Raw genomic sequence first — 56581 nt, forward strand, 5'->3', positions numbered from 1 at the left:
GTCGTCGACCGTCGCGTCCACGGAGGTGTCGTTGAGCAGTTCGGCGGCGTCGGCGTCGAGGAAGATCCGGGCACCCTGGTTGTCCACCACCTGGTCGCCCTGGATCGGCTGCTCGACCAGCTCGATGGAGAGCGAACCGGCGTCGGTGTCGGCGGCGATGCGCAGCCCGCCGGCCTCGGCGACGTCCTGCTGGTTGGCCAGGTCGCGGATCACCAGGATGGCGTTTTCGGTCATGGTCAGCATGGCGGAACTCCTCGTGGGCTGGTTCGGGAATCGCGGGCGGTCGACGCGGCCCGTGCGGCCGGTCGGGCCCGGGGAAGGCGAATCAGGCTTCGCCGTGCAAACCAGGGCAGGTCGAACGGCCCCTCACGGCCTACGGTGCCCCCTGCCCGGGCATCCGTCAAATAGAGCCGGGTCAGTCGACACCGAACCGGTGATGCCGCTCCGCCGAATGTTTTTCCCGCCGTATTAGGGGTAACGGAACCGATTCGACCCCCGTTCGGCAATAACTTTCGGACGAAAGTCTTCTCTGGAAGAAAGCTCCATGGCAGCATCGGCACATGCATCGTCGTCTCTTCCCCCGGGCGCTCGCGGTGCTGGCGCTGGTCGCCACCGCGGCCACCGCCGGCGCGCCCACCGCCACGGCCGAAGCGCCCACCCCGGCGCAGACCCGGCTGCACGCGACCATCGACGCGATCCTCGCCGACTCCCGGCTGGCCGGGGCGCAGGCGGGCGTGGTCGTCGTCGACACCACCACCGGGCAGACCCTCTACGACCGCAACGGGGAACGGCGGCTCGTCCCCGCCTCGAACACGAAACTGCTCACCTCGACGGCGGCCATGGAACTGCTCGGCCCGGGGCACCGGTTCACCACCGACGTGTCCGGCGACGGCGTACGGCGTGCCGGGGTGCTCTCCGGCAACCTCTACCTGCGCGGCGGGGGCGACCCCACCATGCTGGCCGAGGACTACGACCGGCTGGCCGCCGAGGTGGCCGCCGCGGGCGTACGGGTGGTGACCGGCAACCTGGTCGCCGACGACACCCGCTACGACCGGACCCGGCTCGGACCGGACTGGACCTGGGACGACGAGTCCTACTACTACGCGGCGCAGGTCTCCGCGCTGACCGTCGCGCCGAACACCGACTACGACGCCGGCACGGTGATCGTGCACGCCGCGCCGGCCGGACAGGCCGGCACGCGGCCGAAAATCACCATGACGCCGGCCAATGGCTGGCTGCGGATCGACAACCGGGCCGAGACGGTCGCCACGGGCGAGACGACGATCTCCTTCGAGCGCGAGCACGGCGGCAACACCATCGTGGTCACCGGCCAGATCGCGGTCGGCCAGGCCGAGGAGAGCGACTGGATGACGGTCTGGGAGCCGACCGGGTACGCGGCCGACATCTTCCGGTCCGCGCTGCAGCGGCACGGGGTGCGGGTCCTCGGCCGGACCGTGCTCGGCCAGGCCACCCCGGACAACGCCGAGCCGGTCGCCCGGCACGACTCGATGCCGCTGGCCGACCTCATGGTGCCGTTCCTCAAGCTCTCCAACAACGGCCACGCCGAGGTGCTCACGAAGGAACTGGGCCGGGTGCTCTCCGGCTCCGGCACCTGGGGCGCCGGACTGACCGCGATCAGCGAGTACGTCGGCGACTCCGGAATGGACACCGGAACGCTGCGCCAGCGCGACGGCTCCGGGCTGTCCCGGCGCAACATGATCCCGCCCGCCCAGTTCGCCGCGCTGCTCTCGGCGGTCCGCGCCGAGCCCTGGTTCGACACCTGGTACGCCGCCCTGCCGGTGGCCGGCAACCCGGAGCGGTTCGTCGGCGGCACGCTGCGCAGCCGGATGCGCGGCACCGCCGCGGCCGACAACGTGCACGCCAAGACCGGCAGCCTGACCGGCGCGTCCAGCCTCTCCGGCTACGCCACCGACGCCGACGGGCACGTGCTGGCCTTCTCGATCGTGCTCAACAACTACCTGACCTCGTCGGTCAAGGGGCTGGAGGACCAGATCGCGATCGCGCTGGCCTCGTACACCGAGAAGGGGGCGACCACGGCCCGGCTGGCGGTGCCGACGGCGCCGGAGTCGCCGCGGGTGCCCGAGGGCGTGGAGTGTTCCTGGGTGAAGCCGATCGTCTGCTGAGCCGCGGCCGCCCCGGGCCGGCCGCTCAGGCGCCGGGCCGGGGCGGGCGCGGCTCGGCGGCGGGGTCGCCGCGCTCGATCAGCGCGTCGATCTCGGCCGGCGGCAGGCCGCGCAGCGTGAGCACGCGCCGTCCCCACCGGTGCAGCCGGCACGGGTGGGGGCTGGCGTCGTTGCGGCAGATCGTCCCGCCCGACCAGCGCCGTGGCGCGTGCACCACCACCGCCCGCACCGCGAACTGGGCGTCCTCTCCGGTCACGTACGGCGGCAGCGGGATCTCCCGCAGCACGTCGCCGTCGGACGGCGGAACGGAACGGACGACGCGGGCCCTGCTGCTCATCGGTCGAGCCTCCACAGCGGATGGTCGGACGGGGACATCGGAAACCTACGGCGTCCCGCGCCGGCTGCGACGGACAAACTGTCCCCGTGAGTGATTGGCGGTCAGCGCAGCGCGACCGCCTGGAGGCTGACGTTGCCGCAGTCCCCCAGGGACTCCTCCACCGTCCAGGACATCAGCAGCTTCGCGCCGGGCGCGGCGCGGAACCGGATGGTGAAATCGGCGGTCCGCGCGGTGTGCGGGTCCTCCAGACGCAGCATGCTGGCCGGCCCGCCACCGGAGATCCGCAGGTCGAGGCGGCCGCGGGCCATCCACACCCCGGCGTAGAGGTGCACGGTGCGCAACTGCCCGTCGGCGGCCACCGCCAGGGTGAACCCGCTGCCGCGGTCGCAGGTGTACACGCCGGACATGGTGCCGTCGGCCGAGGCGACCGGCGCGCCGTCGTGCCAGGCGTACGCCTCCGGGTTGTTGTTGTAGCTCTGCCGCTCGCCCCGGCCGCCCTCGTCGCGGATGTCGCCGGAGCCGTGCCGCTTGCGCACCGGCGTCCGGGCGCCGAGCAGCCCCCACTGGACCCAGTCGACCGGCCCCGCCGCGCTGAGGTCGACCCGCGCCGGCACCTCGGCCTGGCTCACGGTCAACGTCGGCGGCACCGCGGGCGTGGTCGGCGACGGGCTGGGCGAGGGTGGGCGCTGGCGGGGGCGCAGCCCCGGCGTGACGGCCCCGGCCTGCGCGCCGCCGGGGGGCGGCAGCACGGGGCGGCCGCTCGGCGGGGCGGGCAGCACGGCGCCCTCCTCACGGGGCGCGTCGTGGTGCTCGCTGCCGAGATAGGCCACCAGCGCGGTCAGGCAGGCGAACGCCGCCAGCGCCTCCAGCAGCCAGCGCCGCCGTTGCCGGGCCCGCGCCAGCCGGCGGAGCGCCGACCGCGTCGGCCCGTGCGGGTACGACGTCCGGTCGCCGACCCGACCGTGGTCCTGCTGCCCCACCGAACCTCCGCTCACCGCCGCGCTCCGGCCGCCGGTTCACGTTTCCATCATGGGCGGCGATGCGCCATATGTCGGCGGGGGGCAGTTTCCACTTTGTTACCAATCGGTAGCAACGGCGGTTCGACGCACCCTGTCCATCCTCCACACACGACGGTCAGCGGCGCTCGCGCCGCCGCAGGCCGCGGTCGGGGTGCCAGCTCTCGATCACCAGGTGGTCCGGCGGGTCGCCCACCCGGGTCAGCACCACCTCGGTCAGCTCGACGCGGAACCGGTGCGAGCCGTCCTCGCCCGCCGGCTCCTCGTGCGCCCGGCCGGCGATCTTCGCGTCACCGCCCCAGGAGGCCGGGTCGTCCTCCGGGGTGTCCTCCGTCGGGCAGTGCAGCGCCACCCGCGGGTCGCGGCGCAGGTCGAGCGCCTTCAGCGCGCCCGCCATGCTGCCCAGCCGAAGCTGCCCGTCGTCGGCGAAGTCGAACTCCGTGCCGCTGATCCGGGGCGAGCCGTCCCGCCGCAGGGTTGCCATCGTGCCGTGCTTACGGACGGCGAAGCGGGCGCGCACCCGCGCCGCGAAGTCGGGTTCGGACGCCACCAGGTCGGACCACCAGGTCATGCGGGCCAGCCTGGCAGGGAAACCTGACAGCCCGCGGCGCCTTTCCGCGCGGGTCAGCGGATCTCGAAGCCCAGCGCCTGCGCCAGCACCACGGCCTGCTCGGCGTCGACGACCGCGCCGGCCCGCTCCACCGCCGTGGGGTCGAGCGCGGTCAGGTCACTGCCGCGCAGGTCGGCCCGGATCAGCTTGGCGGCGTGCAGCTGGGCGCCGGAGAGGTCCACGCCGGAGAGCACCGCGCCGGTCAGGTCGGCGCCGGTCAGGTCGACCTCGCGCATGCGCACGTCGGTGATCCGCACCCCGCGCAGGTCGGCGCCGGGCAGGGCGACGAAGGACCAGTCGCCGCCGTCGACCCGCAGCGGGCGCAGGTCGCACTGCTCGAAGGTGCTGCCGACCAGCTTGCAGCCGGTGAACTCGGCCTCGAAGAGGTTGCACCGCTTGAAGGTGCAGCGGTGGAACGCGGAGTCGGTGTGCCGGGAGGCGTTGAGGGCCACGTTGCCGAAGACGCACTCGGTGAAGGTGGCGCCCTGGCTGACCGCCTCGGTGAGGTCGACGTGGAAGAACTCACACCGGACGAAGTGCCGGTCGACCAGTTCCTCGGCGTACCAGTCCTGGTGGCGGTAGGTGACGTCCTCGACGGTCTCCGGCATGGGGCCGAGAGTAGTGTGCCCGGCCGACACTTCCCGCCCGGCGTACCGGCCGGTAGGTTCGGCGTCGTGAGCGTCGCAGTGAGCACCGACCCGGACCGCATCGGCTTCGACCCCGCCCGGCTGGCGCGGATCGACGAGCACTTCGGCAGGTACGTCGACGACGGCCGGCTCGCCGGCTGGCAGATCGTCGTCACCCGCCGGGGCGAGGTGGCCCACTCCTCCACGTACGGGCTGCGGGACCGGGAGGCCGGCGCGCCGGTCGAGCCGGACACCCTCTGGCGCATCTACTCGATGACCAAGCCGATCACCTCGGTCGCCGCCATGATGCTCTGGGAGGAGGGCCGGCTCGAGCTGAACGACCCGGTCAGCCGCTGGCTGCCGGAGTTCGCCGACGTCCGGGTCTACGACCGGGGCTCGGTGCTCAAGCCGTACACGGTGCCGGCGGTCGAGCCCGTCCGGGTGTGGCACCTGCTCACCCACACGGCCGGCCTGACGTACGGCTTCGCCCAGGTCAGCGTGGTCGACGGCCTCTACCGGGCGGCGGGCTTCGACCTGGGCGTGCCGGCCGGCGCGGACCTGGCCGAGGCAACCCGCGGGATGGCCCGACTGCCGCTGCTCTTCCAGCCCGGCACGAGCTGGAACTACGGCGTCTCCACCGACGTGCTGGGCCGGCTGGTCGAGGTGGTCTCCGGGCAGTCGCTGGACACGTTCTTCGCCGAGCGGATCTTCCGGCCGCTGGGCATGACCGACACCCGCTGGTGGGTCGACGAGCCGGACGCCAAGCGCCTCGCCGCGCTCTACACCCCCCACCCGGCCACCGGCCAGGCGGTCCGCGCCGACGCGATCGGGCGCTACGCGCTCAGCGCGCCGGACTGCCTCTCCGGCGGCGGCGGACTGGTCTCCACGGCCGCTGACTACCACCGGTTCACCCAGTTCCTGCTGCGCGGCGGCGAGCTGGACGGCGTCCGCCTGCTCGGCCCCCGCACGGTGCGCTTCATGACCCGCAACCACCTGCCCGGCAACCGGGACCTGGCCTCGTTCTCCCCGGAGGGCTTCGCCGAGACGATCCTCGACGGGGTCGGCTTCGGGCTGGGCTTCGCCGTGGTGCTCGACCCGGTGCCGTCCCGGGTGCCGAGCAGCGTGGGCGAGTACTACTGGGGCGGCCTGGCCAGCACGGCCTTCTGGGTGGACCCGGTGGAGGAGGTCACCGCACTGCTCTTCACCCAGCTCATGCCGTCGAGCACCTACCCGCTCCGCCCGCAGCTGCGCCAGCTGGTCTACTCGGCTCTGATCGACTGAGGCCCGGGTCGGTTCGTCGGAACGGCACCGGTCGGGGCAGCCGGCTCCCTAGCCTGGGGAGCATGAGCGACATCGTCGTGTTCGGCGCCGGCGGCACCGCGGGCTCACGGATCGCCGCCGAGGCGGCCGAGCGGGGGCACCGGGTCACCGCGGCGGTGCGCCGCCCGGAGGCGACCAGCTACCTGCCGCCCGGGGTCCGCACGGTGACCGGTGACGCGACCTCGCGCCGGAGCGTCCGTGAGCTGGCCGGGGACGCCGACGTGTTCGTGGTGGCCATCGGCGGCGGCGAACGCGAGCTGTGGCGCGACGCCGCGCGGACGCTGGTCGACACCCTGCGCGAGCTGCCCGCCCCGCCCCGGGTGATCCACGTGGGCGGCGGGGCGACGTTGCTGACCCCGAAGGGCACCCGCTACCTGGACGAGCCGGACTTCCCCGAGGAGTACCGGGACTCGGCCGAGGGCCAGGCCGACGCCCTGGAGTTCTACCGCTCCTCGGCCGACGGGGTGACCTGGACCTACGTCTCGCCGCCACCGCTGGAGTTCCACCCGGGCGAGCGGACCGGCCACTACCGCACCGGCACCGACCACCCGGTCACCGACGCGCAGGGCCGCTCGGTGCTCACCTACGAGGACCTGGCGGTGGCGATCGTCGACGAGATCGAGAACCCGCGGTTCGCCAACGCCCGCTTCACCGCGGCGTACTGAGGTCAGTCGGCCAGCCGGGCGGGGAAGCCGCCGGTGGCGATCGGTCCCCAGCTGTCGATGGTCACGCGGATCAGCGACTTGCCCTGCTTGACCATGGCGGCGCGGTACTCGTCCCAGTCGGGATGCTCGCCGGAGATGCTGCGGAAGTACTCGACCAGTGGTTCGAGCGCCTCGGGCAGGTCGAGCACCTCGGCGGTGCCGTCGACCTGCACCCACGGCCCGTTCCAGTCGTCGGAGAGCACGCACGCGGAGACCCGGGGGTCGCGGCGGATGTTGGTGACCTTGGCCCGCTCCGGGTACGTGGAGATGACCAGGCGACCCTCGGCGTCGACGCCGCAGGAGACCGGGGACGACTGCGGCCGGCCGTCGGCGCGGGTGGTCATGAGCACCACCCGGTGCCGGGGACGGAGGAACTCAATGAGGGCGTCCCGGTCGACGCGGGTGTTGCTCGCGATGCTGCGTGCCATGTCTCGGTTCTACCAGGCGGGCCGGGTTGGCCTCAGCGGGGACGGCCGGCGACCCGGCGCGGGGACGCCTGCTCCGGCACGCGCGGCCGCGCGCTGGGCCGCCAGGCGCGGCCGTTGGCGTAGATCACCCGGAAGCCGAGGTAGGAGGCGAGCGGCGCCCAGTGCGCCGAGCCCATCCGCAGCTCGGCGGCGTTGTGCCGCTGCCCGTTGGCCAGCACGTCGAGCAGCACGGTCTCGAAGGCGGCCGACTCGACCCAGTCCACCTCGCGGGTGAAGCCGCAGACCAGCGCGGCCCCGGTGACGTCGAGGAAGTCGCGCAGCACCGCGTCGGAGGCGCGCAGCACGGAGCAGCTGCCGAAGTAGAGGCGGCGGCCCTCGCAGCGGCCGGCCATCCGCTCGGCGACGTCGGCCAGCTCGACGGAGTCCCAGTCGGTGAGGCAGAGCCGGCTCGGCTCGCCGTGCATGGCGAAGAAGCCGACCCGGTAGTCGGCGTACTGCTTGAGCAGCCAGCGGTCGAGGAAGTAGAAGAGCTCGTCGCGGGTGGCGGCGTCCTTGTGGATGAAACGGATCCGGCCCAGCCGTTCGAGCAGTTCGAGGGTGGGCAGCACGGAGCCGCGCTCGTTGAGGTCCCGGTGCCACTGCCCCTCGACGCAGAAGACGCCACCACGCGCCAACGCCCACACTCCCCCGCCCGCGAAGGTCGCCCCGGAGGCCACGCCCGGCCTCGGGGGCAGACGTTACCGGGCCGGGGTGACAGGACGACATCACCCTCGGTGTGGCGGGTTGCCGGATTCCGTCACGGTCGTGCGGTTCGGCCGTCGCCGGCTTCGTCCAGGCAGGAATGGGCGTTTCGCAATTCACCGCAATTCACAGGCAATACCAGCAAGGACCTAACGCGAGAGCAATTCCGGTTATTCGCCACGAATCGCCAGGCCGGCTGTCACGGTGGAAGGGACGGGACGTCCCGGTCGATGTCCCGTTTCCACCCCACAACGCTCTCCACTGGGAGGAACTCTGTGCGCGTCAACACGCTCAAGCGGGCGGCCGTCGCGTTCGCGCTGGCCCTGCCCGGGGCCGCCATCGCCACGGTCGTCGCCGCGCCACCGGCTCATGCTGACAGCTGCTACACCTGGACCCGGAACCTCTACCAGGGGCGCTCCGGCGAGGACGTGCGGCAACTCCAGATCCGCGTGGCCGGCTGGGCCGCTTACCGGGACATCGTCCGGGTCGACGGGATCTACGGCCCCGAGACAGCGGCCGCGGTGCGCCGCTTCCAGTCCGCGTACGGGCTGCAGGCCGACGGCGTCGCCGGCCCACAGACCTTCGCCAAGATCTACGATCTCCAGGACGGCGACTGCACGCCGAAGCACTTCAGCTACACCGAACTCGACAACGGCTGCGGCAAGGGCGGGTGGAGCGGGGGCCCGCTCTCGCCGACCGCGACCCGGGAGAACGCGCTGCGCACCATGTGGAAGCTGGAGGCGCTGCGGCGCAGCCTCGGCGACAAGCCGCTCTACGTCAACAGCGCCTTCCGCAGCATCGCCTGCAACCAGCAGGTCGGCGGCGCCTCGGACAGCCAGCACCTCTACGGCACCGCGGCCGACGTGATCTCCCGCAGCCGGTCGCTGTGCCAGGTGGCCAAGTCGGCCCGCAACCACGGCTTCAGCGGCCTCTTCGGCCCCGGATACCCGGGCCACGACGACCACGTCCACGTGGACTCGCGCCGGGAGAACAACCAGGACCGGTCGTCGAACACCACCACCTGGTCCGCCCCGGACTGCGGGGTGAGCTGACCCGACGTCGACGGCGGCCCGGCGCGGGGGTGGGGGCTCCCCGCGACCGGGCCGCCGTCCCGTGCCCCGGGCCGAGTTGGGCGACCATTCCGGCTCGGCGTGTCTGCGCCACGCCGCGACCCGGAACGGTCGCTAGCTCGCCCGGGGCCAGCGCGGCCGGGTGGCGGGGGGCGCCACCGGCCGACCGGTACCGCCGGGCCGGAGAGCGGGCCGCACCGGAGGTGCGGCGACCCGGCCGGCCGGGCCGCGCGGGGACTGGCCGGGGGCGGGCCGTCCGGCCGAAGGCCCGGACAGCACGAACGGGAAGGGCACGTGCACGAAGGGGTTCCCGTGGCGTACCAGGGCGTCGATCTGGCGCTCGTTGAGGCCGTGGGCCTCCAGCACCCGCCGCCCCCACCGGTGCAGCCGGCAGGGGTACGCGGCACCGTCGTTGCGGCACTTCGGTCCGGCGGGCCACTCCTCGGCGGCGTGCACCACCACCGCCCGGACCGCGAGCCGGACATCCTCGGGGGTCAGCGATGCCGGCACCGGCACCTCGCCCAGGATCTGATCGATGGGATCCGTCGACTGCTCACCAACTCGCACGGCAGGCCTCCCGCAGTTCGGCAGCGGTGCGGCGGACCGGCCGCACCACATCCTCGACCACTGGTACGGCCCCGCGCCGGCAGCAGTTCAATCCCCTTGGCGGAGGCGCTGGCGCAGGCGGCTGGTCCCCGGTCCGCCGGACCGGGACGGCGTGCGGCGGTAGCGTCGGCGGTGGGACCGCCGAGCCGGGGAGGGTGCGATGACCGAGCGGCAGCCGTACCGCGTGGTGGCCCGCCACCCGGGGTTCGAGCTGCGCCGCTACCCGGCCCACCTGGTCGCCGAGGTGCGCGTCGAAGGGTCGTTCGAGTCGGCCGGCAACGCGGCGTTCCGGCCGCTGGCCCGGTACCTCTCCGGCGCGAACCGGTCCCGGCGGGCGGTACCGGTGGTCACGGCGGTGGCACCGGGGTCCGCCGGCGCGGAGCGGATCGCCATGACGGCGCCCGTCCTCCAGGAGGAGGGCGACCGGCCGGGAAGCTGGCTGGTGCGGTTCGTGATGCCGGCCGGCTTCACCCCGGCCACGCTGCCCGAGCCGACGGACCCGCTGGTCCGCACCCGGGAGGTCCCCGCGCAGCTCGCCGCGGCGATGCGGTTCTCCGGGCGGTGGACCGCGCGGGCGTTCGAGCGGCGGGCCAAGGCCCTCGGCCGCGCGGTCACCGCTACCGGCCTGCGCCCGACCGGCGCCGTCCGGTACGCGCGCTTCGACCCGCCGTGGAAGCCCTGGTTCCTGCGCCGTAACGAGGTCGTGCTCCCGGTCGCCGAATAGTCGGCGGCCGGCGCGGCCGCCGGGTCACCTCTGGACTCGGTGGCCCCGCCCGCCTGATGGGAGACCGCCTTGCGTCGCTGGCCCGCTGCCCTGGCCCTGGTGCTGCTGCTCGCCGGTTGCGGCGGCGGCACCGAGACCACCGCGTTGCCGACCTGGGCAACCCCCTCACCCACCGCGCCGGCCCCGCTGACAGTGCAGGAGGCGAAGGGCCGCTACCTGGCCATCGTGGCGCCGTACAACACGGCGCTGACGAAGCTGGAGGAGGCGCTGAAGGCGGGCCGCCCGTGGCGGACGGTGCGGGGCCTGGCTGGGAAGGTCGCCAGCACCAACGCCGCCCACGCCGAGCAGCTCCGCGCCACCGCCTGGCCGGCCGTGGCGCAGGCCCCGGTCGCCGCGCTGCTCAAGGAGAACGACGTGGCGCTGCGGCACTGGCGGCTCGCGGCCGAGGCCGGCAGTGCCGCGGCGCTGATGCGCGAGATCCGGGCCGCCGCCGCGCACGACGGCGGCACGCAGGCCGACAAGGTACGCACCAGCCTCGGCCTGCCGCTCTACCGGGACTCCTGACCTCGGTCCCGCTCGAAGGCCGGGCCCCGGGCGGCGTCGGGCCCGCACCGAGGTGCGGCGCGGGCCCGACGGGGTGGAAGCGCTACTTCTTGTTGCCCGTGTTGCTCACCCGGAAGGTGTAGTCCGCGTCCAGGTAGGTGAGGTCACCGGTCGGCAGGTTGGAGATCAGGACGGCGAAGTCGTCCTGGTTGCCGTTGGCGCACTTCGTCCGCAGGCCACTGGCGGTGAACTGGTCGCCCGTGTACCGGTAGACCCAGTTGCCGGCGCCGTCGGTGGTCTCCCCCGCCGAGGTGACGCCCGGCGTGAGGTCGCAGTGGCTGACGATCTGCACCGTCCAGTTGTTGTCCTGCACGCCGGTGGTGGTCACCCAGTTGCCGGCGGCCGAGGTCAGGGTCGCGGCGGCGCCGTTGACCCGGACGTCGTCGACGAACCAGCCGGTGTCCAGATACGCGGCGTCGGTCGAGTACCGGAACCGCACATCCGTGGCGCCGGCCGGCAGGTCGGCGGTGAGGTGCACGTAGACCGGGTCGTCGACGAAGTACTCGCCGCCGGAGGTGCCGGTGATCCCGTTGCCCTCCTCGTTGTTGCCGTGCGGGTCGTCGTCGGTGGTGACGACCTGCCCGGCGTCGTTGCGCACCGGCACCGTCACCCAGTTGCCGCCGACGAGCGCCTCGACGAAGCCGTAGTCCCAGCCCTCCTCGATGAAGTACCAGCTCCAGAAGTCCAGCGAGGTGACCGCGCCTGACGTGGTGACGTCGAGGATGTTGTCGTCCTGGCTCTCGTACCCGGCGTACCAGTGGGTGGTGCCGGTGTGCGGCGCGATCACCGTCTCGTCGTCGCCGTCGAACGCCAGCGACACCGTCGGGCCGGGGTTGCGGAACCGCTCGACCGACATGCCGAACGGCACGGCGGTCGTGTCGGGGCGGTTCTTCAGCCGCGCCCACTTGGCCTCCGGCGTGGCGCCCTTGTAGCTGCCCCGACCCGCCCAGATGACGTCGTCGGCGATGTCGATGGTCCACGAGGTGTCGGCGGGGTCGCCGAAGTTGAACGCCTTGATGTCGTAGATCGGCGAGTCCTCGTCGTCCAGGTAGACGGCCACCGACCAGTCGCGGAACAGGTCGGCCGCGCTGCGCAGGTTCGCGCCGGTCGCCGCGTTGAAGTCGTCGATGGCGTTCTGCACGCCGGTCATGCCGTCGGCCTGCTCCTCGAAGATCATCTTGATGAGCAGGTCACCGGCCCTGCCGTCGTACTGCTTGTCCGGCGTGTAGGTGCCGTCGCCGTTGCCGCCCGCCTGCTCCCAGAGGTACTGGAAGTAGGTGAACGCGGCGCCGTAGTTGGCGAGGGTGCCACCCCACCGGGTCAGCGAGGTCTCCTCGTAGAGGACCTGGTGGTTGCTCAGGTGCGAGCCGCCGGCGTCGAGGCCGTTGAGGAAGATGGCGAAGTCGGCCAGGCCCTCGTCGACCCAGGACAGTTCACCCGGGTCGCTGTAGTTGTGGAGCAGGTGCTCCAGCTCGTGCGCGACGGTGCCCTCGTACAGCTCCGGACGGTCGTTGGCCGGGTTGGCGTCGCGCCACGGCGAGTCGTTCGGGCCGACCCGGTTGGCCCAGTCCAGGGCGTCGACCACGATGACGTTCATGCCGTTGGAGTCGATGAAGTCCGGCGCGAAGTAGCCGGCCGTGTACGAGCCAACGGCGCAGTCGTAGTAGGCGTCGTCCTGGATGTTGTAAATGATCATGACGAGCGAGTCGCTGGCCGGCTCGGCCGGGTCGGCCGCGTCCATCGGGCCGAAGTGCTCCTCGTCCACGGCGACAATCTGGTCGGCGAGCTTGTCGCCGACGTAGTTGATCTCCGCCTGGGTGAGGGTGAACTGCGCGGCCGTCGCGGTGGCGCAGGGGACGAACTCGTCATCCGGGTTGTGGTCGAACTGCGGGTCGACGCTGGCCACGCCGACCGGCGCGGTGCCGTCGAGCGGGGTGCCCTTGGGGACGTAGATGTAGACCGGGGTGCCGTCCGGTGTGGTGTTGGCGTAGACCCGGGTGAAGTCCTGGTTGTAGGTGCCGCCCGCCGCGCTGTCGTTGATCGGCAACGTGATGGTCGGCTCGCCGGGAAGGTTCTCGTGGTCGTTCGCCTCGGCCGGGGCCGAGACCGTGAAGGCGAGCGCCGTCACGCCCGCCACCGCGGCCGCGATCCGGCTCGGTCGTCTCATTCGCACGCGGATGCCTCCTGCCGTGAGGCGGTGATCAGCTCCGGCCACCGCCGTCGGTTGAGCAGTTGCCCCGTCGCCGCCGCGCGAGGCAGCAGCTGACAAGGGGAATGTTGTCTCCAGGCAACCACTTGCGACGGTGTCACGGGAGAGAGCATCAGGTCACAAATATGTCACGAACGCGAGTCACCTGTTCGCGGGCGGACGACCGGCGCAGGCGGTTCTAGGCTGGGGCCACGTGACCCCCCAAGGCGAGGAGGCCCGATGAACCGCTACGCCGCCCTGCTGCGGGGCGTCAACGTCGGCACCACCCGCCTCGCCATGGCCGACCTGCGCCGCCTCGTCACCGACCTCGGACACTCCGACGTCAAGACCTACCTGCAGAGCGGCAACGTGGTCTTCAGCAGCCCGCCGACGAAGGACGACATCCTGGCCGAGGGCATCGCGCGCAAGCTCGCCGACGAGTTGGGCCTGCGCGTGCCGGTGCTGGTGCGCAGCGGCGACGAGCTGGCCTCGGTGGTGGCGGCCAGCCCGTACGCCGGGAAGCAGGACGACCCGACCCGGGTGCTGGTGGCCTTCCTCTCGGCCGCGCCCAGCAAGGCCAAGGTCAAGGACCTGGCCGCGCCGGCCGGGGAGCACCTGGAGTTCGCGGTCGACGGCCGCGAGATCCACCTGCACTTCCCCGACGGCGGATACGGGCGGACCAAGTTCACCAACGCTCACCTGGAGAAGAAGCTGGGCGTCGTGGCGACCACCCGGAACTGGAAGTCGGTGCTGGCGCTGCGCGACCTGACCGCCGGCTGAGCGGCCGGGCAGGCCCCCTCCGGCATGCTGCGCAGATCACCCCGGCCAGGGCCGTGACGAGCCGGACCGAGCGGGTAGAGAAGCCTGGTGGCAGGCCCGGCGCCGCGCGTGGAAGCGTTCCCGGGCACCCCGGACGATCGGAGATGAGGCTTCCATGGCCCCGAACAGCGTTCCCGACATCCCGCTCAACGACGGCAACACCATCCCGCAGCTCGGCTTCGGGGTCTTCCAGATCGACCCGAAGGACACCGCGCAGGCCGTCGGCACGGCGCTGGAGGTCGGCTACCGGCACATCGACACCGCCGAGATGTACGGCAACGAGGCCGAGGTCGGGCAGGCCGTCCGCACCTCCGGGCTGGACCGGAGCGAGGTCTTCGTCACCAGCAAGCTGAACAACGGCTTCCACCGCCCGGACGACGCCCGCAAGGCGTTCGAGTCCAGCCTCCAGGCGCTGAAGTTCGACTACCTCGACCTGTTCCTGATCCACTGGCCGCTGCCGACCCTTTACGACGGCGACTTCGTCTCGACCTGGAAGGTGCTGGAGGAGTTCCAGCGCGACGGCCGCGCCCGGTCGATCGGCGTCTCCAACTTCCAGGTGCCCCACCTGGAGCGGCTGGCCGCCGAGGCGACGGTCGTGCCGGCGGTGAACCAGATCGAGGTGCACCCGTACTTCCGCAACGAGGAGGTGCGCGCCTACGGGAAGGCGCACAACATCCTCACCGAGGCGTGGTCCCCGATCGCCCAGGGCAAGGTGCTCGACGACCCGACCATCGTCGACATCGCCGAGGAGGTCGGCCGGACGCCGGCGCAGGTGGTGCTGCGCTGGCACGTGCAGCGCGGCGACATCGTCTTCCCGAAGTCGACCACCCCGAGCCGGATCGAGGAGAACTTCCGGATCTTCGACTTCGAGCTGGACGACGCGTCAATGGATCGGATCAACGGCCTCGACAAGGGCGAGGCCGGCCGGCAGGGGCCGAACCCGGACACCTTCGACTACGTGCCCCGATGAGGCGCCACCGCGATCGGGGCCCGGCCGCCGGGCCCCGATCGCGGGTTCAGGAGTCGACCCGCTCGGCGACCCGGCGGAACGCGGCCTGGGTCGGCGAGCCCGGCGCGGGGACGTAGACGATGAGCCGCTGGTCGGTCTCCGGCACGTGCAGCACCCGGCACTCGAACTCCAGCGGACCCAGCTCCGGGTGGGCCACCCGCTTGACCGTCGGGCGCCGCTCCCCCACCTCGTGCTCCGCCCAGAGCGCGGCGAACCGCGGTGAGAGCCCGAGCAGCTCGGTGACCAGCGCGGCCAGCGCCGGATCGGCCGGATAGCGGCCGTACGCGGCCCGCAGGTCCGCCACGGTGGTCCGCGCGAAGCGCAGCACTTCCGGGTCGGCCCAGTGCGACTCGGGCACCGTCGCGCCGAACATCCAGCGGACCATGCTCCGCTCGCCGGCCGGCACCGCCGACAGGTCGCCGACGAACCAGGCGGCCAGCCGGTTCCAGGCCAGAATCTCGTACGCGGCGTCGACCAGGTAGGCGGGCGTCTCCGACATCGCGTCGAGCAGGTGCCGCATGCCCGGCGACACCTCCCGGCCGGGCCCGGTCGCGTCCGGCGGGGCCTCCCCGGCGACCCGGAACAGGTAGGCCCGCTCGTCCCGGGTGAGCAGCAGCGCCCGGGCCAGCGCGGCGAGCACCTGCCGGGACGGGTGCGGGCCGCGCCCCTGCTCCAGCCGGATGTAGTAGTCGATGGACATGCCGGCGAGCTGGGCGACCTCCTGGCGGCGCAGGCCCGGCGTGCGGCGGCGTACCCCCTCGGGGAGGCCGACCTCGGCGGGGCGCAACCGGGCGCGGCGGGTGCGCAGGAAGTTCGCCAGTTCGTCGCGGCGCAGGGTGCTCACGGCCCCAAGCCTGCCGCATCGCCGGCCGCCGGAGGTGGTACCGCCGGTACCAGCCTCGGCGGACCTCTCCCGCCGGCCCGCGACCGGCGGCAGCCTCGAAGAATGACGACGACGATCGCCCTGATCACCGGGGCCAACAAGGGAATCGGCCTGGCCACCGCCTGGCAGCTCGGCGCGCGCGGGATGACCGTGCTGGTCGGGGCGCGCGACGCCGCGCGCGGCCGGGAGGCGGCGGACAAGCTGCGCGCCGAGGGGGTGGACGCCCGCTTCGTGCCGCTGGAGGTCACCGACGCGGCGTCGGTCGCCGCCGCGGCTGAGCTGGTCGAGCGGGAGTACGGCCACCTGGACGTGCTGGTCAACAACGCGGGCATCGTCCGGGCCGACGGTGCCGGGCTGCCCAGCCAGACCACCCTGGACACGCTGCGCGAGGTGTACGAGACCAACGTGTTCGGCGTGGTCGCGGTGACCAACGCGCTGCTGCCGCTGCTGCGCCGGGCGCCGGCCGCCCGGATCGTGAACGTCTCCAGCGAGGTCGGCTCGATCGCCGTGATGACCGACCCGCAGGGCGCCCTGTTCGCGCTGACCTCGATCCCCTACCCGTCCTCGAAGACGGCGCTGAACATGATCACCGCGATGTACGCCAAGGAGCTGCGGGACACTCCCATCAAGGTGAACGCGGCCAACCCCGGCTACTGCGCCACCGACCTCAACCACCACAGCGGGTTCCGTACCCCGGAGGAGGGCGCGGAGGTGAGCGTGCACCTGGCGACCCTGCCGGCGGACGCGCCGAGCGGCCTGCTCTGGGGCTACCAGATGGACGCCGGCGGCGGGTACGGCGTGCTCCCCTGGTGAGCGGTTGACTTCGAGCGCACTCGAAGGTGGAGGGTTGGTGGCACCGTTCTGACGGGGAGGAATCCATGCGATACCGCATCATCGGCACCGACCCGGCCACCCGCCGCGAGGTCAGCGTGCTCAGCCTCGGCGCGATGCTCTTCGGCACCGCCACCGACGAGGCCACCTCGTACGCCATCCTCGACCGGTACGTCGAGGCCGGCGGCACCTTCATCGACACCTCGGACAACTACGCGTTCTGGCACAACGGGGGCCAGGGCGGGGAGAGCGAGGAGCTGCTGGGCCGCTGGCGGCGCAGCCGCGGCGTCGGCGGCGAGGTGGTCATCGCCACGAAGCTCGGCGCCCGTCCCCTCGCCCCGGGCACCAGCTACCTGGACAACGCCGAGGGCCTGTCCGCGAAGGTGATCCGCGAGTCGGCCGAGCGCAGCCGGGAACGGCTCGGCGTGGACCGGCTCGACCTGCTCTACGCGCACATCGAGGACCACACCGTGCCGCTGGAGGAGACGGTCCAGGGCTTCGCGGAACTCGTCGCCGAGGGCACGGTCGGCCTGCTGGGCGCCAGCAACCACCGCGCCTGGCGGGTCGAGCGGGCCCGGGCGCTCGCCGCCGCGGCCGGCCTGCCCGGGTACGAGGTGCTGCAGTACCACCGCAGCTACCTGGCCCGGCGACCGGACGTGCCGAGCGAGCTGGACCCGGACGGCGACGTCGGCTGGGTCGGCCCCGACCTGGCCAGCTACCTGCGGGCCGAGCCGCGGCTCACGCTGGTGGCGTACTCGCCGCTGCTCAAGGGCGCCTATGCGAAGCCGGAACGCCTCGGCGAGGAGTACGCCCTGCCGAGCACCCCGGCCCGGCTGGCGGCGCTGCGCGCGGTGGCCGACGAGACCGGGGCGACGGTCAACCAGGTGGTGCTCGCCTGGCTGCTGGGCGGCGACGTGCCGGCGATCCCGCTGGTCGGCTTCTCCTCGGTGGCGCAGCTGGAGGAGAGCCTCGCGGCGGTCGACCTGGAGCTGACCGCGGAGCAGCGGGCCCGGCTCGACACGGCCCGCTGACCCCGGCCCTGGTCGGGCGTGCCCCGCACGCCCGACCAGGCGTTCGCGTGCTCAGCCCGCTGGGAACGGGCGCAGCCCGATGTCGACTGTCACCGTGCCGCTGGACGGGACGCTGACCCGCTTCGCGGCGGCCGCGTCGGCGACGCCGTCGTACCAGCCGGCGTAGTCGGCGAACCCGCCCCACTGCCAGCCGACGGTGATCGTCTGCCGGCCGAGCACCCGCGCCTCGTACCGACCGTCGTAGTCCCACGCCGACCCGACCACCTCACCGGTGGCGGCGTTGTGGAACGTCAACGTGGCGCTGACCGGGCGTCCCGCCGGGTTGGTCAGCCCGCCGGTCACCAGGGTGCCGCGCTTCAGCGCCGGGCTGTAGGTGGTGCTGCCGCCGGCCCGGACGGTGACCGGCTTCGCCTGGCCCCGGACCGGCACCCCGCCCGACCACTGAAGGGCGTGGTCGGACGTGGTGAACAGCAGGGGCCAGCGGTAGGGGCCGAGCCAGTCGATCCGGTAGGTGCCCTGACCGTCCAGGTAGGTGCCCCAGCTGAGGTAGGACAGGCCGGAGGAGTGGGCGAGGGAGACCTCACCCGAGGTCACCGGCGCGCCGGTGGCGGCGCTGGTCACGGTGCCGGTGATGGTTCCGGCCCGGTCGAGGCGGACCGGCGGGACCGTGACGGTCCGGCCGGCCGCGAGGGTGACGGCGCGGGCCTTCGCCGGGTCGCCGGTGCCGCCGCTGGCCCCGACCCACTGCGCGCCGTACGGCGAGCCGCCCGTCGGACGGACGAACAGGTTCCAGGATCCGGCCTCGACGTTGTCGAGCCGGAGGCGTCCCGTCGCGTCGGAGCAGGCGAGCGGGCCGACGCTGGGCAGTTCTCCGGTGCCGGCGGGCGCGACCGTTGCGCACGCTCCCGCGACCGGCGCGCCGGTGGCGGCGTCGACGACCGTCGTCTCGACGTGGGCGGCGGGCGTCAGGTCGACCACCGCGGTGGCGGTGTCGCCCTCGACCACGGTCACCTCGGCGTCGGTGGCCAGGTGGTTGCCGTCCTCGCTGTAGACCCGGATCGTCTGCGGGCCGGGCACGAGCCGGGGAATGGTCAGCTCGGTGTCGTCGCAGTTGCCGCCGCGGCCGTCGGCGTACGCGCAGACCCGGGTGATCGGCGCGCCCGTGATCGCGTCCCGCGCCCGCACGGTGAGCGGGCTCGGCGGGAGCAGCCGCTCGGCGACGTCCGTCGTGCCCCCCGCGGTCACGCGGAACGCCTCGGCCTGGGCGTAACCGGTCGTCCCGGGCACCCACTGGCGGAGCCCGTCGTCCGGCAGGTCGGGGTCGTAGTACGCCGGAGTGATCCTGATCTTGTAGTCGTTGACCGGCACCTCCACGCTGAGCTGCCCGGACTCGTCGAGTTGCAGGTATTCGGAGTGGCTGTCGTCGGTGGCGACCAGGTCGACGGCGCCGCGGGCGGCTGCCCCGTCGGGCTGGGTCACGGTGAGCCGGAGCAGGCCGACATCCTGCTCCTGCGTGGCGGAGGCGGCGGTGGCCGGTAAGACGGCGGTCAGAACCGCGGCGGTGAACATGGCGAGACTTCGGCGTGCGACGGACACAGGGATCCCCTCTCCGGTGCGCGCACGGGGACCCGCGTGGCAACCGACGAGACACGCCCCCGTGCGTCATGTGCCGCCGGCAGCGTAGGGCGACCGGCCGGTCGCGCACTGTCCGAGACCCGGCACCCGGCGGCGGTGCCGCACCCCCCGCGCGAAGAGGCATATCGGTCGTGCCCGCTTCATCCCTTCCCCGTCAGCTCGATGCGCCAGTCGTTGGAGCGCATGAGGTGCCCCGGCGGGTATTCGAACTCCGTCTCGCCGAGCAGCGTGAACCCCGCCTTGCGGCACACCGCGTTCGACGCCGGATGGTCCACCGACGGGTAGGCGTGCGCGAAGCGCCGGTCGCCGTGCGCCGCGGCCTCCGCGATGAGCGCCCGCACCGCCGCGCTCGCCAGCCCCCGCCCCTGGTACGCCGGCAGCAGCGCCCAGCCCATCTCGTAGACCGGCTCGCCGCGCCACTCCCGCGCCCAGTAGCCGACGCTGCCGACCTTCGTCCCGTCGGCCAGCCCGACGGTGAACATGTGCCCGCTGCGCGGGCCGGGGCCGCGCAGGTAGCGCTCGTGCCGGGCGAGCACCTGCTCGTCGGTCTCCGGGCCGCCCGTGTGCGCCCGCACCTCCGGCGCGTTGAGCTGCCGCAGCAGCGCCAGGTCGTCGGCGCTCCACCGCGCGAGGCGTACCTCCGTCATGCCGTTCCCCTTCCGATCCGGCGCCGATTGAAGCAGCCACCCCCGACACGCGCCGCCGCCAGATCCGATCTGGCGGGCTGTCGGCCGGCGTCTGGCGCCTGTGGGTCGAGACCCGACACCAGCGGGGAGGGGAGCATGGCGCCGTTGCGACTCGCCGTGATCATCGGCAGCACCCGGGAGGGGCGGATCGGCGACCGGATCGGTCGCTGGTTCGTCGCGCAGGCACGCCGGCGCGAGGGCGTGGACGTGACCGTGCTCGACCTGGCCGGCTACGACTTCCCGACCAGCCTGCCGGCCGAGCCCACGGAGGCGATGCGGTCGTTCGCCGAGGAGGTGAACCGCGCGGAGGCGTTCGTGGTGGTCACCCCCGAGTACAACCACAGCTTCCCGGCCTCGTTGAAACAGGCGATCGACTACGCCTACGACGAGTGGCAGGCCAAGCCGGTCGGCTTCGTCTCGTACGGCTGCCGGTCGGTCGGCCTGCACGCGGTCGACCAGCTGCGGACCGTGTTCACCGCCCTGCACGCGACGACCGTGCGGGACACAGTCGGCGTCGACCTGCTCGACGGCGAGCCGACGGGGCGCGCCGAGGAGCAGCTCCGGCAGGACGTCCGGGTGCTCCTCGACGAGCTCTGCTGGTGGGGCCTGGCGCTGCGCGAGGGCCGCGCGGCGCGCCCGTACGTCTCCTGAGCTACACCGACGAAGAGAGGTAGTGATCATGAGTAACCGGAACACCGGCCCGGCCGTCGAGGCCGACGGGCTGGTCCGGTCGTTCGGCTCGACCCGCGCGCTCGACGGCCTGGACCTCCAGGTCCCCGCCGGCACCGTCTACGGGCTGCTCGGGCCGAACGGCGCCGGCAAGACCACCGCGGTACGGGTGCTGGCCACGCTGCTGCGCCCGGACGGCGGGCGGGCCCGCGTGTTCGGCCACGACGTGGTCGCCGAGGCGGACGCGGTCCGCGCCCGGGTCAGCCTGACCGGCCAGTACGCCTCGCTCGACGAGGACCTCACCGGGCCGGAGAACCTGGTGCTGCTGGGCCGGCTGCTCGGGCTGGGCCGGCCGGCGGCCCGGCAACGGGCCGAGAGCCTGCTCGCCGCGTTCGGGCTGACCGAGGCGGCCGGGCGGCAGGTGAAGAAGTACTCGGGTGGGATGCGGCGGCGGATCGACATCGCCGCCAGCATCCTCAACACCCCGGACCTGCTCTTCCTGGACGAGCCGACGACCGGGCTGGACCCGCGCAGCCGCAACCAGGTCTGGGAGATCATCCGTGCCGTGGTCGCGCACGGCACCACGGTGCTGCTGACCACCCAGTACCTGGACGAGGCCGACCAGCTCGCCGGCCGCATCGCGGTGGTCGACCACGGTCGGGTGATCGCGGAGGGCACCCCGGGCGAGCTGAAGTCGTCGGTCGGCTCCGGCACCGTCCACGTGCGACTACGCGACGCCGGGCAGCGACCCCGGGCCGAGCAGCTGCTGCGGGTGACGCTGGGCGTGCCCGTGCAGTTGGCGGCGGACCCGGTCGTGCTCACCGCGCGGGTCGGCGAGGACGGCACCGACCTGGAGGCCGGCGAGCAGGCCGCGCGCGCCCTCGGCGAGCTGGCCCGGGCCGGCATCGTGGTGGACGACTTCTCCCTCGGCCAGCCGAGCCTGGACGAGGTCTTCCTGGCCCTGACCGACCACCCCGCCGTGACCGACGAGCGGGACGACGAACTGGAGGCGGCCCGATGAGCGACACCGCGACCACGACCGGGCGGCCGCCGTCCGTCTACGTGCCGTCCGCCGAGGCGCTGGCGACGGTCCTCGCCCCCGGCGAGCGGCCGCCGAGGCCGGGCGCGCTGTCCGCGTCGCTGACCTTCGGCTGGCGGGCCATGCTGAAGATCAAGCACGTGCCGGAGCAGCTCTTCGACGTGACCGCGTTCCCGATCATCATGGTGCTGATGTTCACCTACCTGTTCGGCGGCGCGCTCGCCGACAGCCCGCGGGACTACCTGCAGTTCTTCCTGCCCGGCATCATGGTGACCAGCGTCGTGATGATCACCATGTACACCGGCGTCGGCCTGAACAACGACATCGAGAAGGGCGTCTTCGACCGGATCCGCACCCTGCCGGTCTGGCGGCCCGCCGCGCTGGTCGGCATGATCTTCGGCGACGTGCTGCGCTACGTGCTCGCCGCGCTGGTCATCCTCGGCGTGGGCCTGGCGCTCGGGTTCCGGCCCGGCGGCGGGCCGCTCGGCGTGCTCGCCGGCATCGGCCTGCTGGTGGTCTTCTCGTTCGCCTTCTCCTGGGTGTGGACGTTCTTCGGCCTGGTGCTGCGCAGCGAGAAGTCGGTGATGGGGGTCAGCATGATGGTGCTGTTCCCGCTGACCTTCCTGAGCAACGTCTTCGTCGACCCGGCCACCATGCCGGGCTGGCTCCAGGCGTTCGTCAAGGCCAACCCGGTCACCCACCTGGTCGCGTCCGTACGCGCCGCGATGGCCGGGTCCACGGACGCCACGAACACCCTGTGGCTGCTGCTGTGGAGCGCCGGGTTCGTGGTCGTCTTCGGCACGCTGACCATGTACCGCTACAACCGCCGCTGATCTCGGGTTGGGGGCGCCGTCGCCCGGCGCCCTCGACCCGGGCGGTGTCGTCACCCACCGCCTCCAAGCTGGACGGTGCACGGCGTCCCCGGCGTGGGCGGCGTCAGAGGCGCCAGGGCACCGGCTCGGTCGGCAGGTAGCGGCAGGTGCCCCCGGTGGTGACGGATTCGCGCAGGTGCGCGCCGAGCACCGGGTGGCGCTCGTCGATCCGCCGCAGGGTGTCCCGGATCCGGGCGGTCACCGCCTTGCGGGCCCGCTCCGCCTGGTCGCCGAGGCGGCGGCTGCGCCCGGCCAGCCCGGCGGCGGCACGCAACTGGTCGAGCAGCGCGGCACGCTCGGCGTCGAGGGCGGCCAGCCTCGCCGCGTCATCGCGTACGGCGGCCCGGTCGATCTCGTCGTCGAGCCGCCGCAGGTGCTGCCGGTAACGGGCCTTCGCCTCGTCGTCGAGCACCGGATCGCCGCCGAGCCGGCGGGCGGCGACGAGTTCCGGGCCGGCGGCCGGGTCGAGCAGCTCGACCGCGGGAACGTCGACGCCGGGCCGGCCCAGCAGCAGCCGCAGGTCGTGCAGGCCCTTGGCGTCGGGCAGGTGCACCACCGTGCCGCCGTAGGCGAGCCGCCACACGGCCCCGTCCCGCCGGAACTCCGGCGCGACGACCAGCTCCGCCTCGGCGGCCCGGTGACTGCTCACGATGCCGGAACCGGCCGAGCCGTCGGCCGGGTGACCCGCTCCGGCTGGTGCCGGCACCGCAACGGCGAGGCCCGCATCCTGTCGTCGTGCCACGGGCTCGGGTATGACGGGAGCCGGGTCGTCGAGTTCGCCCAGCCGGTGCAGGACCTGGGTCATGCCGAGCGCCCGCGCCTCGGCCGCCGTGTCGGCGCGCAGCCGGGCCGCCGTGGCGGCGTCGCCGGGCCGCCCCCGCGCGGTCAGGGCGGCCACCAGCCCGGCCCGGCTGAGCAGCGACCAGGGTCGGGCGCCCATCCGGTCGGCGGCGTCGCGGGCCGCCGTGTAGCCCGCGACCGCGTCGTCCCAGCGCCCCTCGGCGGCGTCGACGGCGGCAAGCCAGAGGTCGACCGGGCCGCTGATGTCGCAGCCGAAGAGGGCGGCCAACCACCGGCCCCGGTGCGGCTCCAGCGCCGCCCGCGCCTCGGCGCAGCGCCGCGGGTCGCCGCTCGCCGCCGCCGCCTGCGCCCGCAGCCGCACCCACAAGGGCGACACGGGCCGCGGGTACGTGGTGCCGGCCGCCTCGATCCCGGCGGCGAGCCGCAGCACGGTTTCCGTGTCGCCGCGCTCGGCGGCCGTGATGGCCCGGAGCAGCTCCAGTTGCGGGTGGCCGGCCGCCTCCGGCCCGTCGAGCAGGGCCTCGGCCCCGGCGAGGCGGCCCCGGAGCAGCAGCAGGCACCAGCGCAGGTGCTGACCCATGAAGGCGTGGTCGGAGTGCTCCCACTCGCCGTACCCGTCCATCTCGGCGAAGTGCGTGTCGGCGGCGGCGAAGTCGCCGCGGAAGCCGGCGATGATGCCGCTGTCGATGGCCGCCCCCATCCGGTGGCGGGCGACGTCCGCCTGCCGGCAGCCGGTGACGAAGGCGGTGAGCTCGTCGTGGTAGCGCGGGTCGCCCAGTTCCAGCAGCGCGACCCAGCGCAGCGAGGTCGCCCACAGCTCGGTCTCGCGGTCCCCGGTCCGGCGGGCCACCTCGCGGATCTCGGCGGTGACCACGGCCCGGTCCTCGGCGGTGCCGAGCCCCCAAGTGGTGTCGTGCCGGGCCCACAGGCTGAAGGTGAGCGCCTCGTCGTCGCGGCCGTGCCGGGCCAGCGTCTCGGTGGCGGTGATCAGGTCGGTGACCAGGGCCCTCGTCCCCCGGCCCGGCTCGGGCTCCCCGATCAACCGCCGGTACGCCTCGCCGACCAGCGCGTCGGCGCCGACACGGCCACGGGCGGCCGCCTCCTGCCGGTGGGCGGTGAGCGCGACGCGGGCCAGCAGCGCCGGCTCGTCGAGCGGGCGGGCCAGCGCCGCGGCGTCGACGAGCAGCCGCTCGGCCTCCTCCTGGCCGCCCACGTGCGTGAGCAGTTGGGCCAACTCCAGCAGCACCTTGACCCGGCGGTCCGGCTCGTCCGCGACCTCCAGCGCGCGGCGGAAGTGCTGCGTCGACTCCTCCACGGCCAGCCGGCCGCTGGCGTCGCGGGCGGCGGCGACCAGCAGGTCGACGGCGCGCGCCGGGTCGAGGTCGGCGCCGGCGAGCCACGCGTGGCGGGCCAGGTCGGCCGGGATGAGCCGCTCGGCGAGCGCCGCCGAACGGTCGACGGCGCGGACCACGGCGGCGTGCCGGGCACGCCGCTCGGCGTCGGCCAACCCGTCGTAGAGGGTCTCCCGGACCAGGTCGTGGGCGAAGGCGAACCGGCCGTCGCCCCGGGGCAGCACGAGCCGGGCGGTGGCCGCGCGGTCGAGCAGCCGGTCCACCTGCGCGGCCGGCCCGGGCAGGCAGGCCGCGAGGACCTGGCGGTGGAAGTCGCGGCCCAGCACGGCGGCCACGGTGAGCGCCTCGACCACCGGGGCGGGCAACTGGTCGAGCCGGCGGCGCACCGCCTCCCGTACGCCGGGTGCGATGGTGGTGGCCAGCCCGTCGGTGTGCCACAGCCGGGCGGTCTGCTCGACGAAGAACGGGTTGCCGCCGGTGCGCCGGTGCACCTCGTCGACGAGGTCGGCGCCGGGTTCACGCCCGGCGGTGCGGCGGATCAGCGCGGCCACCTCGTCGCGGGCCAGCCCGGTGAGGGTGATGGTGGTGGCCTTCGCGGTCAGCGGCAGCAGCAGCGGCCGGAGCCGGTGGTCGCCGGACTCGACCTCGGCGTCGCGGTAGGTGCCGACCAGCAGGAGCCGCTCGAACCAGGTGTGCTGGGTGGCGAACTGGAGCAGCCGCATCGAGGCCGGGTCGGCCCAGTGCAGGTCGTCGAGGACGACCACGACCGGCCGGGGCTGGGCGACGGCCACCAGCGCCGTGGTCACAGCGTCGTGCAGGGCGAACTCCGCCTGGCCGCCGTCGTCGGCGGGCTCGTCGCCAACCGGGTCGGCGCCCTCGCCGAGCAGCGCCGCGAGCCCGGGCCCGGCGGCCTCCTGCGCCCGGGCCCAGTCGTCCGGCCGGCGGCCCAGGCGGCGCAGCACCTGCACCCAGGGCCAGTAGCCGGGCGCGCTGTCGGAGTCCCAGCAGGCCGCGCCGAGCACCAGCGCCCCGCGCCGCCGGGCCTCGTCGGCGGCGGCGCTCACCAGCGTGGTCTTTCCGATGCCCGGCTCGCCGGCGACCAGGACCAGGCCGCCGTGGCTCGCGGTCACCCGGTCCACTTCGGCGCGCAGCAGGGCCGCGGGGTGCTCCCGCCCGATGATCGCCTCGCCGAACCGCGGCTCCATGACTTCCCGACGGTAGTCGACCGGTCCGACAACGCGGGGAACGCGCACCCCGCTGACGCCGGCACCCGGGGGCCGCCGCGCCACGTCCGTACCACGGGCTCGGGCCGGGTCAGAGTCATGACTAGCGGTAAAGGCAGCGGGTAACCGCGGCCCATGGGTAGCCACAAGCAGAACAAGCACGATCCGGGCGGCGAGTCGGCGCGGGCGGGGCGGAACCCGGGCAGCGGCGCCCGGGGTCGCCAAGGCGAGGGGATGGAACGTCCGGGGAAGCGGCACCAGTTGCACACCGCCACCGGCGCCGCGAGCACCGAGCGGGACCACGGCCGAGCCAAGGTCGAGGGCGCGCAGCGCGTGCAGCGGCAAGGCAACCGTTGAGATGCCCGCGTTCCTGCTGCGGTCCGTCTACACGGCGGAGGGGATCGGCGGGCTGACCCGCGACGGCGGCACCAAGCGCGCCGAGGTGGTCCGGAAACTGGTCGAGGACGCCGGCGGGCAGTTGCTGTCGATGCACTTCGCCTTCGCCGACGACGACACGTACGTGCTGTGCGACCTGCCCGACCACCGCACCGCCGCCGCGCTGGCGATGCGCATCGGCGCGGCTCGCGGGCTGCGAACCCGGGTCACCCCGCTGCTGACCCCGGCCGAGGTCGACGAGGCGACCCGGACGCGGACCGACTACACGCCGCCGGGCGACTGAGGCTCAGCGAAGGTACGCCGACGGGCGCGGGTGCTCACCCGCGCGCCGCGGCGGGCAGCGTCCGGGCCGGTTGGGCGGGGACGGCCGCGCCCGGGGACGGCAGGGTCACCCTCACGACGAGCCCGCCGCCGTCCCGGGGATGGGCGTGCACGGCGCCGCCGTGCGCCTGGGCCACCGCCCGCACGATCGACAGGCCCAGCCCGAAGGCACGCCCGGCGCCGGCCCGGTCCCGCGCGCCGCTCGGCTGAGCCCTAACTGTCGCGCTGACGGAGTGCGGCTTCGCCGAGCGGTGTACGCCGATAACGGATCTCGTGCCGGTGTCGTTCCCCGGCGACGAACCCGGCGTCGCGCAGCACCGACAGATGCTCGGACACCGTCCCGCCGGCCAGCGCGTGGCGGTGGGCCAGCGTCGTCGTGCTGGCCGGCTCGTCGAGGCTGACCAGCAGCGCCGCCCGAGTTCTGCCGATCAACCGGCCCAGAGCCGCATGCCGATCGGTGGACAGAGGCTGCCAGAGCGTGCCGAGCCCACGCGCCGGGTAGATCACTGTGGGCTGCCACGGCGGATCCACGATGACCACCACCTGATCCCACTTGAAGGCGCTGGGCACCAGGGCGAGCCCTTCGCCGCGCAGGTCGCGATGCTCGTCGTCGCCGTACTCGCGGGTCAGCACGCCGTTGTTCCAGCGCAGCCGTGGATGTAGCTCGGCGAACAACCGGTCGAGGCCGCCTTCGGCGAGACGCCGGGTCTGGAAGCCCACATCGGCGTCGAGCAGCCCGCGTACGTGCGGCCAGACGGGTTCGACCAGGATCTGCCATGCCCGCTTCACACGTGAGACCAGCGTCTGGAGAGCAACGGCCGGGTCGCCCAGCAGCAGCCGTCCGGTCGCCGACTCGGCCGCCCCCGGGGTGTCCCCCAGTGACCGTCGCACCTCCGCGCGTACCCGATCGTGGTCGGTGGCCGCCACGGCCGCGAGCTCGTCGTCGAACCGGGCGTGGGGGCTGACCGGAGGCGGCGAGAGGAAGTCGGGGGTGTAGCCGCGACGCGGCTGGAGCAGGGCGATCGGCCGCAGGTCGAGTTCCCGCGTGTCGAGGGTGTCGAGCCAGCGGCGGTGGGGGCCGACGCCTTCGCGCGGGGAGAGCAGGCGCACCGCAGACAGCGTCTCGAACATGGGCGAGATGGCGAAGCGGCAGCGCAGCAGGTCGGCGGGGCTGAACCGCAGCGTGACCGCCATCCGCACCACCTTCCCGGACGACGAGATTCGGCCGTCGCCGAATCAGTCGCGGCCACGGTATCAGCGCTCGCAGAGTGTCTCCCGTCCGAACCGACGATCACGAGGAGAACGACGATGAACCCGAGCGCCGACTGGGAGCAGCGCAGCGCGGACCTGTGGGCGGCCTTCAACGCGGCACCCGACGGCTGGGACGAGGAGGAGTTCCGCTCGCGGGTCGGCGTCCTCGCCGACGAGTTGGGGCCGGATCATCCGGTGGCGGCGTTCGAGCGGGCCTGCGCCTGGGACTCGACCGGTCATTCGGACAAGGCGGTGCCGCTCTACCGCAGGGCGCTGGAGCTGGGCATCGACGGCATCCGCCGGCGGCGCTCGGTGATCCAGATGTCCAGCTCGCTGCGGAACACGGGGCAGCCCGAGGAGAGCGTCCGGCTGCTGACCGAGGAGCGCGGGCGCGGCTCCGACGAGCTCGACGATGCGGTCAGCGCGACGCTCGCGCTGGCGCTGACCAGCGTCGGCCGGGAGCGGGAGGCGGTCGCGATCGCCGTCGGGGCGCTGGCCAGGCACCTGCCGCGCTACCAGCGGTCGATGGCCAACTACGCCCGACTCCTGGTCGAGCCCACCTGATCCGCCGGCTGGACGAGGAGTCCCGTCTAGGTGCTGGCCGGGAAGCGCTCGTGGCCGAGCACGGCGAGCAGTTTCAGCTTCTCGTAGCCCTCGCTGCGCGGTGGCGCCGTGAGCACGAGCAGGGCCTGGGACTGGTCCTCGGTGAACAGCACCTGGCAGTCCAGCTCGATCGGCCCCAGCTCGGGGTGGATCAGCGTCTTGTGGTCCGCGAACCGCTGGGCGACCTCGTGCCGCTCCCACAGCTCGGCGAACTCCGGGCTGGCCTTCTGCAGCGCCCGCACCAGCTCACCGGCGCGCGACTGCGGCCCCATCGACCCGTACGCGGCGCGCAGGTTGGCGACCTGGGCGCGGCTCTGCCGGTCGCGGTCCTCCTCGGGATAGCGGCTCCGCTCTGCCGGGTCGGTGAACCACCGGTAGATCTCGCTGCGGGCCAGCCCCGTGTGGCCCGACCGGTCACCGAACAGCGCCTCGGCCATCCGGTTCTGCACGAGGGTCTCGCCGAGGTTGGACAGGATGAGCGCCGGGGTGTCGGCCAGCCGGTCGAGCACCCGCAGCAGCGCCGGGGAGACGTGCGTCGCCGCGGACACCGAGGCCGGCGGGTTGTGCCCCGCCACCCGGAACAGGTAGTCGCGCTCGTCGCCGGTCAGCCGCAGCGCCCGGGCCAGCGAGGCGAGCAGCTGCGGGCTCGGCTGCGGGCCGCGCTGCTGCTCCAGCCGGGTGTAGTAGTCGGTCGACATGGTGGCCAGGGCGGCCACCTCCTCGCGCCGCAGCCCCGGGGCGCGGCGGCGGACGCCGGCGGCCAGCCCGACGTCCCCGGGCTGCAGCGCCTCACGGCGGCGGCGGAGGAAGTCGGCCAGGGCTGCGCGGTCCATGATCCCAGTATCCGCCGGTCGTGCGGTCCAACCAGGGATTGCCGATCCCCCGACAACCGGTCTCTGCCCCCGCACCGCACCGGTGGGCCAGGCTCGACGCATGAACATCTCCGGAAACACGATCTTTGTCCCCGGCTCCACGAGCGGGATCGGCCTCGCGCTCGCCCTCGCCCTCAAGGCCAGGGGCAACACGGTCATCATCGGTGGCCGGCGCACCGACCTGCTCGAGAAGGTTGCCGCGGAGCACCCCGACATCGACACCGTCACGATCGACACGGCGGACCCGGCGAGCATCGAGGCCGCCGCGCAGGAAGTGCTCGCCAAGCACCCCGACCTCAACGTCCTCGTCACGATGGCCGGCATCATGCGCGTCGAGGACTGGCACCGGCCCGAGACCTTCCTCGCCTCGGCCGAGCAGATCGTCACGACCAACGTGCTCGGCCCGATCCGCCTCATCGGCGCGTTCATCGAGCACCTCCAAGCGCAGCCCGACGCCACGATCATGACGGTCTCCTCGGGCCTGGCGTTCACGCCGCTCAAGGTCACCCCCAGCTACAACGCGTCGAAGGCCGCGATCCACATGCTCAGCGAGTCGCTCCGGTTGCAGCTGGCCGACACGACCGTCAAGGTCGTGGAGCTGGAACCGCCGGCGGTCCGCACCTCGCTGCTGCCCGGGCAGGAGACCAGCGAGTTCGCCATGCCGCTCGACGAGTTCGTGAGCGAGGTCGTCGCGCTGATCGAGGCGCAGCCCGACGCCCGGGAGATCCAGGTCGAGCGGGTGAAGTTTCTCCGCTACGGCGAGGCGCGCGGCGACTACGACCAGGTGGTGGCAACGCTCAACGCCGCCGACCCTCATGGAAAGTAATCTCGGCCAGCCCCCGGTGGCGGGTGGCTCGCTTACATTCCCCCACCCCCAATGGGGCGCAGGTGTGGCGGCGAGCAGAGCAAGCTTCGCACGGGTGACCTCGTCTTCCTCTACTCCGATCACAACGTCAGTCGATGCACCTATGCGGCGCTCACCGGCAGGTGAACGAGGAGGCAGCACGGGTGCCCAGTTCGGTCGCGTAGCCGCTAGCCTCCACCCACGGGCAAACAGTTGGGAGCGGATCCGTGGAGTTGCGTGGCTACTGGCGTGAGGCCGACGGGTCGCGGGTAACCGCGGCAGAGGCCTACGCCGCCTGGGCAAGCCATGCGTACCCCCTGCTCAGCAACGTGGCAGGCACGTACCAGGGATTGGTCGTCTACGGCGATCTCGCCGAGCAAGTCCAGGTTGCCTCAGGTATCCGCACTTCGGTGCCCTTCCGGCACTGGATCGGCAAGGTCCTGTACCTGGTCGTGCTGGAAGGACACCGGCGCGGCGATCCGCCGCTCACCGCACTGGTGGTTCATCGCCATGACGGCAAGGTCGGCGAGGGCTACAAGGCAGTACTCGAAGTAGCTGGCAAGTCCCCCATCACCGACGACATCGAGCGCGAGTATCACGCGGCCGCCGCTCGCCTCGACTGCTACCGACACTTCGGTGCCGCCTTGCCCGATGAAGGTGGCTCACCAGCGCTCGCTCCAATCTTGGAAGCGCGCGTTAGGCGGCCGGCCCGATCAACTGTGCCGGCGCCTCGCCCGTCGTGCTCTAACTGCTTCGTCCAACTTCCCGTAACGGGCGTCTGCGACTCCTGCAGTTAGCCACCTGACCACAAGCTCCAGGATCGGCGTTCGACAGTGGCCTCGTGGCTTGCCTCCGGCTCGCGTCAGAAGGAATGCGAGGAGTCACCCGCAACCCTCCCCCGCGCTGAACGTTCGGCGCGGAGGAACTGCTCGCAAACCTGGAACGTTCGATAAGAACGGTCCTGCTGAGGCTCACTCCAGCACGATGTCGAGCTCCTGGGCCACATCCGAAACGATCCCCGCGACATCCTTGAGGAAGCGGTTCTGGTCCGGTGAGGCACTGACACTCGGAACTGGGGCACCCTTGTCATAGACATCGGAGGCGATGATGCGGGCGCGAACAAACGTGGATCCCGTCCCACTCTGACTGTAGGCCGCCTGCCAGCCGAGCCTGACGTCATCCTGCATCCTTCGCCGGGTCAGATCCATCAGCTTCTTGGTCACGGCATTTGATACGTCGTCGATCACGATCTGCTTCTCGTCGTCGCTCGGCTCGCCCCGGTCCCACCGCACCGGCCGCTGCAACATCAGATACACCTGTCGCTGCAACTCGAAGCGGAGGTCAGCGACCGGCTTCAGGTTGTCGTACTCGTCCGTCCAACCTTCCGCCAAGCGGCGGCTCAACGCCTTGACACGGGTCCAGTGCTCCTTGGGGGCATCCGGGTTCACATCGAGCCCGAGCAGACCCCGCCAGCGCAGGTGGAAGTTCTTCGCCGCTTCGGTTACCGCGAGGGAGAGATTCATCCGGTCGTAGACGGGCCGGCTGGGGCCAGCTTCGGCCAGATGCTCAGGGTGGGAGAGAACCTCAAGCAGCCGTTGAAACTCCTGGATCGACCGTCCACCCAGCTTCTTTTTTCCATTCAACGGCTCGTGGATGCCACCGACAAAGAACCGCGCATCGTCGAGGCGGCGACGCAGGACGCGGTCGGCAGCCGGGCCGAGTTCGTCGCCGATCGCTTTCAGCACATTCTCCACGGAGGCCAAGACATGCTCCTCCCGCGCCGAGAATGTCGGCAGGTTGTCGCCCTTGACGTGGTCGAAGTGAGTGAAGAGGAAGTGCAACTTCATGGCGTTGCCTGAGACGGCAATGCCCTTCAACGCTGCCACCGGAGCCGCCTGCATAGGCTGGGTCGCGTTGTCGACCAGCAGCACGGCGTCGACTTTCTCGAGCTGCACCGCGACCCGGGTCGAGAGAGTGGCAACCGACTTCGGAGTGTGGCCGAGACCCTCACCATCCACCAACACGAGCTTGGCCGGCTGCGCGGCCCAGTCCGGCACAAATGGACCGCTGACTCGGATCCCGTTGACGAGCGGCGTGAGCAGGCGACCGAACAGCGGTGCGTAGTTACTCGAGAATCTGGTGACGTTCTTGATGAACTCCGCCCTGTCGTCGCTGCTCCACGACCAGCTGACCGGCCAGCCCTGCCGGTTTCGCCGCAGAACGCCGACCTCCAACGTCGAGAACCGCTTCTCGATCTCGTCGATCAGAGAATCCACGATGCCGTGGAACTCGTCGGACTGCCGCAACTCGGTATCGAGGTTTTCCTCGATGTACTCGGCGACAACCCGTTCGTCCTCTTCACTGGCTTCGAACTCGTCGCGGATGGCGCCGGCATGCCGCTCGACAATCGCCCGGACCGAACGGACCGCCTTCTGGATCACCTGCTGGGTGAACTCGATGTCGACCTGGCCATACTCTGTCAGGTCGATGTCTTCACCCTCGTCGACGTCATCGTCCACGAGGTCGTCGGCGTTCGGTCCGATGGCCCGGCCCAGCACGTAGCTGAAGCGGAACCGTTGGTTGACGTGATCGAGGAGCTGCCGGACGACCTCGACGTCACCCTTTCCGTTAAAGACCGCGAGCGCGGCCGCGGACACGTTCTCGGTGAGGTAATCGATCACTTCGTCGCGAGGCGTGAACGTCACCGCCGCGCGATACGTCGGTTCCGCGCTGGTGATCAGCTCCATATCAGCAACCGTCGTCTTCGCCGTCGACGTGGACGGGAAGCGTTCAGTCTCCGGGTTGGTACCGAGAAGCTGCCGCACCACGGTCGTCTTGCCGGCCCCGGTCGTACCGAGCATCATCACGGTCTTGTAGCCGTCCGCTGCGGTCGGAAGCGGAAGCAACTCCTCGCGTACACCTGCAAAGTCGAGCTCGACGGCCTCAAGCCCCTCGTAGAAGATCTCCACCACACGGGCGTCGAACCGGGCTTCGGCGGTCACCCGAGCCGTCAACTCCCACAGGCTTGGCGTCCGCAGGATCTCATTGAGTTGCTCGACCATTCGAAACGCCTCGGCATCATCGGTCGTCCCGAGTCCCCGACGTACCCGACGGCCAGGCTTACCGGTGCCGACATCGAGCCTGCTCGGGTGCCGGAAGATGACCGACCAGCTTTCCCGGCCCTGGCTACGGCTCTTGGTGGCGGTGTAGAACTTCACGAGCCCTCCGGTTGTTCCTGCGGTGTACCGGAGGGCAGCATGACAGGTCTCGATGGAGCAGTCAATGCCAGCGGTACAACATGGGAACAACCAGGACAGTGCGCTTCGCTGGCCAGGGCCAGGGGACCACGGGGATGTCTCTGACCACAACTCAGCCTCGGACAGACACCAGCCACGTACCGGTGCGCAGTCCGCCCACCCCCCACTCTCGGCGGTCACATCGCCGCCGTCGAGAGTCGGCCGTCCCTCCGTCAGACGCCGCCCGGCGTTCCCCAACCCGACAATCGTTCCTGGGCAGCGCCCTAGCGGCCGCGGCTAGCGGGCGTGGTGCGCGGCCAGGTGGGCGAGCATGGTGTGGTTGGCCTCCCAGCCGTCCGGGAACTTCACCGGCACGTCCAGGTGCACCCGCTCGGTCGACGGGTGGGCGTCTAGCAGCTCGGCGATCCCGGCCCTCGCCACCACCACGCACGCGTGCCGGTGCCGGGACGCCAGCACGCAGAGCCGCCCCGACTCCAGGTGGAACGCGGTCGCGTCGCGCCGGCCGGAGAGCGGGTGCAGCACGATCGTGACGTCGTACTCCCGGCCCTGGAGCCGGTTGGCGGTGTCGACCGTGATGCCCGCGCCGGCCGCGCCCAGGTGCGACCGGATGGCCGCCACCTGGTCGCGGTGCGCGGCCCCGATGGCGATCCGGTCCGCGGTCACCGGCGCGCCGCCGGGCGCCGCCTCGGAGACCGCGACCGCGCCCCGCCGCAGCACCCGCAGCGCCAGCTCCGCGCAGGCCGCCGCGGCCTCGGAGTCGGTACGCGGCGTGTGCCGGGCGGGCAGCTCGTGCAGCGCCCAGCCGGCGGCGGCCGCCACGTCGACCGTCGCGTCGAAGTGGTCGCCCGGCCCCGGATCGGTGAAGGTCAGCGCCCGGTCGGCCGGCCCGGTGCCGGCGCGGAACCCGGTGAACGGGTAGAACGCGGCGGCCACCACGGGCGCGGCGGTGGCGGGCAGCCGCCAGGACACCGGCAACCGGTGCACGGGCAGTTCGGGGTTGTGCCGCAGCAGGGTGGCCACCGCCGACTGCATCGGATCCCAGGTCAGCCCGGTCCACCGCGTGGTCTCCACGGTCGAGAACGGGTCGAGCTGCCCCGGGTCGCCCACGAACAGCGCCCGCTCGAACCGCCCGGCCACGCGCAGCAGCGCGTCCGACCGCATCTGGTACGCCTCGTCGACGATCGCCCACGGCCACACGCCGTCCGCGACGGTGGCCCACTTGGCGGCCGTACCGATGACGACGGCCGGACCACCGAGGTCGGCGACCTTGGCCGCGACCCGGACCGTCTCGTGGCCCTTGACCCGGTCGGTGGGCTGGTAGTCGGTGGCGGAGAGCCGGCCGATGGGCAGCTCGGGTGCCTTGCGGGCGAGCCGGTCGATGAGGTCATCGACCTGCTCGTTGGTCTGCGCCACGATGATCAGCGACTCGCCGGCGGCGGCCAGCTCGACGGCGGCGCGAACCACGAGGGTGGACTTCCCGGCGCCGGGCGGCGAGTCGACCACCACGCCCCGGTGGTCGCCGGAGCGCAGGTCGGCCAGCACGGCGGTGATCACCCGCTCGGCCGCGACGGCCGGCGGAGCTGCCAGTTCCGCGAGCATGGACCACCCTCCCCGAGACGACTGCCGCGCCCCGCCACCATACGAGCCGGGTCCGTCAGCGGCAGCGCCGCCCGGGACCGGCCTCGTTCCAGGCCGGTCGCGGTTCAGCGGGTGAACGCGGCGAGGAAGTCGTCGACGAGTCGGGCCTGTGTGGCTGCCGGCAGCCGGTCGGGGTCGAACAGCGCCTGCACGACCAGGCCGTGCGTGAACGCCAGCACGGTCGTCGCGAGCCGGCCCGGGTCACCGTCGGGAAGCTCGCCCAACCGTTGGGCGTCCTCGATGGAGGCGCGCAGCCCGGCCCGGACGCGTTCGTAGCGGAGGGTCTGGGCGGCGAACAGGTCGGGGTCGGACAGGGCGACGTCCCAGGAGCCGACCCAGATCCGGTTCATGGCCACCGCATCGGGAGTCAGCGGGAGGATGTTGAGGATCTGCGTGCGCAGCGCCGCCAGTCCGGGTGCGGGAGCGGCCTGCCGGGGGCGCTGCGCGGTGCGTACCTCGAGGATGTCGAGGGCGTGGGCGATCAGCTCGCGCTTGCCCGCGAAGTAGTGGGTGACCAGTCCGGTCGAGGAGCCCAGGGCCGCCGCGACGGCGCGCATGGTGAGGCCGCCGAAGCCGTGCTCGGCCAGGACCTGCCAGACCGCCTCCGAGACGTCCTGGCGGCGGGAGTCATGGTCGGTGCGTGCGGGGGTCATGGCCTGTTAGCGTACCTGCCAAACGTTTGTTATGTACGGAGGCTGTGATGTTCGCGTTGCCCCTCACCGACTCGGCCGTGCTGCGCCCGCTGGAGCCCTGGCACGCCGAGGAGTTCCTCCACCACCTGGACCGGGCGCGCCAGCACATCCTGCCGTGGGTCTCCCCCGCGTTCGTCGCCCGCGACCTCGACGAGGCTCGCGCGGTACTGCGGCGCTACGCGGACAAGCGGGCCCAGGACAGCGGCGGCATCTGGGGCATCTGGCGGGACGGCCGCCTGGTCGGCGGCGTCATGTTCGTCTCCTTCGACACCGCGCTCGGCGTCTGCGAAGCGGGCTGCTGGCTGGAGCCCGGCGCGCAGGGGCACGGCCTGATCACCCGCGCCGCCGAGCGGATCATCGACTGGGCTGTCGAGGAACGCGGCATCGCCCGCGTCGAGTGGCGCACCAATTCCCGCAACGCGCGCAGCATCGCGGTCGCCCGGCGGCTGGGAATGAGCCACGACGGAACGCTGCGCCAGAACTTCCCGGACGGCAAAGGCGGACGGATCGATCTCGAGATCTGGTCCGTGCTGGCCGACGAGTGGCGGGCCCGCCGCGCCGGCCAGTCCGGCCTCGCGACCAGGGGCATGTCCGCGGAGGTGAAGGCCGAACTCGACGGGCTGATGGCCACCTTCCTGGCTGCCTTCGCCAACCCGGGCGGCGCCAGGCCGAACATCGAGGCGATCGAGGAGGTGTTCATCCCCGAGGGAATGATCATCAGCACCGTCGGCGAGACCCCGGTCGTCTACGACCTGCGCCAGTTCGTCGAACCTCGCGAGAAGATCCTCACCGACGGGACGCTGACCGAGTTCCGGGAGTGGGAGACCTCGGAGACCACCGAGATCTACGGCTCGATCGCCCACCGGTTCAGCGAGTACCGCAAGTCGGGCTATCTCAACGGCGAGTGGTTCGAGGGCCGGGGCGTGAAGACAACCCAGTTCGTCAAGACCCCGTCGGGTTGGAGATTGAGCTCGCTGGCCTGGGACGACGAGCCGGCCCTCGGGTAGGCCCTGAGCCACCACGGTCCCTGCCGCGCCGGGGATCGCTGCTTCGGGCGGACGCGCCGTCGTCCTGACAAGGGGGCCCGGGCAGGGCCTGCTGGTCCTGCCCGGGCCCCTCTGTGTCACCGCTGCCCGCGGGTATTCAGCACGATGGCGGTGGTGATCAGCCCAGCGCCGACGAGCCCGGCCGCGCTCAGGCGATCGCCGAGGAACAGGATGGCCAGGAGTGTGGCGACGAGTGGTTCCAGCAGCGCGATCAGCGCCGCCGTGCTGGCCGGGGTGGTGCGCAGGCCGCGGAAGTACAGGGCGTACGCCGTCGCGGTGGGCACTGCGCCCAGCAGGAGCAGCAAACCCACGGACGTCGGGGTCGGGACGAAGCTCATGCCGGACGTCAGCGCGCATGCGGCGGCGAGCACGGCCCCACCGAGGGCGAAGCTCACGCCGGTGGCGGTGAGATCGTCGAGACCGGCGACGGGCCGGGTGCCGATCAGGGTCATCGCGGCGAAGCCGGCGGCCGCCAGCAACGCGAGTCCGCCCCCGGTGAGCGCGCCGGTGGTGGTGATGCCGTCGGCCGGCGTGCCGACGAGCAGGGCCAGACCAGCCACGGCCAACGCCACCGCGGCGAGCCTCGACGCGCCGACCCGCCGCCGTCCGGCGACCCGTTCCGCGGCCAGCACCAGGGCTGGTGAGGCGCCGATGGTGAGCAGGGTGGCGAGGCTGACGTTGGTCAGGGACACCGCCGCGAAGAAGCTGGCCTGAAAGACCGCGGCGAGCAGTGCGTTCACGGTGATCCGAGCCCAGGCTTCCCGGCGGCGGGGCAGCGGTTTCCGCGCCAGGCAGAGCCAGCCGATGACGAGCAGCCCCGCGACGACGAGCCGGTAGGACGCCACCGCCAGCGGTGACAGCCCCGTTTCGTGGGCGAGCAGGCTGCCGGTGGGGCCACCGGTGCCCCACAGCACGCCGGCGGCGACAAGCGACCACAGGCCGGTGACGGAGCGTCGGGCGGCAACCACCGGTTGTTCGGAGACAAGCATGAGAAATCGCTCCTGCGACGAGAGGAATGAGGGTCGCGGAAGCGGGGCGTGCCGGACTCAGCGCTGGGTGAACCGCGCGTCCAGCCGACACCGGCCGGACACGATGAGCAAAGGCGCCCCGCTCAGGAGCGCGGCGGGGAGATGATGTCGAAGGTCCGGCCCATGACCCGATCCTATGCACCGCCACGAACCCGTTTTCGCCCGGCGCCGAGCCGACGCATCACAACGGCTGCGGGACGACACACCGCACGGTCATCACACGCGCGACCGGTACTCCGTCCATAGGGGTGAGACCCACAGGAAGGGACCGAAGTAATGAGAGTCCTGCTCGCCGGCGCCTCGGGCGCGATCGGTACGCCCCTCACCCGCCAACTCATCGCCGCAGGCCACCAGGTGGTCGGCATCAGCCGCAGCCAGTCCAACGCCGAGCGGCTGCGCCACGCGGGCGCCGAGGCCGTGGTGGCCGACGTGCTGGACCGCGAGAACCTGCTCGCCGCCGTACGGGACGTGCGGGCCGACGCGGTCGTCCACGAGTTGACGGCGCTGGGCACCACGAAGATGGGCGAGGCGCTTCAGGGCACGAACGCCCTGCGTACCACCGGCACGGCGAACCTGCTCGCGGCGGCCCGGGCGGTCGGCGCCCACCGCTTCGTCACCCAGTCGATCGTGCTCGGCTACGGCTACCGCGACCACGGCCCGCGGGTGATCACCGAGGACACCCCGTTCGCCGAACCCGTGGGCGGCAAGCTCGGGGAGGCCGTCGCGGCCATGGGCTCCACCGAGAAGCAGGTGTTCTCGGCCGACGAGATGGAGGGCGTCGCGCTGCGCTACGGGTTCTTCTACGGGCGGGACCGCATGACCAACATGATGGTCAACCTGGTGCGCAAGCGCCGGTTGCCGGTGCCCTCGTCCGGCGGCTTCGCCAACTTCATCTACCTGGAGGACGCCGCCGCGGCGACCGTGGCCGCGCTGGAGAAGGGTCGGGCCGGGCAGGCGTACAACATCGTCGACGACGAGCCGGTGCGCTGGGGCGACTACCTGGACGCGCTCGCGGCCGCATTCGGGGCACGCCGGCCGTGGCGGGTGCCGAGCTGGATGCTGCGGCCCATCCCGTACGCGCACGCCATGATGACCACGTCGATGCGCGTCTCCAACGCCAAGGCCAAGCGCGAGCTGGGCTGGGCTCCGGCGGTGCCGACCTATCGCGAGGGCATCCCGCTGATCGCGAGGGCGACCGGCTGAAGCCCGACCCGGGGTGGTGTCACCGCCTGGCCGAGCTGGACGACCTCGGGGCGCTGGGCAGCCCCGCAGCCCGGCACGCCCTGGACTGGCCGGCTCGGGCTGCGGCTCGTCGGCTGCCCAACGCGCAGGGTCTCGGCCGGTGGTGGCGCGGGGCCGGCATGGCCGGACGCTCCTATTTCTGTCAACTCTCGGGCTAGATAGCTAGACTCCCGCGGTGCTCGATGTCCTGAGGCTGGAGCCGCTGCTGTTTCCCGCCGAGTTCACGTCACACCGTGTGCGAATCCTCGTCAACGGCCTGGACGTCGTGGCGGCGGCGTATCCGCCCGACGGCTTCCACGGGGAGCCGGTCGCGGGATTCGGGCCCTCTTGGCTGCTGGGGCCAGACGGGCTGGCTGTCTCGCTTGAAGCCCGAGAGATCGCGGTAGGCGGATCCGACACGACCGAGGACGAACTCACGGTCCGCGTTCATCAGGCCGGCTCCGAAGTGATCTGGGACTGCTGGCGCCTGACGGCCATCGGCAGGGTGCTCAAGGAAGGGCCGGAGATCGGATTGGGCATCTTCCGGTTCGACCGGCAGGCGTATACGCATGGTATAGCCCAAGCGACGGGGCGGGCTAGCCGAATGTGGCCAGCACGGGCGGTTGCAGAGAACCTCCAATCCGTGTTGTGGGGTGAGGGGTATGGGCAGGACGGCGGAGCCTGGATACGCACCTACGTAGCGATCCGCGCGCCTGAGGATCGCACGGACGTGGTCGAGGTCAGCTACTGCGCCCGCGACCGGAGCGGGTCGCGATATGCCTTGCCGGGCAGATATGTCGTGACCTTTCCGATCGACGGTACTGATCCGGTTGTTCAGGCCCACGTCATCGCGCACCGACTGGGCCATGAGGACCTGAAACCGCTATCGGTCCACCAACCGCATCGACGACGCCGATGACCAACTCATCGCCAGGGGCTGGGCTTAGGCTCGTGCGACGACGGAGACCAGAGAGGGGGTTGGGTGAGTCCAGGAAGCTGGCCAGCAGATGAGCTGGGTGCAGGCAGACAGTGGCAGGAGTGGCTGGATGCTGTCGATGAGCTTGGGGCAGATCCGAGTGTCGAGGCATTCGAGGAGGTCGTGGCGGCAGCGGTGGCGTTGTTGGCCGCGTCGACTCCGCCTCCTGGATCGCCACGTCCGAACCGGCTGGCCGCGTTGGTCGAGCACTGGAGTGTGCACGTGAATGCCATGCAGCAGTTGAACACTGAGCAGGTGGAGGCTCCGCCCGAAGCCGGAGATCTCAGCCGCTAGCGGTGGTAGTGGCCGATGGTTGGTGACCCATCGGCCGTGCGGCGAGCAAGGGGAAGGTTCCCCTGGCCACATAGCGTTTGATGCAGCGCATGATCTCCGTCTTGGTCTTGCCCTCGGCGGTTCGGCGAGTGACGTAGTCCTCGGTGGGCTGGTGGCAGCGCATGCGGACTAGGGTGATGCGCCAGAGAGCACTGTTGGCGTCGCGGTCGCCGCCCCGGTGCAGGCGGTGGCGGTCTGGCCGGCCGGAGCTGGCGGGGATGGGGGCGACGCCGCAGAGGCGGGCGAAGGCGGCTTCGGACCGCAGTCGGTGGGGGTTATCGCCGGCGGTGACGAGAAGTTGTCCAGCGGTGTCGATGCCAACGCCGGGCAGGGCGACCAGGTCGGGGGCCACGGCGGTGACGAGGTTGGTCAGGTGGCTGTCGCGTGCGTGAAGGGTGTCGCTCGGCCACTGAGCACGAGCAGAACGCTGGACAGAACGGGGATGAGGGACGGACCCGAGCTCCTACTCAGGTCACCACGTTGGCCTGTGCACGCGCCGAGAACGGTGCCCCCGCCTGCCGGGTCGACGGGTCAACTTCAGGGCACGGAGCCGGTTCAAACTCGGGTCAGGCCCAGCCAGCGGGGACACTTCACAAGAATCCCCGTCAGTCAATGCTGTTCAGTTCGGTCAGGGCGTCCTCGGGGAGGGCCAGCGCGGCGGCGGAGACGTTCTCGCGCAGGTGCGCGACGGAGGAGGTGCCGGGGATGAGCAGGATGTTCGCGGACCGGTGCAGCAGCCACGCCAGCGCGACCGCCAGCGGGGTGGCCTCAAGGCGGGCGGCGACGGCCTCGAGCTCCTCGGACTGCAGCGGCGTGAAGCCACCGAGGGGGAAGTAGGGCACGTAGGCGACGCCCTGCGCCGCGAGGGAATCGACGAGCGGGTCGTCGTCACGGTTGGCGATGTTGTAGAAGTTCTGCACGCACACCACCGGCGCGATGGACTGCGCCTCGGCGACCTGCTCCGCGTTGACGGTGCTGAGCCCAAGGTGCTTGATCAGCCCCTGCTGCTGCAGCTCGGCGAGGACCGTGAACGGCTCTTCGACCGAGCCGGGGGTGGGCCGATCGAACCCCCCGACGCGCAGGTTGACCACGTCGAGCACGTCGAGGCCGAGGCGGTCCAGGTTGTCGTGGACGGCTTGGCGGAGCTGCTCCGGCGCGAGGGCCGACGGCCAGTTGCCCTCGGCGTCGCGCAGCGCCCCAACCTTGGTGACGATGTGCAGGTCGTCCGGATACGGGTGCAGAGCATCCCGGATGATCTCGTTGGTGACGTACGGGCCGTAGTAGTCGGCCGTGTCGATGTGGTTGATGCCCAGATCGACGGCCTCGCGCAGCACGGCCACGGCAGCGGCACGGTCGGCCGGTGGGCCGAAGACGTGCGGCCCGGCCAGCTGCATCGCGCCGTAACCCATCCGGGTGAGCGTCAGGTCCCCCATCCTGAACGTCCCGCCGGGGAGGCCGTTCGATGTCATGGGAATTCCTCTCCGTGTGGTGGCAGATCCGCAAGCTTCCCGCCGACACGAGCACCAAACCGTCGCGGCGTCAGCCCATGGGGACTCCAGACTCCGCCACCATCGGCAACCGTGGGACGCGATCGGGAATCAGCAGGCGCTGCGATCCCCGCCCGCGGCCACCACCGCGCACGCGTGCCGGTCCCGGTCCCGGTACCGGGAGCACAGTCCGTCCGCGCGGCGCTCCCCCGGTCAATCCCAGCGGTCGTGGAACAGCGCCATCTCCACCTCGTCGGGCTCGATGCCCCGGCGGTGCGCCTGATCCGCCGCCCAGCCCAGGTAGGCGAGCCACTCCTCCGACACCCACCCGGACTCGCGTCGCACACCCGCGTCGACGGGCAGCCGGCGCCAGACGACGCTGTCGAGGATGAGCGGCTGCCGGCCGGACGCGCCCCGCCGGTAGCCGGCGAAGTAGAGCAGCTTGGTGAAGAACCCGGGGCCGAGCCGGGGCAGCCGCGACTCCTTCGGGTCACGCAGGCGCTGATAGGCGGTCCGCAGGGCGTCCTCGTCCGGAGCTGGCGTGCACAGCCCTTCGAGCGCGTACGCCAGGCGCTTGCCGTCCGGGTCGCCCTCCAGCGACCGCACGGTGCGCCACGGGCCGTAGCCGATCGGACCGTAACCCCACATGAGCACCGCGCTCAGCAACTGCCGCGGGCTCGCCTCCCCGGCGCGCCAAGCCTCGGCAACGGTGAACACGTCCCGCCGCCACACCGACCCGACCTCCGGAAAACCGTCGGGCCAGGCATCCGGCGGAAGCGCCGCACGCCATTTCTCGATGTGCACGGTCACGGGTTTCGGCTCGCCGGGGAGCGCCGGACTGGGTGGCTGGCTCACGCATCCTCCTCGATCGTTGACCGGTCACCCGAACGCTATTGGCGGCGCCGGCCCCCACGGTGTCCCGCCCGGGCAGGTGGCGGTATCACGCCGAGGAGCCGAGCCGGACCACCGCGAGGATTAGGGTGCCGGGCGCGTGAGTCACGCTTCAGTCCTGGGCCCGGGTGCTTCCCACCCGGTAGCTGCCCAGGTTCGGGTCGGCCCGTAGCTGGGGCTCGGTGAACTTGATCGTGTCCCAGCCTTTGCGGGAGTAGAGGGTGGTCTGGTTGGCGTACCAGGGCGAGTTCGGGTTGGCCGACTGTGAGTAGGTGAGCTGCTGCCGGCCCGACGGCCCGTCCGGGCCCAGCTCGACGGCCATGGGGTACGAGGTGCCGTGCCGCACCCTCGGGTAGCCGACCCCGGGCACCAGCATGTCGACGGCCATGTTGAACGCGCCCGGCTCCGGACGGCCGCCGTGGATCGGGATCCGCCGGCCGCCACGCGGCTCGGTCTGGAGGTCACCGAGGCGGGCGTCGAGGGGGATTCCGGCCAGCCGACGGACGGCGTCGGCCAGAGCGGTGCGTACCCTCGGGTCGTCGACGGCGAGGCGGCGCGGGGTGGTGAGCGGCGCCGCCGGGTCGAACCGGTCGGCGACGCGCAGCCCGCCGGCCAGGGTGAACTCGCTGAACAGGTGCGCCCCCGGCTGTCCAGGTCGACCCGCAGGTCCCAGCCGCGCAACGCACGGCATGCCGCGGTCAGGTCGGTCCGGGTGCCATCACTCGCGGCGGCGACCGGGTGCGCCGTGCACAGTCGCACGAGGTCATCGCGGACCAGCTCGCCGGCGTACGTCCGATTGCCGAGGGTGACCGCCCACAGCCGGTCGACCGTGAAGCGGGTGCCGGGAAGGCCGCCGCTGCCAGCCAGGCGCCGTTGGACCTGGTCCACGCCGAGGCGGGTACGCAGGCTGCGCTCGGTCCGCTCGTCGCCGATGACGCGCGGGAAGCCGGTCAGCGGGTGGGCCGGGTTGGCCAGCCAGTAGCTGTCGTTGGAGTTGGTCACGTAGGCGGGGCGAACGAGCGTGGGCAGGTGCCCCGGACCGAGGATGCGGCGTCCGGGTCGCGGCCCAGCGAACAGCGGGACCGGGAGCCGTCGAGGACGGCCTGGCCGCTGGTGGCGTAGAGGTCGCGCCAGGCGGGCGGGATGCAGGCGGCGGCGAGCCGGTCGGTGACCTGGGGCACGACCGAGTGGTCGGCGTAGAGGGCGGCGCCGGAGCGGTCGGCGGCGATCACGTTGACCCAGGGGCAGGAACTGCCTCGCCCACGACGCCTAACGCGTGCTCTACCGCAGCATCTCGATGGCCGTCGTCTGGCCAGACAATGCTCGACAGGCCGGTTCTGGAAGAGTGCGCATCGACTACAAGATCCACTTCAACGGCAGGCATTGAACTACCTGCACGCTCCGGGCAGCCCACGACACGAGGCGCTGGTCGTGACGTACTGCGCGTCCTCGACGGTCGGATCGTGGTGAGCAATGGGTTCGTCGGGACACGTCATGTCGCCGCGTTCGGCACGCCAGCGACGTTCATCCCCCTGAGCCGGACCCCAGGAGTCGGTATGGGACGTCCGGCAATCCGGATTCAGCCGTAGATCGACCCGCCGTCGTCTTTCGGCCAATTGTGGTCGAGTGGTCAGCCACGCCCACTCTGCCTACTCAGCGCATTGAAGCCTGCGGTCCAGTGTGAAGTAATGGTGCCCATCGCCGTGTGCCCGGCACCGGGTGCGTTTGCGAGAACGCGTAACCCCCTCGAAATGGGTTGAGGCATGTCTTCGAAGAAGCCCGAACGGCATCCGGTCCGCGACAACGTCATCGCTGCTGCCATCTATACGGCCGAAGTGCTCTCCGCCGGGCAGGAGCACCTGCCGCAGCACTTCCCCACGCCGACCTTGCCGTCCGGCCGCCCGCTGCTCACTCAGGAGGAGCGGGACCTGGCCGCGGTCAAGCAGAAGCAGGACGAGGACCGGCTCTTCGACTTCACGCGTCCCGTCCATGCCCCGGAGCAGGTCGAACAGCGCCCCCGCGAGCAGCGGTCGGAGCGCTGATGGGATGGGTCGGCACGTTGTGGCGTGCCTCGACCGCGGCGACGGGCGCCGCCGTGTCGGCGGGCAGCATGATGGCCGAGGGCTGGGCGCGCCGTCGGCGGACCGCGGCGGTGCGGCCGAGTCGCGAGGCAATGCGGACCGGCATCCTCGCTCCCGGCGACGGGCCGCCGTCGGGGACAGTCGGCACCTTCCTCGACTACCGCGAGGTGCTGCTGCCCGACGACGTGACGCCGCTGAACACCGGCCCTTTCCCGCTGGGCCGGGTGAAGCACCCGCGGGCCGACACCGGCGCATACCCGGTCTACCTGGGCTGGGAGGAGGTGCGCTGCCACCTCGCCGTGGTAGGCCCGGCCGGCAGTGGAAAGACGGCGAACGTGCTGGTGCCGCTGGCGGTGGGCGCGGCGGAGGCCGGGCTCGGATGCGTTGTGGTGGACACCAAGGGCGACTTCATCGACGACTTCGTGGCGTACCGGGCCAGGCATGGCATCAACCGGCGGCACCACATGGTGCGGTGGGACATCGCCGATCCGGCCACCTCGCACCCCTGGAACCCGCTGAACGAGGTGCGCGACCAGAACGACTCGGCCCAGTTCGCCCTGGCGCTGCTGGGCGAGGTCGACCCGGCCAAGCCTAACTCCGACTTCACCGAACGCGACCACCGCTGGCTGCGCGGCTTGGTCTACCTGCTGGTCAGAACACGTGGGCCGAACCCCCATCCGCGCGACCTCTACATGCTCGTGGTCAACCAGCAGGCGCTGACGGCGCTGGCGCAGCGGGATCCCGCTGCCGCGATCGACGTGATCGATCTAGTGAAGTTTCCTCCGGCCGACTTCAGCAAGGCGACCTGGGCGCTGGCCAACAGGCTTTCCTGGCTCGCCGAGCCCGGGCTGGCAACCATGCTCGACGGATCGGCGCCGCGCGCCTTCACGCTGAGCCAGGCGATCGACAGCGGCGCGATCATCAAGGTCGGCGCGCGGGTGAGCGGCGGCGAGCGGACCATGTCGGCCGCGGCGTTGATGCTCAACATGCTCCGACTGCGCTGCATGAAGCACTTCGGGACCTGCCACGGGGCCCGCATGCTGTGGATTCTCGACGAGGCCCCTAAGTACGCGCACCGCATCAAGCTCGATGAGGTGCTGGACTTTATGCGCGGCGCCGGGGTCGCCGCGTGCGTCGGGGTGCAAGACGTCACCCAGTTCGGCGACGAGGTGGAGCAGGAGCGCATGCTTGCCAACGCCGACACCCTCATCGCGCTGCGGGGCGTGTCCGCCGCGACGGCGGCCTTCGTCGCCAAACGTCTCGGCGACGTGCAGGCCGCCACGGTCTCGAACGCGATGGACGCGCACGGGTCGTGGAACCCGACATTGTCCCACCAGACCAAACCCATGCTCGGCCTGCGCGAGATCATGCAGCCGCCGGTCGGTCGCTACGGCGGTCTGATCCACACCAGAGCGTCCTCAGCCCACCCCTTTCTCGTGACCTTCGACTAGTGCCCGGGCTAAGGGCACGAAGTGGAGCGGCGATGCGCGCGATGGACGGCTTCGACCGATTCGGTAATCCCGAGAGCCGATCCTTCGACCTGGGCAGCGGTGACGAGGACCGGATCCGGGGCGAGCGGATCCTGCTGTACCACTGCCCGGTCCCCGATGGGCCGGTCGCGGCGGGCGAGCTGACCCGGATGATGGCCGAGCGCGGCCTGCACCTGGAGGTGCATCACGCTCCGCCGACCCGCTGCGACCTCACCGCCGGCATGTTGGCCGGGTACACGCAGTTGTGGTACCTGTCAGGCCAGACGCCCACCCTCAGCCGCCAGCAGATCCAGCTCATCGCGGACTTCGTCGGTCAGGGCAACGGTCTGGCCATCTGGGCCGACAACGAGCCGTTCTACGCCGACGCCAACCTGCTGGCCCAAGCGCTGATCGGGTGCAGGTTCTCCGGCGACAAGCAGGCTGACCGGGTCATGACGCCCGGGGCCGAACGCAGTCGGGGGCACTTCCTCGACCACCAGCTGACGCAGGGCGTGAACAACCTCTACGAGGGCATCACTATCTGCACCATCGACGCGGCTCCCCCCACGGTGACCCTGCTGGGACGCAGCCACGACGGCCAGTACTGCATGGGGTGCTATGAGGCCGACGGCCGCCGCGTCGTGCTGGACACCGGCTTCACCAAGCTCTACCCAGACCGGCTGCACCGCAGCGCCGGACTCGGCCGCTACCTCTCCAACATCGCGTTCTGGCTGGCCAAGGGCAGCCGGGACGTGGAATATCGGCTGCTCACCAGCGGCCGAGAGTCGATCGCGGCAGTCCGGCAAGGCACCTCCGCGGCGGCGTACCCGTTCAGTGTGGCCAAGCCGGCGGCGACGATCTGCGTCCTGCAGTGGGACTCGCCCGCGACGATGCAGCTGACGCTATGCGCGCCGGACGGCACGGTGGCCTCGCACGTCTCGTCGTGCAGCCCCATCCGGGTGGGGCTGCAGGCGTACCTGCCGGGAACGTGGTCGGCCGAGGTCACCGGTGTGGACACGGCGGGCGCGTTGGTGCCCTACGTGCTCAGGGCCACGCAGAGCACGGCCGTGCGCGTCGACACCCTGCCCGCACAGCGGGGCGGGGATGCCGACGGACAGGTCATCATGCCCTTCTACTTCCTCTGCGACGTGTCCGGTTCGATGGCCGGCGACATGGACGACCTGGCCAAGGGCCTCGCCACGCTGCACCACGGCCTGCTGGCCGAACCGATCGTCAACGACCTGGTCATGATGAGCGTCATCCTTTTCAACGACAGCGCCCGCACGGTGGTGCCGCTCACCGCCCCGGAGGACGTCACCCTGCCAGCGCTGCCGGCCGCGGCCGGCCTGACCAATTACAGCGCCGCCTTCCAGGAGTTCCGGCACAGGTTCGAGACGGACCGGGCCCGGCTCAAGGGCACCGGGCACCGGGTCTACCGCCCGTGCGTCTACTTCCTCACCGACGGCGAGCCCACCGACCAGAACTACTTGCAGACCTTCGAAGCCCTGATGACGAGCCGGAACAACCCCGCCCACCCCTACTTCTGCGCGTTCGGGTTCCGCGACGCCAGCGAGACTACTCTGCGTGCGCTGGCGTACGCCGACGCCGGTGGACCGCACAAGCGCGGCCGCTGGTTCCTGGCCCTGCAGGGACACTCGGTCCAGCAGGCGCTGGCCTCGACGGTCGAGGTGATCGGACAGTCCATCCTCCAGTCGGCGCGCAGCGCCGTCGACGGTGCGCCCGAGGTGGCGCTTCCGGCAGCCATCCCCGGCATGGTGGGTGATCGCGGCTCAGCCTGAACGGCAGCCTTCGCAAAGAGAATGAGAACTTGCGACGGAACAACTATGTACGTTCAGGTCGGTTGATCGCACCAGAGGTGGTTTCACCCGGGTAACGACCCGCCCGAAGATCAGACGCGCAAATTTCTTCGGCACGGCACGGCACGGGACGGGACTGGGATGACCGACTACAGGCAAGAGCAGCTCGCGAACACGGAGGGTCAGGTCATCATGCCCTTCTATCTGCTGTGCGACGTATCCACCTCGATGGCCGGCTCCGACATGGACGACCTGAACCGGGGAGTTGTGGACCTGCACCGCGCGCTGCTCAGCGAGCCGATCATCAACGACCTCGTGATGCTGAGCATCATCACCTTCAACCACGAAGCGCGGACGGTCGTGCCCCTGGCCGCGCCGGAGGACATCACGCTGCCTCAGCTGACCGCGAGCGGGGGCACCCAATACGGCCCGGCGCTGCGCGAGTTCCGCCGCGCGTTCGAGGCTGACCGGGTCCGCCTCAAGTCGCAGGGCAAGCGGGTCTACCGCCCATGCGTCTACTTCCTCACCGACGGCGAGCCGAACGACAAGAACGACTACCTGCAGGCCTTTACTGACGCGATCACCAAGGATCGCAACGCGTACCCCTACATGTGCTCGTTCGGGTTCCGGGACGCGACGCCAGCGACGATGCAAACGCTCGCCTACCCGGACTTCGGTGACCAGACCAAGCGCGGCCGCTACTTCATCGCCAAGCAGAACGCCACGATCACCGAGCTGCTGACCTCGATGGTCGGGGTGCTCGCGCAGTCCATCCTGCAATCGGCCAACAGCGTGCCGACGGGCGCCCCCGGGGTCGCTCTGCCCCCGCCGGACGCGGTGCAGGGGATGGTGGGCAGTTTTGTCTGACCTCAGCGTGCCCACCATCGGAGAGCCGGGGCGCGCGGCGGCCGAGATCGGGGCCCGGCATCCCACGCATCACCCCGAGTCCGCAGACCATGAACTCAGCGAGTGCGCGGTGCCGGGGGCCCAAATCCGGGCCGCCAGCGTGCGCGGCCTCATGCACCGATACAACCGCAAGCCCCGCCAGGACCGCTTCTCGGTGTGCTACGACGACGCGACGGCCACCATGCTGATCACCGTGTGCGACGGCGTCGGCCAATTTGAGCTGTCCCACGAGGCGGCCGCGTTCGTCGCCGCCGACGTGCCGCGCGCCTACTTGAAGCACGGCGACTGGGTCACCACGATCGCCGAGGTCAACGAGCGGCTGACGGACTTCGCCAACCGGGCCGCCGAGCGGGTCAGGCTGTGCGATGTGCCGGCCGATCCGCGGATGGCCACGACGCTCGCGGCTGCGGCCATCCGCTTCGGCCACGGCCGATGGTCGGCCTCGGTCGCCTGGACCGACGACAGCACGGTGTGGCTGCTCGGCGAGGGCCGCTGGACGCCGGTGACGGGCGAGGCGTCGGGGCAGGACGGTGACGGGCTGCACTCGACGAAGGTGCGTGCACTGCCGCATCCGGAGCCGACACTGCACGTGGCCGAGGCGGAAATGACCGGCGGGGCGCTGTTCGTGCTCACCGACGGGATCGGCGAGCCGCTGCGGCACGCCCGCCAGGTACAGGAGTCGCTGGCGCAGTGGTGGTCGGGGCCGCCAGATGTGTTCGACTTTGCCCGGCAAGTCGGCTTCGCACGGAAGGGCAACCTCGACGACCGCACCGCGGTCGGGGTCTGGTTCGACCCGCAATGATCACTGTCGAGCGACAGGACCTCGGCATTCCCGCAGGCGCCAAGCCGTTCGCTAACGGCGCCGTCGGCGAGCTGTTCCACATCCCGCGACCGGTGTCCGGCCTGCCCGGCGGGAAGCTCGTGTACAAGCGGGTCAAGGACGTCCTCGATTCCGGTGTCGACCGTCGGCGCGTACTGGCGCAGATGCGTGCCGTGGTGGAGTTGCGCGACAGAATGACCCCCGAGGAGCGGGCCGCGATCGATGAGGTGACGGTGTGGCCCCTGGCCATGGTCGCCGAGAAGCGGCAGGACACAGGCGTGGTGATACCGCTGATCGCCGACGAGTTCTTCCTGGCCGCCACGCCGCCGGACCGCCCGCTGTTCGAGATCGGCTTCCTCTGCGTCTCGCCCAACTACTTCACCAAGCGCGGCATCGACCCGGCCGTGACAGGCACCGACGTGATGCGGCTGGCGCTGGCCATGCGCCTCGCGTACGCCATCGAGGTGGTGCACCGCCACCCGGTGGTGTTCGGCGACCTGCACCTGAAAAACGCGGTGGCCACCACCAGGCCGGTGGCGCAGGTGCTGCTCATGGACTGCGACGGAATCGCCCGGCTGGACAACCAGAACCGCCTCCAGTTGCACGGCATCGGGTTCCAGCCCCCTGAGATCAGAGCCGGCCAGCAGAAACTGCAGGATCAGGAGACCGATGTCTACAAGCTCGGGCTGTGCATCGTAAAGATGCTCTCGCCCGGCGCCGGCGCGACCCAGGCGAGCGATCCCGCGAAGACGGCACCGGGGCTGCTGGACGCGGAGGGCGTCGACATGCTCCGCCGCGCGGTGGGCACGGTCCGCGCCGACCGCCCGAAGGCATGGGAGCTCACAGAGTATCTGGTGAGGCGGGTCCGGAGCATGATCCAGATGCCGGAGATCCTCTCGGCCGAGCTCAGCCAGCGGGTGGTGCTGCGCGGTGCGAGCCTGTTCGTCCGCTGGCGCCAACGCCACGGCACCGAGGTCCGTATCTACGGGGCCAACGGCTTCACCATTGCAGGCATCGATCCGACTCGGCACCACGACGGGTACGCGATTCAGCCGCCCACCGGCGGTCCTATCGATGTCGAGGTGTGGAACGAGCACGGGCCCGTCCGGGTCAGGGCGGGCGAGTTCGACTACTACGAGTTGCCCTCGCTCGACATCGCCGGGCAGCTGCGGGGCGTACTGCACGCTCCGGTACCGGACGTGCCGGCGCTGAGAGCGGACGTGCTCGGGACCGTCGAGCCGTACCCGATTATCAGCACTCCGGACCTGCGGGTCGACGTCTCGGCACCCACCCTGGCCTATCCGGCTGTCTCCGTCGACCTGGGCCAGGATGCCGCAGCCCGCGACGCTAGAGCCGTCGGCGGCATCCACCGCGCCGCGAACGAGATCCTCACCCGAGCCGTCAGCGAAGCGATGACCCGCCTGATCCCTCCGAGCTCCTGAACCCGGCGCCACCCCACGAAGGACTGGAATGTTGCAGAATTTCGACCGGCGCGCTGCCGGCACGTTGCTCGCTCGGCTCGGTGGCGCGGACACCCGGGTGCTCGACATGGTGCCCAAGGCGCGACGGGAGTACGTCGCGCTCGCGCTGGTGCTCCTGGCGACCGCCGGGATCGCCGTGGCGTCCATGACCTTCGCGATGACCGACGGGTTGCGGGTGCACCCGGCCATCGCCGTCTCAGTCGGGCTGTTCTGGGGCGGGGTCATCCTCGTCATCGACCGGGCGCTCATCATCAACCTGAAGCCCAAGGGCGGCGCGTGGCGGACCTTCTGCATGGTGCTTCCCCGGATCGTCATGGCGGCCCTGCTCGGCCTGGTGATCTCCACGCCGCTCACCCTGCGGATCTTCGCCGACGAGATCCAGGGGCAGATGACCCGCGACCAGATCGCCGCCGCCAACGCCGCCGGGCGGGAGCTGGCCAACGGCGACCTGCATCGCCTGCTCGAGGCGAAGGAGAAGGAGGTCGCGGCGCAGCAGGCCATCCTCGCCGGGAACGTCCCCTACACCGGTCCCGGGCTCACCCAAGCCAAGCAGGAGTACGAGGCAGCCAAGACCGACTACCAGGCCAAGCAGAGCGCGTCCGAGACGGCCTACCGCAAGTGGCAGTGCGAGCTCTACGGCGTCGGCTGTGAGAGCGCGACCAAGCGGCAGGGCAACGGGCCGCTGGCCCGTGCGCTCGAGCGGGAGTACCGCACCAGGCTGGCAGAGGCGAAGCAGTCGAAGAGTCTCCTCGACGATAAGCAGGCCGCGCTGCTCAAGGCACAGGGGCAGAACGCCGTGGACGCCGAGAAGACGCTCACCACGGCCAAGGCCGAGGCCGAGACCCAGCTGAAGGTACTGATTCCACAGCGAGACGCCCTCCGCAGCCAGATGCAGGACCTCAACAACCGCGCGCAGGCTCAGCGGCAGGATGGCCTGCTGGCGCAGCTGGTGGCGCTCGGGCACCTCGGTGACTCCGACGGGCTGGCGGCCTGGGCGCACCTGCTCGTGGCGGCGCTGTTCTTCATGATCGAGCTGGTGCCGCTGGCCATCAAGACACTCACCCTGCTGGGTCCGGCGACGCTGTACGAACGGGCGGACAAGTTCGACGACGACCGCATCCTGAAGCTTGCCGCCTCCACGGCCAGCCGGGAGCACCTCAAGCAGGACCAGCTGAACGAGTTGGCGCTGGAGAGCGAACGCAGGGTGGCCATGAAAGTCAGCGCCAAGGTCGAGGAGGTGGTGACCGATCTGGCCATGGGCGCGGTCGAGCGGTGGAGCCTGCAGACGCGGCAGGCCGCGATGGCGTACATCCAGGATACGCCCACCATGGAGCTGCCCCGGGCTTGTGCGCGGTGCGGCGATCCGATCGGCAACGGGCACGTCTGCCCGAACGACGGCCAGTCCCACGGTCAGCAGTCAGGCAGCGCCCGCCACGCCGCGAGCGCCGCCGCCTCCCCGTGGCATCCGGAGACCGCGCCCCAGCAGCCGGGCCCGTACAACCTGCCGCAGACGAACGGCAGCCACTCCCATGGCGGACAGGTTCCGGCGAGCGGAGACGTCACGCCGTGAACACTCTCGCCCTTACGCCCCGCTGGAACGCAGGTGACGACTGGACCGGCGTCCCGCTACTGATCGTCGCCGCGACCCCGTTGCACGTGCCGGTGGCGAGGTTGGAGCGTGTGCTCCGCGCGCAGATCGAAAGCGACGCGGCCCTGTTCGACTTGGTCACCGTGGCCAGCGATGCGGGTCCGGGCCAGGACCCCGACGGGTGGGAACGGCGACTGGTGACCGCGCTGGTCAACGGTGCGGCTCCCGACGGCGGCCTCTTCGCGCCCCGGGTCGTCCCGAGCATCGTCCTGCTGGGGGAGCACGCCGACGAGCTCAGCCGGATGGGCGAGCAACTGGTGGGCTGGGAGTCGCTGGCGCGGCTGTCGGTGCTGGTGTACCACTACCGGCTGGTCCCTAAGTTCCGATACGGCAGTGTCGAGCCGCACACCGTACGCGCGCTGGTCGAGCTCCCCACCTCCATCATGGCTACCCATGAGCAGAATCCCGAGCTGGCGATCGACGAGCAGACGTTCCTCACGAGGGTCGCGGAGCTGACACGGCACGGGCTCGTCGCCGCCTCGGTTCACCCGGGCGCTGCCGCTTCGCCGGTTCCGCCGCCGATCACCGTCACCGGGCCGCGAGTCGATCCGCCCCGCCCGACCCCGAGCGCCACGCCCCCGATCGACATCCCCCACCAGACCTCCGACTCCGCGCCGTACTCCGGCTCCACGCCGTACTCCCGGCGCACCGCGGGACCGGGTGCTGCGCGTTCGGCTGCCCCGCCTCCGCGCCCGCACCGGGGCACCGCGCAGTCCGCGCCGGACGTCCAGCAACCGGTATTCCACCACAACAGGGAACGGATCGTGGTCGACAGCCCGTCGCCACTGTCGTCGCTGCTCCGGCCGCGCGAGGAGGCGCCGACCGACGCCGAGTCGGTGGATCTGCTCGCCCGGACCACCGACGCGGTGTCCCTCGCGTACCTGGTGTTCGTGCCGAACAACGGATCGGGCGGCTGGAAGGCGGCCCGCGAGCACCGCCGGATCGCCCTCGAACTCGACCGCCTACTCGCGACAGTCGCCGCCGACGCCGCCTCCGGCCGTTCCATGCGGGTGGCCGTGGAGGTGTTCACTGCCGTATCTCCGCTACGCCGACACGGCATCCTCCGGCCGGCCGGCGAGCTGGTGGAGGAGGACCTACCGAAGGCCCCGGCGAAGCTCTACGACCACGCCAGAACGGTGAACTCCCTGTTCGACGCGACCAAGCGCACGTTCGCCGCATTCCAGGCCCGCAAGATCGAGGTGCTCAGCTGCCACTGCATGTTCCTCTCCAGCGTTCCGTTGACCGACGCCGGCACGACCACCGAAGAGTGGGACCGGCTGCTCACGTTCGCCCGTGCCACCTGGGTGGAGATCGACCCTGGCGACGACCGCTCCGCTCCCCTGCCGGGTGCAATGATCAACGAGCTTCCGAAGATCCCACCGTCACGGTACGGCTTCCACCTCATCTCCAGCGACTACGACGTCACGGAGCTGGTTCGGGCCGAGTCCTCCGCCCTGTACCGCTACGGCCAGGCGCAGCCGGCGCCGTTCGCGGCGGCCCGCGGTGGCGCGGAGGGTCCGCCCGCGAAACGCTGGATGCGCCGGTGGTGGTGACGTTGGCCCGGAGATCACCGGGTGACATGAGGAACGGGTCCATGGCAACGAACCGCGTCGTCCTTGCTCAGGGACGATGCGGGCATCACTAATCGGGCATTCATCATGAAACCCATGCGGGTGGGCCGCCTGGGACTCGAACCCAGAACCGGGACCCGCAGCTCATGGTCCACGGTCCGAGCGGCCTGCCCCGCCCGGACGGCGCCGGGGTGTGGACCGAGCAGGATCTCGGTGCCGTTCTTCCTCGAATACGACACCGGCCGGGAACGCCTCGACATCCTCACCGAGAAAAGCGCCAAGTACGAACGCTTGTACGCGATGAGCACCTGGGCATGGCCGGTCCTGTTCCACCTACCGTCGGCGCGACGGGAGGCGAACCTGCACCACCGCCTCACCGGCACCACGCCACGAGCGGTCATCGCCACCACCACCGCCGACCTACGCGCCGCCACCGGCGCGAGCCTCGCCGAGCAGGTGTGGCAGCTGATCGGTGTCGGCAGCGGCCGTCGCCGCCTGATCGACCTGCCCTACACCGACACCCACCACGGCCAAGAGTTCCCCACCCGCACCGCGCCCGGCCCGCATGGGCCAGCATCCTGAGGGCGGTGACGGTGTGAGCAGCCCGGTTGACCGGGCTGCTCACACCGTCCATTCCGCGCTGGCGGGTGCGTCAGGACCGGAAGCCGGGCTGGCACCTGCGACCAAGCGGCGAGCCAGCCGTGAGATCACGGAGCTGGATACGTCCGCTGCTCCGACTGCCACGCCCGCAGCGCACCCTTGATCCGCTGGTTCTCCGCCCCCACCTCGTCCCGCTCGCGAGTACGCCGCTGCTTCGTCGACCTGGTAGCCGCGCCGCCCTCGTCGGGTCAACGGCAACGGCAGCGCGGCGATCCGATCCTGGGTGAGCGGACCGCGCAGGGCTTGCCGGCTGCGGTAGACCGTCATCGCCACGGGATCCGTTCCGGCAAGTGGATCCGTGCTGCGGGCACGCCGGCGGCGAGCAGCCGCAACCGCGCGCCGGCCAGCATCAGCGGCGGACCGCAGACGTAGACCTGCTGCTCACCGCGCAGATGGTCGAGGGCGACGGTCCACGCGTCGCCCCGCTCCCCCGGCTCGGCGAGCGGATCATGGGAGAACGCCGGCACGGCGGTCAGCCAATCGTGGGCCTGCTGCAGCTTGTCGAGGGTGATCGCATCGTACAGGCTCGCCACGTCATGGCTTCCCGCGATCAGCGTCACCTGCCGGCCGTCTGGGGCGGCCGCGACCTGCTCGGCGATCGCGCGCAGGGGCGCCAGCCCGGTGCCGCCGGCGATCAGCAGCAGATTCCCGCCGTGCAGGCTCAGCCCGGTGTCCGCCGGCGGGCCGAGGTGAAGCAGCTCTCCGGGGCGTACCTCGCGGACCAGGCTGGTGGAGACGGCGCCGCCGCGGACCGCGCGGACGTGCAGCTCGACGGTGCCGTCCGGGCGCGGCGCGTTCGCCGGGCACAGCCAGCGCCACCGGCCGGGCCGGCGCGGCGTGCAGACCGGCACCGCCTGGCCGGGCCGGTAGGGCAGCCGCCGCCACGGCCGTACCGTGATGACGGCGACGCCGTCGCAGGCCAGGTCGTGGTGGAGCACCTCGACCGGCCACCAGGCGGGGCCGTCCCCTGCGTTTGTGGCTGCCCGCTCGACTTCTTGCCAGGGCGCGGTGGTCCGTAGCGCGTCGTCGATGACCGTCTGATGCTCTGGTCGCAGGCCGAAGCGGCGGCACGCGCGGCCCAGGACGCTCAGCAGCGCCAGCTTCTCGGGGCGGCGCGGCCGGTCGGTGAGCCGGCGCAGGGCGCCCTCGATCAGCGGGGCGTCTCGCTCGGGCAGCAGGCCCGGGCAGCGGTCCTCGACCTCCTCCCAGAACGAGCGCCGTCGCAGGTAGCTCTCCGCGCGGCGGTGCTCGGCCTCCGACCAGCCCAAGTACGGCAGGTCGGTGTTTGTGGTCAACGCTCTTGCC

General features: G+C 71.7%; 52 protein-coding genes and 3 pseudogenes (2 of these 55 only partly in view). 30 read left to right on the top strand and 25 right to left on the bottom strand.

The window, feature by feature from the left end; translation table 11 throughout:
- Positions 1 to 243: the 5' portion of an iron-sulfur cluster biosynthesis family protein gene (locus FXF50_RS11490; RefSeq protein ID WP_091313043.1), read on the bottom strand. 39 nt of this gene lie to the left of the window's left edge; 243 of the gene's 282 nt are visible here — the first part of the coding sequence; its start codon is at positions 241 to 243; its stop codon lies beyond the left edge, outside the window.
- Between the two features lie 317 nt (positions 244 to 560).
- Here FXF50_RS11490 and dacB point away from each other — a divergent pair, with 317 nt between their 5' ends.
- Complete coding sequence (gene dacB / locus FXF50_RS11495; RefSeq protein ID WP_148427196.1) at positions 561 to 2144, top strand: D-alanyl-D-alanine carboxypeptidase/D-alanyl-D-alanine-endopeptidase; 1584 nt, start codon at positions 561 to 563, stop codon at positions 2142 to 2144.
- Between the two features lie 25 nt (positions 2145 to 2169).
- On the opposite strand, the gene FXF50_RS11500 is transcribed toward dacB, so the two are convergent.
- The 4 genes from FXF50_RS11500 to FXF50_RS11515 form a co-directional block, all read right to left on the bottom strand.
- Positions 2170 to 2481, bottom strand: a complete 312-nt coding sequence (locus FXF50_RS11500) for a hypothetical protein (RefSeq protein ID WP_148427197.1) — start codon at positions 2479 to 2481, stop codon at positions 2170 to 2172.
- 101 nt (positions 2482 to 2582) lie between these two features.
- Positions 2583 to 3461 carry a hypothetical protein gene (locus FXF50_RS11505; RefSeq protein ID WP_255509993.1) on the bottom strand — a complete coding sequence of 293 codons (879 nt, stop codon included), beginning with the start codon at positions 3459 to 3461 and terminating at the stop codon, positions 2583 to 2585.
- Positions 3462 to 3615: 154 nt separating this feature from the next.
- Positions 3616 to 4068 carry a pyridoxamine 5'-phosphate oxidase family protein gene (locus FXF50_RS11510; protein WP_148427198.1) on the bottom strand — a complete coding sequence of 151 codons (453 nt, stop codon included), beginning with the start codon at positions 4066 to 4068 and terminating at the stop codon, positions 3616 to 3618.
- Between the two features lie 53 nt (positions 4069 to 4121).
- Positions 4122 to 4715: a pentapeptide repeat-containing protein gene (locus tag FXF50_RS11515; RefSeq protein WP_148427199.1), complete on the bottom strand. Its 594-nt coding sequence runs from the start codon at positions 4713 to 4715 to the stop codon at positions 4122 to 4124.
- Between the two features lie 66 nt (positions 4716 to 4781).
- Here FXF50_RS11515 and FXF50_RS11520 point away from each other — a divergent pair, with 66 nt between their 5' ends.
- Complete coding sequence (locus tag FXF50_RS11520; protein ID WP_148427200.1) at positions 4782 to 6014, top strand: serine hydrolase; 1233 nt, start codon at positions 4782 to 4784, stop codon at positions 6012 to 6014.
- A 62-nt stretch (positions 6015 to 6076) separates the two neighbouring features.
- The gene (locus tag FXF50_RS11525) at positions 6077 to 6718 is read left to right on the top strand and encodes an NAD(P)-dependent oxidoreductase (RefSeq protein WP_148427201.1); all 642 of its coding nucleotides are present in this window, start codon (positions 6077 to 6079) and stop codon (positions 6716 to 6718) included.
- A gap of 2 nt (positions 6719 to 6720) precedes the next feature.
- Here FXF50_RS11525 and FXF50_RS11530 read toward each other — a convergent pair whose 3' ends face one another.
- Positions 6721 to 7185: a PPOX class F420-dependent oxidoreductase gene (locus FXF50_RS11530; protein WP_148427202.1), complete on the bottom strand. Its 465-nt coding sequence runs from the start codon at positions 7183 to 7185 to the stop codon at positions 6721 to 6723.
- Between the two features lie 32 nt (positions 7186 to 7217).
- Positions 7218 to 7859: a DUF6642 family protein gene (locus tag FXF50_RS11535; protein ID WP_148427203.1), complete on the bottom strand. Its 642-nt coding sequence runs from the start codon at positions 7857 to 7859 to the stop codon at positions 7218 to 7220.
- A 342-nt stretch (positions 7860 to 8201) separates the two neighbouring features.
- Here FXF50_RS11535 and FXF50_RS11540 point away from each other — a divergent pair, with 342 nt between their 5' ends.
- Positions 8202 to 8978 carry a D-Ala-D-Ala carboxypeptidase family metallohydrolase gene (locus FXF50_RS11540; protein WP_148427204.1) on the top strand — a complete coding sequence of 259 codons (777 nt, stop codon included), beginning with the start codon at positions 8202 to 8204 and terminating at the stop codon, positions 8976 to 8978.
- Positions 8979 to 9110: 132 nt separating this feature from the next.
- Here the strand turns inward: FXF50_RS11540 and FXF50_RS11545 are convergent, their stop codons facing one another.
- Complete coding sequence (locus FXF50_RS11545) at positions 9111 to 9563, bottom strand: hypothetical protein (RefSeq protein WP_148427205.1); 453 nt, start codon at positions 9561 to 9563, stop codon at positions 9111 to 9113.
- 199 nt (positions 9564 to 9762) lie between these two features.
- On the opposite strand from FXF50_RS11545, the gene FXF50_RS11550 reads away from it, so the two are divergent.
- Together FXF50_RS11550 and FXF50_RS11555 are read left to right on the top strand one after the other, a co-directional pair.
- The gene (locus FXF50_RS11550; protein WP_148427206.1) at positions 9763 to 10326 is read left to right on the top strand and encodes a heme-binding protein; all 564 of its coding nucleotides are present in this window, start codon (positions 9763 to 9765) and stop codon (positions 10324 to 10326) included.
- 69 nt (positions 10327 to 10395) lie between these two features.
- On the top strand, positions 10396 to 10890 hold the full coding sequence (locus tag FXF50_RS11555) for a hypothetical protein (RefSeq protein WP_148427207.1): 495 nt from the start codon (positions 10396 to 10398) through the stop codon (positions 10888 to 10890).
- A gap of 82 nt (positions 10891 to 10972) precedes the next feature.
- Here FXF50_RS11555 and FXF50_RS11560 read toward each other — a convergent pair whose 3' ends face one another.
- A complete protein-coding gene (locus FXF50_RS11560) occupies positions 10973 to 13096 on the bottom strand; it encodes a hypothetical protein (protein ID WP_187399627.1) in 2124 nt (707 codons plus the stop codon).
- Between the two features lie 261 nt (positions 13097 to 13357).
- Between FXF50_RS11560 and FXF50_RS11565 the strand changes: the two genes are divergently transcribed.
- Complete coding sequence (locus FXF50_RS11565) at positions 13358 to 13897, top strand: DUF1697 domain-containing protein (protein ID WP_148427209.1); 540 nt, start codon at positions 13358 to 13360, stop codon at positions 13895 to 13897.
- 154 nt (positions 13898 to 14051) lie between these two features.
- Positions 14052 to 14906, top strand: coding sequence for an aldo/keto reductase (locus FXF50_RS11570; protein ID WP_148427210.1), 855 nt, complete (start codon positions 14052 to 14054; stop codon positions 14904 to 14906).
- Between the two features lie 46 nt (positions 14907 to 14952).
- Here the strand turns inward: FXF50_RS11570 and FXF50_RS11575 are convergent, their stop codons facing one another.
- Positions 14953 to 15789 carry a helix-turn-helix transcriptional regulator gene (locus FXF50_RS11575; RefSeq protein WP_255509994.1) on the bottom strand — a complete coding sequence of 279 codons (837 nt, stop codon included), beginning with the start codon at positions 15787 to 15789 and terminating at the stop codon, positions 14953 to 14955.
- A gap of 102 nt (positions 15790 to 15891) precedes the next feature.
- Here FXF50_RS11575 and FXF50_RS11580 point away from each other — a divergent pair, with 102 nt between their 5' ends.
- Together FXF50_RS11580 and FXF50_RS11585 are read left to right on the top strand one after the other, a co-directional pair.
- Positions 15892 to 16641, top strand: a complete 750-nt coding sequence (locus FXF50_RS11580; RefSeq protein ID WP_148427211.1) for an SDR family oxidoreductase — start codon at positions 15892 to 15894, stop codon at positions 16639 to 16641.
- Between the two features lie 65 nt (positions 16642 to 16706).
- The gene (locus FXF50_RS11585) at positions 16707 to 17690 is read left to right on the top strand and encodes an aldo/keto reductase (RefSeq protein WP_148427212.1); all 984 of its coding nucleotides are present in this window, start codon (positions 16707 to 16709) and stop codon (positions 17688 to 17690) included.
- A 51-nt stretch (positions 17691 to 17741) separates the two neighbouring features.
- Here FXF50_RS11585 and FXF50_RS11590 read toward each other — a convergent pair whose 3' ends face one another.
- Positions 17742 to 19286, bottom strand: coding sequence for a hypothetical protein (locus FXF50_RS11590; protein WP_148427213.1), 1545 nt, complete (start codon positions 19284 to 19286; stop codon positions 17742 to 17744).
- A 179-nt stretch (positions 19287 to 19465) separates the two neighbouring features.
- Positions 19466 to 19972 (bottom strand): GNAT family N-acetyltransferase, encoded by a 507-nt coding sequence (locus FXF50_RS11595; RefSeq protein ID WP_148427214.1) that lies wholly within the window; start codon positions 19970 to 19972, stop codon positions 19466 to 19468.
- A gap of 135 nt (positions 19973 to 20107) precedes the next feature.
- Here FXF50_RS11595 and FXF50_RS11600 point away from each other — a divergent pair, with 135 nt between their 5' ends.
- From FXF50_RS11600 to FXF50_RS11610, 3 genes are read left to right on the top strand one after another with little or no spacing between them, the layout of a single operon-like run.
- Positions 20108 to 20662 carry an NADPH-dependent FMN reductase gene (locus tag FXF50_RS11600; RefSeq protein WP_148427215.1) on the top strand — a complete coding sequence of 185 codons (555 nt, stop codon included), beginning with the start codon at positions 20108 to 20110 and terminating at the stop codon, positions 20660 to 20662.
- A 28-nt stretch (positions 20663 to 20690) separates the two neighbouring features.
- Positions 20691 to 21701, top strand: coding sequence for an ATP-binding cassette domain-containing protein (locus FXF50_RS11605; RefSeq protein WP_148427216.1), 1011 nt, complete (start codon positions 20691 to 20693; stop codon positions 21699 to 21701).
- Complete coding sequence (locus tag FXF50_RS11610) at positions 21698 to 22552, top strand: ABC transporter permease (protein ID WP_148427217.1); 855 nt, start codon at positions 21698 to 21700, stop codon at positions 22550 to 22552. The genes FXF50_RS11605 and FXF50_RS11610 overlap by 4 nt, the downstream gene beginning before the upstream one ends.
- Positions 22553 to 22655: 103 nt before the next feature.
- On the opposite strand, the gene FXF50_RS11615 is transcribed toward FXF50_RS11610, so the two are convergent.
- On the bottom strand, positions 22656 to 25949 hold the full coding sequence (locus FXF50_RS11615) for an AAA family ATPase (protein ID WP_148427218.1): 3294 nt from the start codon (positions 25947 to 25949) through the stop codon (positions 22656 to 22658).
- A gap of 153 nt (positions 25950 to 26102) precedes the next feature.
- On the opposite strand from FXF50_RS11615, the gene FXF50_RS11620 reads away from it, so the two are divergent.
- Both FXF50_RS11620 and FXF50_RS11625 read left to right on the top strand, forming a co-directional pair.
- Positions 26103 to 26324: a hypothetical protein gene (locus tag FXF50_RS11620; RefSeq protein ID WP_148427219.1), complete on the top strand. Its 222-nt coding sequence runs from the start codon at positions 26103 to 26105 to the stop codon at positions 26322 to 26324.
- 1 nt (position 26325) lies between these two features.
- Complete coding sequence (locus FXF50_RS11625; RefSeq protein ID WP_148427220.1) at positions 26326 to 26646, top strand: GYD domain-containing protein; 321 nt, start codon at positions 26326 to 26328, stop codon at positions 26644 to 26646.
- Between the two features lie 34 nt (positions 26647 to 26680).
- Here the strand turns inward: FXF50_RS11625 and FXF50_RS29810 are convergent.
- Positions 26681 to 26878: pseudogene (locus FXF50_RS29810) on the bottom strand (ATP-binding protein); the annotation flags it as partial.
- Positions 26879 to 26897: 19 nt separating this feature from the next.
- On the bottom strand, positions 26898 to 27878 hold the full coding sequence (locus tag FXF50_RS11635; RefSeq protein WP_148427222.1) for a DUF5937 family protein: 981 nt from the start codon (positions 27876 to 27878) through the stop codon (positions 26898 to 26900).
- A 114-nt stretch (positions 27879 to 27992) separates the two neighbouring features.
- Here FXF50_RS11635 and FXF50_RS11640 point away from each other — a divergent pair, with 114 nt between their 5' ends.
- Positions 27993 to 28499 (top strand): tetratricopeptide repeat protein, encoded by a 507-nt coding sequence (locus FXF50_RS11640; protein ID WP_148427223.1) that lies wholly within the window; start codon positions 27993 to 27995, stop codon positions 28497 to 28499.
- A 26-nt stretch (positions 28500 to 28525) separates the two neighbouring features.
- Here FXF50_RS11640 and FXF50_RS11645 read toward each other — a convergent pair whose 3' ends face one another.
- Positions 28526 to 29371: a helix-turn-helix transcriptional regulator gene (locus FXF50_RS11645; protein WP_148427224.1), complete on the bottom strand. Its 846-nt coding sequence runs from the start codon at positions 29369 to 29371 to the stop codon at positions 28526 to 28528.
- A 100-nt stretch (positions 29372 to 29471) separates the two neighbouring features.
- Between FXF50_RS11645 and FXF50_RS11650 the strand changes: the two genes are divergently transcribed.
- Together FXF50_RS11650 and FXF50_RS11655 are read left to right on the top strand one after the other, a co-directional pair.
- Positions 29472 to 30236, top strand: coding sequence for an SDR family oxidoreductase (locus FXF50_RS11650; RefSeq protein ID WP_148427225.1), 765 nt, complete (start codon positions 29472 to 29474; stop codon positions 30234 to 30236).
- 245 nt (positions 30237 to 30481) lie between these two features.
- Positions 30482 to 31051, top strand: coding sequence for a hypothetical protein (locus FXF50_RS11655; RefSeq protein WP_222866048.1), 570 nt, complete (start codon positions 30482 to 30484; stop codon positions 31049 to 31051).
- A gap of 174 nt (positions 31052 to 31225) precedes the next feature.
- Here FXF50_RS11655 and FXF50_RS11660 read toward each other — a convergent pair whose 3' ends face one another.
- The 3 genes from FXF50_RS11660 to FXF50_RS11670 form a co-directional block, all read right to left on the bottom strand.
- A complete protein-coding gene (locus FXF50_RS11660) occupies positions 31226 to 33472 on the bottom strand; it encodes a hypothetical protein (RefSeq protein WP_148427226.1) in 2247 nt (748 codons plus the stop codon).
- A gap of 315 nt (positions 33473 to 33787) precedes the next feature.
- Positions 33788 to 35110, bottom strand: coding sequence for an AAA domain-containing protein (locus FXF50_RS11665; RefSeq protein ID WP_148427227.1), 1323 nt, complete (start codon positions 35108 to 35110; stop codon positions 33788 to 33790).
- A gap of 104 nt (positions 35111 to 35214) precedes the next feature.
- On the bottom strand, positions 35215 to 35802 hold the full coding sequence (locus tag FXF50_RS11670) for a TetR/AcrR family transcriptional regulator (protein ID WP_148427228.1): 588 nt from the start codon (positions 35800 to 35802) through the stop codon (positions 35215 to 35217).
- 47 nt (positions 35803 to 35849) lie between these two features.
- On the opposite strand from FXF50_RS11670, the pseudogene FXF50_RS29815 reads away from it, so the two are divergent.
- A pseudogene (locus FXF50_RS29815) lies at positions 35850 to 36398 on the top strand (GNAT family N-acetyltransferase); the annotation flags it as partial.
- A gap of 566 nt (positions 36399 to 36964) precedes the next feature.
- Here FXF50_RS29815 and FXF50_RS11680 read toward each other — a convergent pair.
- Entirely contained in the window at positions 36965 to 37876 is a 912-nt protein-coding gene (locus FXF50_RS11680; RefSeq protein ID WP_187399629.1) for a DMT family transporter, read from the bottom strand.
- A 315-nt stretch (positions 37877 to 38191) separates the two neighbouring features.
- Between FXF50_RS11680 and FXF50_RS11685 the strand changes: the two genes are divergently transcribed.
- Together FXF50_RS11685 and FXF50_RS11695 are read left to right on the top strand one after the other, a co-directional pair.
- On the top strand, positions 38192 to 39118 hold the full coding sequence (locus FXF50_RS11685; protein WP_148427230.1) for an NAD(P)-dependent oxidoreductase: 927 nt from the start codon (positions 38192 to 38194) through the stop codon (positions 39116 to 39118).
- Between the two features lie 214 nt (positions 39119 to 39332).
- Positions 39333 to 40055, top strand: coding sequence for a hypothetical protein (locus tag FXF50_RS11695; protein ID WP_148427231.1), 723 nt, complete (start codon positions 39333 to 39335; stop codon positions 40053 to 40055).
- Between the two features lie 340 nt (positions 40056 to 40395).
- Here FXF50_RS11695 and FXF50_RS11700 read toward each other — a convergent pair whose 3' ends face one another.
- The 4 genes and pseudogenes from FXF50_RS11700 to FXF50_RS11715 all read right to left on the bottom strand — a co-directional run.
- Positions 40396 to 40797, bottom strand: coding sequence for an IS110 family transposase (locus FXF50_RS11700; protein ID WP_222866049.1), 402 nt, complete (start codon positions 40795 to 40797; stop codon positions 40396 to 40398).
- A 253-nt stretch (positions 40798 to 41050) separates the two neighbouring features.
- The gene (locus FXF50_RS11705) at positions 41051 to 41914 is read right to left on the bottom strand and encodes an aldo/keto reductase family oxidoreductase (protein ID WP_148427232.1); all 864 of its coding nucleotides are present in this window, start codon (positions 41912 to 41914) and stop codon (positions 41051 to 41053) included.
- Between the two features lie 231 nt (positions 41915 to 42145).
- Positions 42146 to 42787: a hypothetical protein gene (locus tag FXF50_RS11710; RefSeq protein ID WP_148427233.1), complete on the bottom strand. Its 642-nt coding sequence runs from the start codon at positions 42785 to 42787 to the stop codon at positions 42146 to 42148.
- Between the two features lie 148 nt (positions 42788 to 42935).
- Positions 42936 to 44067: pseudogene (locus FXF50_RS11715) on the bottom strand (penicillin acylase family protein); the annotation flags it as partial.
- Positions 44068 to 44586: 519 nt separating this feature from the next.
- Between FXF50_RS11715 and FXF50_RS11720 the strand changes: the two are divergent.
- The 9 genes from FXF50_RS11720 to FXF50_RS11760 all read left to right on the top strand — a co-directional run bounded on the left by FXF50_RS11720 (position 44587) and on the right by FXF50_RS11760 (position 55198).
- Positions 44587 to 44865 (top strand): hypothetical protein, encoded by a 279-nt coding sequence (locus tag FXF50_RS11720; RefSeq protein ID WP_148427234.1) that lies wholly within the window; start codon positions 44587 to 44589, stop codon positions 44863 to 44865.
- The gene (locus tag FXF50_RS11725; protein ID WP_148427235.1) at positions 44865 to 46355 is read left to right on the top strand and encodes a type IV secretory system conjugative DNA transfer family protein; all 1491 of its coding nucleotides are present in this window, start codon (positions 44865 to 44867) and stop codon (positions 46353 to 46355) included. The genes FXF50_RS11720 and FXF50_RS11725 overlap by 1 nt, the downstream gene beginning before the upstream one ends.
- A gap of 32 nt (positions 46356 to 46387) precedes the next feature.
- Positions 46388 to 48172, top strand: coding sequence for a VWA domain-containing protein (locus FXF50_RS11730; RefSeq protein ID WP_148427236.1), 1785 nt, complete (start codon positions 46388 to 46390; stop codon positions 48170 to 48172).
- A gap of 159 nt (positions 48173 to 48331) precedes the next feature.
- Complete coding sequence (locus FXF50_RS11735) at positions 48332 to 49057, top strand: VWA domain-containing protein (RefSeq protein ID WP_148427237.1); 726 nt, start codon at positions 48332 to 48334, stop codon at positions 49055 to 49057.
- A 7-nt stretch (positions 49058 to 49064) separates the two neighbouring features.
- Positions 49065 to 49898: a protein phosphatase 2C domain-containing protein gene (locus tag FXF50_RS11740; RefSeq protein WP_148427238.1), complete on the top strand. Its 834-nt coding sequence runs from the start codon at positions 49065 to 49067 to the stop codon at positions 49896 to 49898.
- Positions 49895 to 51358 carry a hypothetical protein gene (locus FXF50_RS11745; protein ID WP_148427239.1) on the top strand — a complete coding sequence of 488 codons (1464 nt, stop codon included), beginning with the start codon at positions 49895 to 49897 and terminating at the stop codon, positions 51356 to 51358. The genes FXF50_RS11740 and FXF50_RS11745 overlap by 4 nt, the downstream gene beginning before the upstream one ends.
- A gap of 31 nt (positions 51359 to 51389) precedes the next feature.
- Positions 51390 to 52967, top strand: a complete 1578-nt coding sequence (locus FXF50_RS11750; RefSeq protein WP_187399631.1) for a DUF4407 domain-containing protein — start codon at positions 51390 to 51392, stop codon at positions 52965 to 52967.
- Positions 52964 to 54598, top strand: a complete 1635-nt coding sequence (locus FXF50_RS11755; protein ID WP_148427241.1) for a hypothetical protein — start codon at positions 52964 to 52966, stop codon at positions 54596 to 54598. The genes FXF50_RS11750 and FXF50_RS11755 overlap by 4 nt, the downstream gene beginning before the upstream one ends.
- 231 nt (positions 54599 to 54829) lie before the next feature.
- Complete coding sequence (locus tag FXF50_RS11760; protein WP_255509995.1) at positions 54830 to 55198, top strand: hypothetical protein; 369 nt, start codon at positions 54830 to 54832, stop codon at positions 55196 to 55198.
- Positions 55199 to 55539: 341 nt separating this feature from the next.
- On the opposite strand, the gene FXF50_RS11765 is transcribed toward FXF50_RS11760, so the two are convergent.
- Positions 55540 to 56581, bottom strand: partial view of an FAD-binding oxidoreductase gene (locus FXF50_RS11765; protein WP_148427242.1) — the 3' portion only. It continues 116 nt past the right edge of the window; only the last 1042 of its 1158 coding nucleotides appear in the window; its start codon lies off the right edge, out of view — the gene reads right to left on this strand; its stop codon occupies positions 55540 to 55542.

Origin of the sequence: Micromonospora sp. AP08, from assembly GCF_008085935.1 — a bacterium.
Classification (GTDB): Bacteria; Actinomycetota; Actinomycetes; order Mycobacteriales; family Micromonosporaceae; genus Micromonospora; species Micromonospora chersina.

Bases quoted from the DNA above. Each gene is read 5' to 3' on its own strand.
- dacB (WP_148427196.1), top strand. From the start codon at position 561: ATGCATCGTCGTCTCTTCCCCCGGGCGCTCGCGGTGCTGGCGCTGGTC.
- FXF50_RS11500 (WP_148427197.1), bottom strand. From the start codon at position 2,481: ATGAGCAGCAGGGCCCGCGTCGTCCGTTCCGTTCCGCCGTCCGACGGC.
- FXF50_RS11510 (WP_148427198.1), bottom strand. From the start codon at position 4,068: ATGACCTGGTGGTCCGACCTGGTGGCGTCCGAACCCGACTTCGCGGCG.
- FXF50_RS11515 (WP_148427199.1), bottom strand. From the start codon at position 4,715: ATGCCGGAGACCGTCGAGGACGTCACCTACCGCCACCAGGACTGGTAC.
- FXF50_RS11525 (WP_148427201.1), top strand. From the start codon at position 6,077: ATGAGCGACATCGTCGTGTTCGGCGCCGGCGGCACCGCGGGCTCACGG.
- FXF50_RS11530 (WP_148427202.1), bottom strand. From the start codon at position 7,185: ATGGCACGCAGCATCGCGAGCAACACCCGCGTCGACCGGGACGCCCTC.
- FXF50_RS11550 (WP_148427206.1), top strand. From the start codon at position 9,763: ATGACCGAGCGGCAGCCGTACCGCGTGGTGGCCCGCCACCCGGGGTTC.
- FXF50_RS11560 (WP_187399627.1), bottom strand. From the start codon at position 13,096: ATGAGACGACCGAGCCGGATCGCGGCCGCGGTGGCGGGCGTGACGGCG.
- FXF50_RS11565 (WP_148427209.1), top strand. From the start codon at position 13,358: ATGAACCGCTACGCCGCCCTGCTGCGGGGCGTCAACGTCGGCACCACC.
- FXF50_RS11570 (WP_148427210.1), top strand. From the start codon at position 14,052: ATGGCCCCGAACAGCGTTCCCGACATCCCGCTCAACGACGGCAACACC.
- FXF50_RS11580 (WP_148427211.1), top strand. From the start codon at position 15,892: ATGACGACGACGATCGCCCTGATCACCGGGGCCAACAAGGGAATCGGC.
- FXF50_RS11585 (WP_148427212.1), top strand. From the start codon at position 16,707: ATGCGATACCGCATCATCGGCACCGACCCGGCCACCCGCCGCGAGGTC.
- FXF50_RS11595 (WP_148427214.1), bottom strand. From the start codon at position 19,972: ATGACGGAGGTACGCCTCGCGCGGTGGAGCGCCGACGACCTGGCGCTG.
- FXF50_RS11600 (WP_148427215.1), top strand. From the start codon at position 20,108: ATGGCGCCGTTGCGACTCGCCGTGATCATCGGCAGCACCCGGGAGGGG.
- FXF50_RS11605 (WP_148427216.1), top strand. From the start codon at position 20,691: ATGAGTAACCGGAACACCGGCCCGGCCGTCGAGGCCGACGGGCTGGTC.
- FXF50_RS11610 (WP_148427217.1), top strand. From the start codon at position 21,698: ATGAGCGACACCGCGACCACGACCGGGCGGCCGCCGTCCGTCTACGTG.
- FXF50_RS11615 (WP_148427218.1), bottom strand. From the start codon at position 25,949: ATGGAGCCGCGGTTCGGCGAGGCGATCATCGGGCGGGAGCACCCCGCG.
- FXF50_RS11620 (WP_148427219.1), top strand. From the start codon at position 26,103: ATGGGTAGCCACAAGCAGAACAAGCACGATCCGGGCGGCGAGTCGGCG.
- FXF50_RS11625 (WP_148427220.1), top strand. From the start codon at position 26,326: ATGCCCGCGTTCCTGCTGCGGTCCGTCTACACGGCGGAGGGGATCGGC.
- FXF50_RS11635 (WP_148427222.1), bottom strand. From the start codon at position 27,878: ATGGCGGTCACGCTGCGGTTCAGCCCCGCCGACCTGCTGCGCTGCCGC.
- FXF50_RS11640 (WP_148427223.1), top strand. From the start codon at position 27,993: ATGAACCCGAGCGCCGACTGGGAGCAGCGCAGCGCGGACCTGTGGGCG.
- FXF50_RS11645 (WP_148427224.1), bottom strand. From the start codon at position 29,371: ATGGACCGCGCAGCCCTGGCCGACTTCCTCCGCCGCCGCCGTGAGGCG.
- FXF50_RS11650 (WP_148427225.1), top strand. From the start codon at position 29,472: ATGAACATCTCCGGAAACACGATCTTTGTCCCCGGCTCCACGAGCGGG.
- FXF50_RS11665 (WP_148427227.1), bottom strand. From the start codon at position 35,110: ATGCTCGCGGAACTGGCAGCTCCGCCGGCCGTCGCGGCCGAGCGGGTG.
- FXF50_RS11670 (WP_148427228.1), bottom strand. From the start codon at position 35,802: ATGACCCCCGCACGCACCGACCATGACTCCCGCCGCCAGGACGTCTCG.
- FXF50_RS11680 (WP_187399629.1), bottom strand. From the start codon at position 37,876: ATGCTTGTCTCCGAACAACCGGTGGTTGCCGCCCGACGCTCCGTCACC.
- FXF50_RS11685 (WP_148427230.1), top strand. From the start codon at position 38,192: ATGAGAGTCCTGCTCGCCGGCGCCTCGGGCGCGATCGGTACGCCCCTC.
- FXF50_RS11705 (WP_148427232.1), bottom strand. From the start codon at position 41,914: ATGACATCGAACGGCCTCCCCGGCGGGACGTTCAGGATGGGGGACCTG.
- FXF50_RS11720 (WP_148427234.1), top strand. From the start codon at position 44,587: ATGTCTTCGAAGAAGCCCGAACGGCATCCGGTCCGCGACAACGTCATC.
- FXF50_RS11725 (WP_148427235.1), top strand. From the start codon at position 44,865: ATGGGATGGGTCGGCACGTTGTGGCGTGCCTCGACCGCGGCGACGGGC.
- FXF50_RS11730 (WP_148427236.1), top strand. From the start codon at position 46,388: ATGCGCGCGATGGACGGCTTCGACCGATTCGGTAATCCCGAGAGCCGA.
- FXF50_RS11735 (WP_148427237.1), top strand. From the start codon at position 48,332: ATGACCGACTACAGGCAAGAGCAGCTCGCGAACACGGAGGGTCAGGTC.
- FXF50_RS11745 (WP_148427239.1), top strand. From the start codon at position 49,895: ATGATCACTGTCGAGCGACAGGACCTCGGCATTCCCGCAGGCGCCAAG.